Source organism: Nonomuraea sp. NPDC049141 (genome assembly GCF_040648415.1).
Taxonomy (GTDB): Bacteria; Actinomycetota; Actinomycetes; order Streptosporangiales; family Streptosporangiaceae; genus Nonomuraea.
On the sequence record NZ_JBEZDR010000016.1, the window covers coordinates 225465 to 279927 of the forward strand.

The following is a 54463-nucleotide window of genomic DNA, read 5'->3' on the forward strand; positions in this document are numbered from 1 at the left end:
CGCTTGAATCGTGCGGCCCTGATCGCCGGTGGCACCGCCCTGGCCACCGTCCTCCTGTCTGCCCACCCGGCAATGGCGGCTCCACCCGGTTCGCCGGGAGGTGGCTGCCTCGCCGAAGGGCAGATCGGCAGCTACCTCTCCAAAGAGGGCAGCGCGAAAGCCACCTTCTCCACCGGGTTCCTCAACGAGCTGAAGAGGGCCGGAATCAGGTTCGAAACGCTGGACCCGATCGAGCTGGTCGACGGCGGCACCGCCGCCTGGATGCCCATCGGCGAACGGTACGACAACATCGAGACGCCCAGCGGGCGGGTCTGCTACCCCGGCGGGTTCCGCTTCAGCAACGACGAGACGGGCGCGACGTACGAGATCGACACCTTCTGGGTGCTGTTCGCGGCCATGGGTGACAGCAAGTTCTTCGCCACACCCATCGTCAACGGGCACCCCCGGCCCGGTGGTGAGCTGACCATGGTGAACTTCAGCGTCCCGCAGGCGCTGGCCCCCGGCAATTTCGTCCCGCACAACGGAGGCGTCGGCCCGCTCAAGGTCATCCTGTCCATGGATCGGGGCTGGGCCTCGGACCTCAACAAGGAACTCGGCACCAAGTTCTCCGGCGGCATGCACTGGGCCGATCTGGACATCGCCTGGCAGGGCCCGCCCAGCCGGCCCGTCAAGTCCGGCTCCTCGCTCGGCATGCTCGGGCTCAAGGTCATCAGCGACGCCATCCGGGGCCAGGGCGGCTCCGGCCTGCCCCTGCCGAAGCCAGGAGGTTTGTTCTAAGCGCGTTCATGGATCGCCGCCGACAACAGTGACGAGCTTTTGAAGATTCCTTTACAGAGAGTAATATGACAACTACTTTAAGTGAGTCACTGCACGTCAGAGGCACTGCGATGCCTCTCCTCGACGAAAGGTCATGCTGTGCGTGCTCTTGTTCGTCTCGCTCAAACGATCGTGATCGGCGCCGTGGTTTTCGCCGCCGCGCCGGTCTCCGCCGCCCATGCCGGCGCACCGTCCATCCCACCGCCCAGCGCTTCTTGTTTCCGGTTTCCGTACTTCGGCCCCAAGGGACACGCGAACTTCGACTTCGGCTCCGACATCGTCAAACTCTTCAATGAGCGCGGCGTGCAGGTGGAGGGCATCGCGCCCATCGAGGCCAAGCCCGGTAACAAGGGCATCTATATGCCCATCGGCTGGAAACAGGACCACATCGACCCGTGCAACGGCGTCTACTACCCCGGCGGCTTCATCCTCAATGACGTCAAGAGCGGACACAAGATCGCCATCCACGACATCTACCTGCGTGCCGACGGGACACACACCCAGGTGGAGATCGACGGGAAGCCTCAGGGCGAGCAGCTCGTGGCCACGTACAAGCTGCACGAGTTCGCCTGGAACGTGCCCACGCCGCGCCCACTCGAGGGCGGTATCGGACCCAAGTACTGGCCTTTCTACGTCAGCGCGTACCTCAGCCGGACGGTCAAGGACCTGACCGGCATCTCGCTGAACGAGGGCGACTACCTGGCCAACCTCGACGCGGTCGTCCAGTACGTGCCGTAGGCGACGCCCCCTGACCTGAGCTCCACCGGGCCGTGCCCCGGGGCACGGCCCGGTACTCGCGAATCGAGAAACAGATGCAACTGACCAGCGCTCGGAGCCGGTGGACGTGGATCGCCGGCGCCTCCGTCGCCGTCCTGACGGCCACGGTGCTCCTCGGTCCCACGATGCGGCCGAGCACGGCGAGCAGCCACTGGGACGCCCCCGCCACCACCCTCAACAAGCAGATCGACGCCACCGATCTGTACGCCTTCACCAGCCCGGAACGGCAGGACACGGTCACGATCGTGGCCAACTACATCCCTTTCCAGGCTCCGTACAAGCCGTACCAGTTCGACACCGACGCCCGCTATGAGGTGCACGTCGACAACACCGGTACCGGCAAGGCCGCGATCACCTACCGATGGACCTTCACCAACAAGGGCCTGCCGGTGCCCTCCCTCATCCGCAAGCGCGAGCACAAGGCCGGCCCGCTGGACTCCCTGGTCGAGCAGAGCTACACACTGACCAGGCTGCGCGACGGCAAGTCGGAGACTCTGGTCCGCGACGGGTACGCCGCCCCCACCGACATGGGCGTCCTGGTCACTCCCAACTACCCGGCGCTGCGCCGCAAGGCAGTCGTCGACCTGCCCGGCGGGGGCAAGGTGTTCACCGGCACCACCGCCGACCCGTTCTACTCCGACAACCGCGCCGTCAACCTGCTCAGGTTCGGGCTCCCGTTCTTCCCCGTCAAGACCGGCGTGCCGCTGAACGTCAGCTCCCTGGCCCTGCAGCTCCCCAAGTCGGAGCTGGCCTTCGGCGGTGACCCGGCCCGCAACCCGGTCATCGGCGTCTGGACCACCGCCTCCCGTAAGTCGAGCGGCCTGCTCGGCTCGGGCTCGGCCGACTACAGGCAGGTCTCCCGGCTGGGTAACCCCAACTTCAACGAAGTGATCATCCCGCTCAAGCAGCGCGACCACTTCAACACCCTGCGGCCGGACGGTGACGAGAGCGGCAACCTCGTCGTGCCGGCCACGCTCGACCCCGACCAGGCCACGGTCGTCGCCAAGCAGGCGAATGTCACGGCACCTCCGGCACCGCGCAAGGACCTGGAGCAGATCTACCTCACCGGCCTCACCAAGCGGGCGGACGGGCCGATCAAGCAGGATCTCAACTCCCACCTGCTCAACCAGGACGCCTCGCGCGTCGTCAAGGCGGAGGAACTGCGGCTCAACATGAGTACGCCCGTCACCACCGCACCCGACAAGTACGGCATCCTCAAGGGCGACGCCGAGGGCTACCCCAACGGCCGCCGCCTCATAGACGACGTCGTGACCGTCAACCTGCGGATGCTCCTGGGCGAACCCGCGGGCCGGGGCGCGCCGGGCCTCATCGCCGAGGACAACCCGGCGTTCCTGCTCAAGCCCATCACCGGCAGCTTCCCCTACCTGGCGCTGCCCGTCACCGCCACCGGCTGAACCACGATGAGTAGCGTACGGCGATTGCTGCCCCTGCTGGGATGTGTGCTGCTGGGCTGCGTCCTGCTGACCCTGTACACCCCCGGCGGACTCCTGCGCCGGGACGAGCCCCCTCACGCACCAGCGGGCTGGTCACCGTACGACCTGGCCGGATCGATCGAGGCCGCCCAGACGCGCCTGCGCCGTCAGCCCGACGACGCGGCGGTCTGGGCGAGCCTCGGCGGCATGTACCTGGAGCAGGCCCGCCGCACCACGGACACCGCCTACTACGCCAAGGCCCAGGGCGCGTTCGAACGTTCACTGCGCCTGCCCACGGGCGACGGGCAGCCGTACATCGACGCCGTGATCGGCATGGGCGCGCTGGCCAACGCCCGGCACGACTTCGCCGGCGCGGTGCACTGGGCCGAGCGCGCCCGCGAGGAGGCGCCGTTCCGCTGGGCTCTGTACGGCGTGCTCACCGACGCCCACCTCGAACTCGGCCAGTACGAACAGGCCGAAACCGCGCTGCGCCGCATGCTCGACGGCCGCCCCGACCTCGCCTCCTTCACCAGGGCCGCCCGTCTGGAACACCTGCGCGGCAGGCCCGGCCCCGCCCGCGAGGTGCTGCGCCGCGCCTGCGCGATCCCCGGCGACGCCGCCGAGTATGCCTTCTGCCAATGGCAACTAGGCGAGCTCTCCTGGAACAACGGCGACCCTCGAACCGCACTCACCGCCTACGCCCAGGCGCTGGCCGCCGACCCCGAACACGTCGCGTCGCGGGCCGGCAAGGCGCGCGCGGAGGCCGCGCTCGGCCACACCGACCAGGCCCTGCGCGACTATGCCACCGCCGTCGCGCGCTCCCCGTCGTTCGTCGTCGAGTACGGGGAACTGCTCGAACACCTCGGCGACGGGGACGGGGCCAGGCGGCAGTACGCCGTCTTCACCGCCCAGCACAGGCTGCTGGCCGCGAACGGAACCGTCGACAACCTGGCCATGGGCATGTTCGAGGCGAACCACGGCGACGCGGAGGCCGCGGTCCGGCACCTGCGGGCGGAATGGAAACGACGCCGGAGCGTCGAGGTCGCAGACGCGCTCGGGTGGGCACTGCACCAGGCCGAGCGCCATGCCGAGGCCGCCACCTACGCCGCCCGGGCTGACGCGCTCGGCGGGCGCAACGCGCCTTTCGCCTATCACCGGGGCGAGATCGAGCACGCGCTCGGACACACCGCCGCCGCCCGCGCCCACCTGAGCAGAGCGCTGTCCATCAACCCGCACTTCTCCCCGGCCGGGGCGACGCGGGCGCGGGCACTGCTCGCGGAGATGCCATGATCACGGCACTCGTCGCCGCCGCGGTGCTGGCGGCGCATCCACTGGGGAACTTCAGCATCAACCACTACGACGGGCTGACGATCCACCGCGACAGGATCGAGCACCTCGCCATCGTGGACCTCGCCGAGATCCCCACCCTGCAACAGCCGCCGACCGGCCCCGCGGACACCCACGCCCGTCGCACCTGCGCCGAGTTGCGGGACGCCGTCCGCGCGCAGGCCGGAGGGCGGCTGCTGACCTGGCGCGTCACCGACGCCTCCTTCGCCTACCGGCCGGGCGTCGCGGGGCTGCGCACCAGCAGGCTCACGTGCCGCCTGACCGCGCCGCTCCGCGTTGACCGGCCGCTCGTCCTCACCTTCGCCAACGGCTACCGTGTCGACACCGTGGGCTGGCGGGAGATCACGGCCAAGGGGAACGGCGTGCGCCTGCGCGACTCCAACGTCCCTGCGCGAAGCGTGTCGGGCGAGCTACGCGACTACCCCGCCGACCTGCTCAGCTCACCGCTCGACGTACGCCAGGCGCGCCTGACGGCGGAACCGGGCGAGGGCGGTTCCGGCACGCCGGCGGAGGTGCCGGGTGTGGACGCCGTCACCCGCTACACCGGCCTGCTGGCCGGCCGGCTCAACACACTGATCGGCGCCGACCGGCTGACCGTGCCGCTCGGGCTGCTGGCCTTGCTGTTGTCGCTGACACTGGGCGCCGTGCACGCGGCGATGCCCGGCCATGGCAAAACCGTCATGGCCGCCTACCTCGCCGGACGGCGACGACGGTTGCGGGACGCCGTCACCGTCGCGGCCACGGTCACCGCCACCCACACAGCGGGCGTGCTGGCTCTGGGGATGCTGGTCACGGTCGCCAGCGCGATCGCCGGTGAGGTGGTGCTGAGCTGGCTCGGCGTGGCGAGCGGACTCCTCATCGCCATGATCGGCGCCGGTCTGCTCTGCTCCGCCTTCCGTAGCCGGACCCGCCACGGTCATGGGCACGGACACAATCATGGGCACGGGTACCGGAGGGGGGCGGGTGGGGTCGTGGCGCTGGCTGTGGCCGGTGGGCTGGTGCCCAGCCCGTCCGCCCTGGTGGTCCTGCTCGGTGCGATGGCACTGGGACGCACCGCGTTCGGCGTCCTGACCGTGGTGTGCTACGGACTCGGCATGGCGGTCACCCTACTGATTACCGCGCTCGCCCTGCGCGGGCTGGGCGACCTCACCCTCGGTGGGCGGATGCAGCGATTGCGCCCGTACAGCGCCGCCATGACGGCCACACTCGTCCTGCTCGTGGGCACGGGTGTCACTTTGCGCGCGGTGGCCGCTCTCGTATAAAACCTCCGGCGGTCAATAGTCGGTAGGAGGCGAGGTGAAGGAGGCCGGTGGCTTCCAGCGCTGGCTGCCGAATCGGGCCAGGGCCTCCACCAGCTCGGTCCGCTGCTTCTCGGTCATCGGGCCGAGGACGCAGACGGCGACCCTCTCACGAACGATGAATGAGCCGGGGTGCGGAGAGAACCATCCCGCCGGCCGCATCTGCTTCGAGTGGGGCGCGTCGTGCGTGAACCGTATGTGGACTCCGGCGTACCGGTACCACGATGACAAGCTCTTGATCTCCTCGATGTTGACGGTCTTCATCTGGTCCCAGCTGAACTCGCGCCTCCCCGTGTTGCCAGTGGTCGCGATGCACTCCGGCCCGATATGCAGTGACCACGCGGGTGCCCGCTGGCTCAGGGCCGCGTGCCTCAGCTCCCGGAACGTGTTCACGACTGCGCCAATAACGCATCCGAGGGCGCCCAAGGCGGCAAGGATCCCTGACACGAAGGGGATCATCCAGGGATTATCCGAGTTGGCCGGCCCCGGCGCGTGGACGTGTGGCAGCGAGAAGTAGATGCCCAGCGCTGCCCCCAGCAACAGGATCACCGCCCAGAAGAACCAGTAATAACCTGGCTTGCCGAGTCTGGCCGCATAGGCGGATGCCGGCTCCTCGCCTGTCCAGGACATCTCGAACGCACCATGTGGTTCGGGCAGCCGCCTCGTGGGGGCCGTGGTCTTCGTACCCGACGGTGGAGGCGGCACGACCGGGCCGGACGCGCCCACGTCCTGGGTCATCCGCAGGCGTCCGATGCGCTCGTGGACCTCAAGCGCTGACTTGGGACGGTGCTCGGGGTCGCGATCCAGCAGCTCGGCGACGAGAGCCGTCAGAGCCGGCGGCAGGTCCGGGCGGAGCGAGTCGACTCTTGGCGCCTCCTCGTCCAGCTTGCGTCGCATGATCGCCAGACTGTTGTGTCCGGTCAGCGGTGGTCGGCCGGTGAGCATGGCGAACAGCACAGCGCCGAGCGCGTACAGGTCCGAGCGCGCGTCCCCGCGTTCGGTGAGGAACTGTTCGGGCGCACCGTACTCCGGAGTGCCGGCCGGAGACAGCTGGGAGGATCCCGCCAAGGTGAACGCGGTCTGGACGAACCCTGCGATCCCGAAGTCGACGACCTTCACCTGTCCGTCAGGGGTGAGCATCACGTTGTGCGGCTTGATGTCGTAGTGGATGACGCCGGCGTGGTGCGCGGCAATCAGCGCTGTGCAGATCCCGTCGGCGATCTCCAGCGCCCGGGCGGCATCCATGGGGGCCTCGTCACGGATGTGCCGCGTGAGCGGAGCACCCTCGACCTTCTCCATCACGAGGAAGAGCACGTCCTCGTGGACGCCGCGGTCGTGGAGGGCGACCACGTTCGGGTGGTTGATCTGCGCGGCGGCCACCGCCTCGCGTTCGAAGCGTTCGGGCAGGTCCGGTAAGGCCGCGTCGGCGAGGACGAGCAGCTTGAGCGCGACGTCGCGGCGTAAGGTGCGGTCCCGCCCGGCCCATACCTCGCCCATGCCACCGCGGCCGAGGCGCTCGGCCAGCTCGTACCGGCCCGCGATCATCTCACCGCGTTGCATCCCACCTCCGATGACGCTGGCATGTCAGAAAGCAGGATACGGCCGGTAAGGGCCGCTGACACAAGGTGTGGATCTCCCGATGATGGGCCCGTCCGGCTCCCTCGCGACCCGCTCTCACTACCGTGCGTGACAGGCCTGTTGTCCGCCCGACCCCACTGAGGTGTACGGCGTCCGCGCGCACGGTTGAGGGTTTCCAGCAGCATGATGTGCTGGTTTGACTGGGTATCAGGCGTTCTGCCGAGAAATGGAGACGGCCATCGCGTCATCCTCGAGAACATGACCTGGACCGATGGAGGCGATGACCGCACACAGAGTGTGACGCCCTACGCGAAGGATCGGTCTCCTGACCGTCGATCGGCGATCCTGCGTACGCGCAGCCCGCGAAACAGGGAAAATAGAGCCCGCGAAACAGGGAAAACTTGGCCCGCGAAACAGGGAAAACCGGGCTCCGCACAGTCTATTTGCAGGTGGGGGCGATATGGATCTTCTTCCTCGGCTCGCGGCCGACTCTCTCAAGGAGCTTCTCGCGGAGCTCAGGGTCGTGATCATCAACGGGCCGCGCCAGTCCGGCAAGACAACGCTGCTCCAGTCCTGCCGACGGTTCGGCGAAGCCACGTTCACCACCCTCGACGATCCTTCAGGGCTCGCCATCGCCAAGGACGATCCGCGCACCTTCGTACGCAGACGGCCCAAACCGGTGATCATCGACGAGATTCAACGAGCCGGCGATCCGCTGATTCTGGCCATCAAGCAGGTAGTCGACGAGGACTGGTCTCCAGGCCAGTTCGTGCTATCGGGGTCGACCCGCTTTCTCAGCATCCCCACGTTGTCGGAGTCGCTCGCGGGCCGGGTGGCCTTCGTGGACCTGTGGCCCTTCGCGGTCAGCGAGCGAGTGGGTGACGCGGGCAGATTCTGCGATCAGGCGTTCATCGACCCGGGGGGCTTCACTGGTCGCCAGTCGGCATGGACGCGCGAAGACTACATCCACCTCATCAGCCAGGGCAGCTATCCGGAAGTCCTGCGCCTGAAGTCACCAGTGGCGATTCGGGCGTGGTTCCGCGGCTACCTGGACACCGTGATCTCGCGCGACATCCGCGAGTTCGCCCATGTCAACAAGGCCCAGGCGATGCCCGACCTGATCGCTCTGGTCGCGGCCCGAGCAGGCGGCCAGGTCGTCCTCGCCCATATCGCCGAAGGTCTGGGGCTGGACGTCGCAACCGTGCGTACGTATCTGGCCTACTTGGAAACCGTGTTCCTGGTCGCTCCGGCGCCCGCATGGTCCAACAACCTGAGCTCACGGGTGACTCACGCGCCCAAGAGCTATGTGACCGACAGCGGACTGGCCGCCCATCTCATGGATGTGGATGCGGAGTCGCTCCTTGCCCCTGGTCATCCCGCCCTCGGCGGACTACTGGAGACCTTCGTCTTCGCAGAGCTTCTCAAGCTGTCGACCTTCGCCCGCCGACATGTCACCGTGCGGCACTATCGGGACAGGGAGAAGCGCGAAATCGACTTCATCCTCGAACGCCGCGACGGCACTGTGATAGGCATCGAGGTCAAGGCGTCGGCCACGCCCAAGAGCGAGGACGCCAAGCACCTGCGCTGGCTGAGAGACAAGCTCGGCGACAGGTTCCGTGCCGGGTATGTCCTGCACCTCGGTGCGACCAACCTCCCCTCAGGGGATCGAATCTTCTTTTCGCCACTGTCGATCCTGTGGAATCACATCGGACCGGATACGGTCACGCCGAGTCTGCCGTCCCGCCGCTAGCCAAAAGCTAGGCAGGGGGTCAGTGCAACGCTGCCTCGACCGCACGCACCCTGGACATGACGCGCTGAACGATCTCCTGCTTCTCACCTACGGGTGCCGCATACTCGATCACGCCCCAGGCCGCGGCCTCGCCGACCGTGTGGAGCAGCGTCCACGCTGCCAGGTACACAGATGCCAGGCATCCGCCCGCGGTAGCGATCCCGCCCTCCGCATGGAACGGCGCGTCCAGTACCGTCACCCCGCACTCCTCGAGCCAAGGCCGCGTGATGGTGTCGGTGCAGGCAGGTCGCCCGGCTAGGAGACCGAGGTGCGCGAGTACCAGGGCTCCGGAGCACTGCGAGCCGATCAACTGTCGTGCGGGGTCAAGCGGCAGACGCGCCAGCAGCGTGTCATCAGCCACGACATCACGGGTCTTGATGCCACTGCCGAGGAGAACGACGTCAGCCTCGGCGACAAAGTCCAACGGCCGCTGACCGGTCACCTCGACGCCATTCATCGATGTCACAACGGGCGCGGGTGTCGTGATGTATGCAGTTACGCCGTGCGCGCGAGCACGATTGATCAGCGCGGACGCGATAAAGCTGTCGAGTTCGTTGAATCCGTCAAATGTGACGACCGCGACCTGCAAGACCACTCCTCCGTTGCAATCTCATACGGTTCAAGTCTCACACATGAGCCGACGCGTCCGTTTACCGCCGACGCCCCACCGGCAGAGCAGTTCGAGGCGCGCGCCCCTTCGCACCGCGGCTCTCAATCTCCGTTGAGCGGATCGCGCCGCAGTACGACCTTGGTGGTGCGGGCGCGGTAGGCCTCGGGTGCCTGATCCCACTCGGCGGTCAGCGTGGTGACGCGTTCGGCGGGGAAGCCGGTGCGGTGCACGAAGTCCAGCAGCTCGGGCAGGATCGCGCGGGTGTGGGAGACACCCAGGTGGAGGGTGGCGTCGGTGGCGTACATGCGCATCAGCGGCACCCGGGTGCCGGTCGCCAGGTAGTAGCCGACAGCGGTACAGATGCCGCCAGGTGCCAGCGCACGCATGGCCTGCCGTACCCCCGAAGCCGTGGAAGTGGCTTCGACGGCGACGTCGTAGTCGCCTTCGGGCCGGGTGGGGGTGCGGGCGCCGAAAGAGGCGGCGAGTTCCCGGCGGTGCGAGCTGCGGTCCACGTAGTCCACGACCGAAGCGCCGTGGGCGGCGGCGAGGCCGGCCGCGTACAGGCCGATGCTCTTGGCGCCGCCGCCGAGGATCAGGACCCGGCCGCCGGGCCGTGCCCGCAGCGGTTCGGCCACGGTTCGCCAGGCGTCGGCGAGGTTGTCGCCGGCGGCGGCCACGCGCAGGGCAGGCGCGCCGTCCGGCACGGGGACGGGCAGGTGGTTGGCGTACGGTACGCGCAACCGGTCGGCGATCATCCCGCCCCACGGGCCGCACGAAGGGCCGAAGCCGTAGGCGGCCAGGGTGCCGGTGGCGCGGGCGCACTTGGCGGTCAGGCCCCGGAGGCAGCGTGGGCAGGTGCCGCAGGAGATCGCCCACGGCACGATCACCCGCTGGCCGGTGGTCACGGCGGTTACGGCGGATCCGGTCTCGACGACCTCGGCGACGCATTCGTGGCCGATCGCGAAGGGGCCCTTGAAGGGGACGGGGCCGACGATGCTCGCCACGATCGGGTCGATCAGGCCGAGAGCCAGGCCGGCCTGCATGGGACGGGAGACGGGGCGGTGGATGGGGACGGTGTCGCCGTCGCAACGGCCGGCGACGAAGGGGCGGACGATGACGTCGTCCGGTTCGCGCAGGCGGGGCTCTTCGGTCTCGTGCCAGGCCAGTCTGCCGCTGCGCTCGAACCTCAGCTCATGCATGCCGCTCCCTGCTATTACGATCGTTATATGGCAAGTTCACGGGACCGGATCGTCATGGGGGCAGCCGATCTGATCCGGCGGCGGGGGTTGGCCGGCAGCACCGTTCGCGATCTGGCCGCGCATTCCGGGGCGCCTCTGGGCTCGACCTACCACTACTTCCCCCGTGGCAAGCAGCAGTTGGCGGCCGAGTCCGTACGGTATGCCGGTGATCTGGTCTCGGGCGTGTTGAACAGCGAGTTGAAGGCCGGGCCGGTGGCCGGGTTGCGGGCCTTTCTGGCGTTGTGGCGGCAGACGGTGATCGACAGCGACTTCCGTGCGGGCTGCCCGGTGCTGGCCGTCGCCGTGGAGGAGCCGCCCGCGCAGGGCGAGGCGGAGGCGATCGCCGCCGCCGCCGAGGTCTTCACCGCCTGGGAGCGGCTGCTGGCCGAGGCGCTGCGCGAGCACGGTGTCGCGGACGCGGGCCCGCTGGCCACCCTGGTCGTCGCCGCGGTGGAGGGTACGGTCGCCATGTGCCGGGCCAAGCGTGACATCCAGCCGCTGGATGACGTCGCAGCCCAGCTAGAGCAGCTTCTTACGGATCGCATCGGCGCGCTCGGCTGAGAAGACGCCGCTGTCGAGCAGGTTCAGGATCGACAGCACACCGCCCCGCGAGCCCCAGCTTCCCTCCTCGATCACCCGGAAGGTCACCCACCAGCCCGGCGGAGCCTCCTCCAGGCCGCAGGCTTCGGCCATGGCATCCAGCACGCGTGTGATCACCTCCGCGCGGAGGTCCTGGGTCCAGTCGGCCTCCATGACGGCCACGTCGATGGTCATGGCGTCGACTCCCGAGTCGCCGAGCAGCGCGCCGCCGATGGCCATCATGTCCGGCGCGGGCTCGATGAAGTGCACCTGGAAGCCCACCCGGGCGGCCTCGGCGAACTGGCCGATCTCGGGCACCAGGACGGCGTCGGTGAGCGTGCGGGCCAGCTTGCGACGCTGCTCGCCGGTGAGCCGTCCGGCGGGGGCGGTAACAGTGATGACAGTCATGATGGTGCGATTATAACGACCGTCATAGAAACTCCGCCGCTTCGCTTAATCACGTCGTGATTTGTGAGCATTTGGGCGGTATGCCACGCCTGCCGCCTAAGATCAGCGCGTGAGCCTTGAGAACGGCCGGCAAGAGCTGGCGGGGCTGCTCCGGCAGCTGCGTGACCTGACCGGACGGAGCCTGCGGGAGCTCGCCCGTGACGTCCACGTCAGCAGCTCCTCGCTGTCGCGCTACTTCTCCGGTCAGGCCGTTCCACCCTGGCCGACGGTGGTGGCGCTCTGCAAGGCAGCAGGTCGTGACCCCAGACCGATGCGTGAGGTGTGGGAGCGGGCCAAGGACGGGCCCCAGACGAGCACGGCCGCCACCGCGCCGGTGCGTAACGACCTGCCACACGACATCACCGCCTTCACCGGGCGCCGGGAGGAGCTGGCCGCTCTTCTCGGCGCCGCGCGGAAGACGTCGATGGTGGCGATCGACGGCATGGGCGGGGTGGGTAAGACCGCACTGGCCGTACACGCCGCGCATCTCCTGACCGCCGACTTCTCCGGTGGCCAGCTCTACCTGGACCTGCACGGGTTCACTCCGGGCCGGGAGCGGGTCGAGCCCGTGGAGGCGCTGCGCGTGCTGCTGGCCGCGCTCGGATTGCCGCTCGGCAGGATTCCCGACGGGGTCACCGAGCGGGCCGCGCTCTGGCGGTCGGAGCTGGCGACGCGGCGCGCGATCGTGCTGCTGGACAACGCCGCCGACGCCGATCACGTACGCGAGCTGCTCCCCGGCGCCGGCCAGAGCTTCGTCGTGATCACGAGCCGCCGGCGGCTGGTGGAGTTGGACGGCGTACTGCCGATCTCGCTGGACGTGCTGCCGACGGAGGAGGCGGCGGAGCTGTTCGTCGAATCCGCAGGCGGGACCCGGCCCGGTGACGTCGGCGAGGTGCTGCGCCGATGCGGGAACCTGCCGCTGGCCATCCGGGTGGCCGCCGCGCGGCTGCGGCACCGGCCCTCGTGGACGCTGGACACTCTGGTGGAAAGGCTGCGTGAGGGCGAGCTGGCGGTGTCGGAGGTGTTCGGGATGTCGCTGCGGCAGCTCGATCCCGCCCAGCGGCGGATGTTCCGGCTGCTCGGGCTCGTGCCGGGCGAGGACATCGACGCGTACGCCGCGGCCGCCCTGGCCGGGATCCCGCTGGGCAACGCCCGCTCCCTGCTGGAGGACCTGGTTGACGTCCATCTGCTCCAGGAGCCGGCGGCGGGTCGTTACCGGATGCACGACCTGCTGCGGCAGGCCGCCCGCGCCGACGATGCCGCGGCGGACCCCGGACCGGCGATCGCCCGGCTGGGCGACTACTACCTGAGCGGCATGCTGGCCGCGAAAAAACTGATCGAGCTGGTCCTCATCCCCCTGCCGGTCATCGTGTCGCAGCCGCCTCCCGCGGTTCCCGACCTTGCCGGCTACGACGGAGCCCTCGACTGGCTGGACACCGAGCGGGTCAACAGCACCGCGACGTTCTCGCTCGCCGTGGAGCTGCGCATCGACGCGGTGGCGGTCGGGCTCGGCCAGCTCGCCCTGGTCCCCGACGGGCGGCACGTCGGCACGGCGCAACTGATCCACGGACTCGAACTCAGCATGCCCGCCGCCGAAAGGCTCGGCGAGCGCCGCATGCTCGCCTCGCACCGGTACTTGCTGGGCGCCATGCTGATGCGGGTCGGCCGGCTGGCGGAGGCGGTGCGGGAGCTTGAGGCGGCCCGCGTACTGATGGTCGCGGAGGGCGACATCGTCGGCCAGGTCCTGACCATCGCACAGCTGGCGGAGGCCCGGCTGTACGCCGATGACGTCAAAGGCGCCGTCGAACTCCTGCGCCAGGCGACCGGCCTGCTGCCGGCCCGCGAGGTCGCCACCCGCGTGTACACGAACGCACGCCTTGGGCATGCTCTGGTGCTGCTCGGTGAGTACGGCGAGGCCCGCGAGGTCGTCTCGGACGTGATCGAGGCCGCGCGCGGACTGGACCGGCAGAAGGAGCGCATGTGCCTGGACGTGCTCGGCCGGGCGGCACTCGGCCTGGGTGACGCTCGGACCGCCCTCGACTGCGCTGAACAGGCCCTCACGCTCAATCGGGGGACCCGCCATCAGATCTTCGAGACGATCAGCCTCACGGACGCCGCCGTCGCCCTGCGCCACCTCGGTCGCGTCGAGGAGGCAACGGCCAGGCACGCCGAGGCCATGCGGATTCTCGAAGGGGGCGGTGAGAGGCACCGGATGGTGCAGAGCCTCCTCCCGTACGCGGAGGCCTGCCTGGCCATGGGCGATCGGGACGCCGCGGCGCGGCACTTCCAGGAGGCGCTGGAGATCGCCACCGCGGACGGCCTCAGCTATCTGGCGTCGGCGGCGCGTGCGGGTCTGACTCGGGTGTTCTGAGTCCGGCCCAGGTGTTCCGTCCCGTCCCGGGACACCCCGCAACAGCCGTCCGCCAGTGCGACAGCGCAGTTCAGCCGGGTATCGGTGGGTTTTCCCGTGTCCCCGGAGGCCCGGCATGGCTTGTCCCGGACGGGCCGCCGGATCGAGGCTCTCGGCCATGCACACGACGCCTTCCTTGCTCGCCGAGTTGGACGCGCTGCCCGTCCGGTGGGAAGTGGACGGAACACTCGCCGCGCCCGTCGCAGCGGTCGCCGCGCTCCTGCTCGCCGTCGCCGAGGGGCGGGTGGGCGATGACAACCTGCTGGTCCTGGCCAGGGCTTCGGCGGCTCGGCAGGGGGCGATGACCGTCGTGGCCGGGTCCGGCGCCTACCGCGCCGAGTTCGCCGGGGCGGTGGAGCCGGTGGAGATCCAGGTGGACCAGGCCCGGTCCATGGTGGCGGTGCGGAGCTGGTACGCCGGGGCGCATGCCGCCACCGCCTGCCCCGCGGGCACCCGGGTGATCCATCGCGTCCACCAGGTTTTTCCGGACCATCCGGGATTCGCCGCCGGGATCGCCGAGATCGGCCTGCGTACCCGCATGTCACGCGATCTGCGGCAGGTGCTGGGTGTGATCGCCGACCGGCTCGGCTGCTGACGATCCCGCGTATCAGCGGCGGCGTCAGGACGGCGACCCCCCGGTATCAGGGCGGTCGGCAATGGTGGACGGGTCTCGCAAGATCGAACACTGAAGGAGACAGATGATGGGAACTGGCAACAGCGGCTTCTCCGAAGCGGGGCTGCGCAGGCTGCGTGCGGTGCTGGGACGGCATGTCGATTCCGGCAAGATCCCCGGGCTCGTCGCCCTGGTCGGCCGGGGCGAGGAGACGCACGTCGAAGCGCTCGGGACGATGCGTCACGACGGTGGCGCGCCGATGCGCCGGGACACCATCTTCCGGATGGCCTCGACGTCCAAACCGCTCACGGTCGCACCGGTGATGATCCTGCTCGACGAGTGCCGGCTGCGGCTGGACGACCTGGTGGAGCAGTGGCTGCCCGAACTCGCCGACCGGCAGGTGCTCAAGCGGCCCGACAGTCCGCTGGACGACACCGTGCCCGCGCGGCGGCCGATCACCGTACGGGACCTGCTGACCTCCACGTTCGGGCTCGGCATGGATCTGACGGCGATGAGCTATCCGATCATGGGCAAGGTTTTCGAGCTGGAACTCACCGGCCATGGAGGCCCGGTGCCCGGACCGGACGAGTGGATGCGCCGCCTCGGCACACTCCCGCTGATGCACCAGCCTGGAGAGCACTGGCAGTACCACATCAGCATCGATGTGCTGGGCGTGCTCGTCGCCAGGGTCACCGGCCGGCCGTTCGAGGAGTTCCTGCGCGAACGCGTCCTCGATCCGCTGGGGATGAAGGACACCGGATTGCACGTGCCCGCCGACAAGATCGACCGGCTGCCGCCCAGCTACGCCCCCGATCCGGAGACAGGCGAGTTCACCGTCTGGGACGAGGCCGAAGGGGGACTCTACAGCCAGCCTCGGGAGTTCCAGTCGGCCGCCAATGACGTGGCCTCAACCGTCGACGACTACCACGCGTACTTCCGCATGCTGCTCAATGGCGGGATGCACGGTGGCGAACGGATCCTGTCCCGGCCGGCCGTCGAGCTGATGACCACCAACCGCCTCACGCCCGAGCAGAACGCCGCCCGCACCGCCATGGCCCGCGACAGCGTCCACGTGGGCTTCGGCCAAGGACAGCAGGGCGGCTGGGGCATCGGGATGGCGGTGCGCACCTACCGCGGCGACTACGCCCCCATCGGCCAGTTCGGCTGGGACGGCGGAACCGGCACCACGGCGTACGCCGACCCGCACAACCAGCTCACCGGAATCCTGCTCACCCAGGTCGGGCTGTCGGTCCCGGATCCGGCGCGGCTCATCCACGACTTCTGGACCACGCTCTACCAGGCAATTGACAACTGACTTCGTAACAGCTTCAAAGGAGCACATCACCATGTCCATCACCTTTAGCGACCAGGACAAGAGCACCCTGCGCACCGCCGCCTACGGCGCCGTCTCGCTGATGTCCGCCGCCGATGCCGCCGGCTCACCGCACAAGGCCGCCACCAACGGCTCCATCGCCCTGGCCTCGGCGACCGGCCCGATCGGGCACGTACTCGCCGCGAAGAGCAAGGACATCGATCTGTACGGCAAGTCCGTCGCCGAGCTGGCCGACCACGTGCTGCCTGCCCTGACGGCGGCCATGAGCCTGCTCAAGCAGCAGGATCCGGCCGAGGCCGACAACTTCCGCCGCACCGTCGTCGTCGCCATCGAAGCTGCCACCAGTGGCGAGCCCAGCCCGACCCTGGCCGAGATGGCCCGCAAGATCACCGAAGCCCTCGACGCCGCTTGATGCATGCCGCCCTGCTCGTCACGGGGTCCTCTCCGGACCCCGTGACATGGCGGCAGAGCACCGGTCAGACAGTCACCGCGCCGTCCGAGGCGGACCTGACGGTCGCCGCGTACTTGGCCAGCACCCCCCGCTCGACCGGCCGCTCCGGCCGCACCCAGGCGTCCCGCCGCCGCCCCAGCTCCTCCTCCGGCACGCTCAGATCGAGCGTCCCCGCCGCGCTGTCGATGACGACCACATCACCGTCGCGCACCAGCGCCAGCGGCCCGCCCACGTACGCCTCGGGCGCGACATGCCCGATGACCATCCCATGCGAGACCCCGCTGAACCGCCCGTCGGTGACCAGCGCCACAGAGTCCCCCAGGCCCTGTCCCACGAGCGCCCCAGTGATCGACAGCATCTCCCGCATCCCGGGCCCGCCGGCCGGGCCCTCATACCGAACGATGATCACATCGCCCGGCCGGATCCGCCCCTCCTGAATCGCCGCGAAACAGGCGTCCTCGCCGTCGAACACCCTGGCCGGCCCCTCACGCCGGAAATCCTCCTTGCCGCTGAGCTTCAGCACGCACCCGTCGGGAGCGAGCGAGCCACGCAGGATCGCCAGCGCCCCGCGCGCCTTGGCCGGGTGTTCCACGGTCGTCACCACCTGCTGTCCCGGCGTCTCCTCCGCCGCCGCGGCGACGTCGGCGTAGGTACGGCCGTCGACGAGCATGGCGTCCGGGCGCAGCAGGCCCGCCTCCAGCAGCCGCCGCGCCACCAGCGCCGTGCCGCCGGCCCGCCACAGGTCGGCGGCGGTGTGCCGGCCGCTGGGCATGAGCCGGGTGATGATCGGGACCTGCCGGCAGATGGCGCCGATCTCGTCGACCTGCAGCGGCAGCCCGGCCTCGCGGGCGATGGCGAGCAGGTGCAGTACGGCGTTCGTCGAGCCGCCCATGGCCGCCACCGAGACGATGGCGTTGTGCAGGGCGTCCTCGGTGAGGACGCGCGAGGGCCTGGCGTCACGGGCGAGCGCGTCCATGACGATCTCGCCGACGCGCTCGGCGGCGGCGTTCTTGGTGTCGGCGACCGCCGGGATGTCGCCGATGCCGAACGGGGCCAGGCCGAGGAAGTCGGTGACGCCGGCCATGGTGTTGGCGGTGTACTGGGCGGCGCAGGTACCGGGGCCCGGACACGCGTACTTGGCCAGGTCGTCGACGTCGGCCTGGTCGAGCCGGCCGACCGCGCGCTCGCCGAGCGCCTCCCACATGTCCTGGATGGTGACGTCCCGGTCGCGCCAGCGGCCGGGCATCATGCTGCCGCTGTAGAGGACGACGGCGGGTACGTCCAGACGCGCCAGCGCCATGATCGCCGCCGGTACGGTCTTGTCGCACCCGACCACGCACACCAGCGCGTCGAACCCGTGCGCCCGCCCCATCAGCTCGATCGAGTCGGCGATGATCTCGCGGCTCACCAGGGAGGCGCGCATCCCTGGGGTGTGCATGGTGAGGTTGTCGGAGACGGCGATCGTGTTGAACTCCATCGGCGTGCCACCCGCCCTGCGTACGCCGGTGGCGACGTGGGCGGCCAGTTCGCGGTGGGTGAGGTTGCAGGGCATCGTGCCGGTCCAGGTGGAGGCGATGCCGATCATCGGACGGCGCATCTCCTCCTCCGACATGCCCATGGCGTACAGGTGAGAGCGGGCGGGTGCGCGGTCTGGATCATCGGCGATGCTCATGAGGCCACCCTACGAACAGCGCCGCCTCGGACGTTAGGCGGCATCGGCCCAGGGCAGTTCAGGGGCGAGATGGCAGACTCCCCGATGGACGAGAAGAGCGTCACCGCGACGCTTCGTGAGCTGTCCGCCGTCATGCACGGCGCCGAGGACCTCGGCATGGTGCTCCATCACATCGCCGACATCGCCGCCGCCATGACGGGGCGGCCCATGACGGGCGTGACCCTGCGCCAGGACGGGCGCGTACAGACGGTCGCCTCCTCCGCGGCGCACGTCAGGGTGTTCGACGAGATCCAGTACAGCGGCGGCCAGGGCCCCTGCCTCGACGCCATGGCCACCGGCGAGCCCGTCGTGGCCACCGATCTCGCCACCGAGACGCGGTGGAGCGGATATCCGGCGCGGATGCTCGCGCACGGCGTCAGGAGCGTACATTCCCAGCCGTTGCGGGTCGAAGGCGTGTGGCTGGGCGCGCTGAACCTCTACTCCCGCCGGCCCGGCGCCCTCGTCCAGGAGGCCGGGCGGGCCGCCCGCCTGACCGCTGAGCACATCGGGCTCCTCCTCGACACGGCCCTGCGCTCGGCCCGCCAGATCGAGGTGGCCGCGCAGCTCCGCGAGGCCCTCGGCACCCGCGCGATCATCGACCAGGCGCTCGGCATCATCATGGGCGAACACCACTGGACCGCCCACGACGCCTTCGACCTGCTGCGCCAGATCTCCCAGGAGCAGAACCGGAAGGTACGCGAGGTGTCCTCCGACCTCATCCGGTCGGTGAGCGGCCATCCCCCGGAGAGCCTGCACTTCGACGATCCGCCGAACTAAAGGCACTCACATGCGTTCGACTTCGAGTACGAGCTTGCCGGTCGTGCGGCTGGACTCGATGCGGCGGTGCGCCTCCGCGGCCTGCTCCAGCCGCAGCGACTCGACCTGCACCCGCAGCTCCCCGCTCGCGGCCGCGGCCACCGCCCGGTGCAGCGCCCGGCCCGCCTCCGCGGGGAAGGCGGCGGCGAACGCGGCCAGGTTGAACCCGGAGACCGTCTTGTTGGTGAACCACACCTCGTTGGCCGAGATCCCGACGTCCTCGGCGCCGGAGGCGTTGCCCATCACCACCATCCGGCCCATGGGCGCGAGCAGGTCCAGGCTGGTACGGCGGGTCGTACCTCCGACCATGTCCACCACCACGTCGAACCGGCCGGCCTCGGCCACCTGCTCGCGCAGGACGACCTCGTCGTAGCCGAAAGCCTTGGCTTTCTCGATCTTGGCGGGGCTGCCCACGGTGCCCACCACGCGGCCCGCGCCCAGCAACCGGGCGGCCTGGCCGAGCTGGCTGCCCACGCCCCCGGCGGCGGCGTGCACGAGCACGGTCTCCCCCGGTTCGATGCGGGCCACCCGGTCGAGCACCAGCAACGCGGTGGTGCTGTTGGACGGCAGCGCCGCCGCGATGCCCAGCCCGAGGTCGTAGCCGTCCAGCGGGGACACCAGGTCGGCGGAGGTCGTCACCACCTCCGCGTAGCCGCCGCTGTCGACGATCGTCAGCGCGGCGACCGGCTGGCCCACGCGCAGTCCCTCGACGCCGGGGCCGAGCGCCCGGACACGCCCGGACACCTCGATGCCGGGCACGAACGGCAAGGGCACGTCCACCACGCCCTGCCGGTAGAGGATCTCGGCGAAGTTGGCGCCCGCGTAGGCCACGTCGATGGAGACCTGCCCCGGCCCGGGCTCGGGAATCTCGACCTCGTCGAGGCGGAGGACGTCAGCGCTGCCGAATTCGGGAATCGTGATTGCCTTCATGCCGTCCATGCTCCTTCGACCGCCATCGGCAAGGCAGTGTCAGCTCAACCTGGGTGTGCCACCACCAGGCTCTCCACTTTCTCCTTGGTGTCGGTGTCGGGATGCGGCGTGTGCAGCACGACATTGAGGTCCGCGCGATCCGGCAACCGGAACAGTGAGTACTCGAAGGTGAGGTCCCCGGCTTCGGGGTGGGTGATCGCCTTGATGCCCTGGGAGCGGGAACGGACATCCGGCCGCGCCCACAGCTCGGCGAACTCCGGGCTGGCCGTACACAGCTCTTCGGCGATCCGCTCGAAGACCGGATCGTCTGGATACCGGGCCGCGCCGGCGCGGAAGTCGGCCACCATGTCCGGGGCGAACTCGTGCCATTCGGTGAACCTGCCGCGATAGGTCGGGTGGGTGAAGAAGGCCACCATGCAGTTGCGGACATCGTCGTCATAGCCGAACACCCACCTGGCGGCGTCGTTCATCGCCACCAGGTTGTAGTGCCGGTCCAGCACGTGCGCCGGGTTGGGCATCCACGCGTCGAGCACTCCGCGGAGCTGGTCGCTCAACGGCTCGCCCGGCCGGCCCGCGGGGTCCGGCGGGTTCAGTCCGGCGAGGACGTACAGGTGCGTGCGCTCCGCCTCGTCGAGCTTCAGCGCGCGGGCGACCGCGTCCAGCACGGCATCGGAGACCTTGATGTCGCGTCCTTGCTCCAGCCAGGTGTACCAGGACACCCCGACACCGGCGAGCACGGCCACCTCTTCCCGGCGCAGTCCCGGAGTGCGGCGGCGGCCCGCGGTGGGCATGCCGACGTCGGTGGGTGTGAGGGCCTCCCGCTTGGCACGCAGGAACTCCTTGAGCTGGTCACGGCGGCGTTGGCTGGCAGTCACGAATTCAGCCTAAACGCTGCCGGGTAATCCCAGGTCGAGGCTTGACAAAAAGAATTGTCGGTGAGAGGTTGCACCCATGGACAAGGTCACTTCCCAAGACGGCACCCAGATCGCCTATGACCGCATCGGCCAGGGTCCGCCGGTCATCCTCGTCGACGGCGCGCTCTGCCACCGCGCGGCCGGGCCGAACCCGGCACTGGCCAAGGAGCTGGCTCGCGGCTTCACCGTCTACACCTACGACCGCCGTGGCCGCGGTGCCAGCGGCGACACCGCGCCGTTCGCCCCCGAGCGCGAGATCGAGGATCTCGCCGCGCTGGTGGAGGAGGCGGGCGGCAGCGCCTTCCTGTTCGGCATCTCGTCGGGTGCGGCGCTGGCCATGGCGGCCGTCGAGAGCGGGCTGCCGGTGCCGAAGGTGGCCGTCTACGAGGCGCCGTTCGTGGTCGACGACACCCGGCCGCCGATCCCGGACGACTACGTGCGGCAGATCGACGAGATGGTGGCCACCGGCCGCCGAGGCCAGGCGATCGGCTACTTCATGCGCGAGGGCGTCAACCTGCCCGGCGCGATCGTCTTCATGATGCGCTTCATGCCCGCCTGGTCCGGCATGAAGGCCATCGTCCACACACTCCCCTACGATGTCGCGTTCGTGGCCGAGTACGAGCGTGGCAAGCCTCTCCCCGCCGCCCCGTGGGCCTCGGTCAAGATCCCCACCCTGGTGATCGACGGCGGCAAGAGCCCGGCGTGGATGCGCAACGCCATGCGGGCCTGGGCCGGCGTGCTGCCCAACGCCGAGCACCGCACGCTCGACGGCCAGACGCACATCGTCAAGGCCACGGCCCTGGCGCCGGTTCTGGAAGGGTTCTTCCGATGAGATTCCGCGCCGTCGTCCAACTGAACGGCAAGACCGCCACGGGCATCGAGGTCCCCGCCGAAGTGGTCGAGGGCCTCGGCGGGAGCAAGCGGCCCGCCGTCAACGTCACGATCAACGGGTATGGCTACCGCAGCACGGTCGCCTCCATGGGCGGCCGGCACATGCTGCCGATCAGCGCCGAGCACCGGCAGGGCGCGGGTGTGGCCGCCGGCGACGAGGTGGAGGTGGCGCTGGAGCTCGACACCGCGCCGCGCGAGGTGACGGTGCCCGCCGACCTGGCCGCGGCGCTCGACGGCGCTCCCGAGGCCAAGCGCTTCTTCGACGGGCTGTCGTACTCGCGCAGACTCCGTTATGTGCTGCAGGTCGAGGGCGCCAAGAAGGCCGAGACCAGGCAGCGGCGGGTCGCCGACACCATCACCAGGCTCGCTAACGGTGAGGCCTGACCGCACTTTTGCGGGTGAAGTGGCGTCGTCGCCAAGCGAGTGGGCATATGGGCGCCATGGCTGAGTTCCTGACCGACATCAAGACCATCCGCGAGCGCGCCCGCGCCGAGATCGGCAAGGGTCCGATCACCGACGCCTACGGCGCCGACCTGGAGCGCGTGATCCAGGTCTGCAACGAAGCCCTCGCCACCGAGCTCGTGTGCGTGCTCCGCTACAAGCGGCACCACTACACCGCCTCCGGGCTGCAGTCGGAGTCCGTGGCGCAGGAGTTCCTGGAGCACGCGGCCGAGGAGCAGGAGCACGCCGACAAGCTCGCGTCCAGGATCGTGCAGCTCGGCGGCGAACCCGACTTCAACCCCGACACGCTGAGCTCCCGCGCCCACTCCCAGTACGACGCGAGCCGCGGGCTGATCGACATGATCAAGGAAGACCTGGTCGCCGAACGGGTCGCGGTGGCCAGCTATACCGAGATCATCCAGTGGTTGGGCGACAAGGACATCACCACCCGCCGCGTGTTCGAGGAGCTGCTCGCCAAGGAGGAGGAGCACGCCGACGACATGCAGAGCCTGCTCGAACGCATCCCGTCCAGCACCTGATCGTCACCACTTCACGGGCAGCGAGACGAGGCCCGAGGTCAGGGAGTCGGCGCGCAGCCGGAGCTCCTCGACGGGCACCGCCAGCCGCATCCCCGGAAAACGCGGGATGAGCTGGGCGAACACCGCCTGCAGCTCGATCCGGGCGAGCGGTGCCCCGATGCAGTAACGGGCGCCGTACCCGAAGGAGACGTGACCCGCCGCCTGCCGGGTGACGTCGAACCGCTCCGGGTCCGCGAACACCTTCTCGTCGTGGTTGGCCATGCCGATGTGCAGCAGGACCAGGTCGCCCGCCTTGACCCTGGCATCGCCGACCTCCAGGTCGACGCGGGCGTATCGGGGGATGCCGCCGGTGCCGTTCACCATGGGCGTCCGCATGATCTCCTCGATCGCTCCGGTGAGCAGGTCGGGCTCGGCCAGGAGGGCCTCCCACTGCCCGGAGTTGGCCAGCAGGAACAACGCGCCCATGCCGATCTGCACGACCGTGGTCTCGTGCCCGGCGAACAGCAGGTTCATGGCCCGCATCGCGATCTCGTCGTCGTTCGTGTCGGGCAGTTCGAGGAGCCGGGTGATCACGTCGTCGCCCGGTTCGTGGCGCTTGAGGTTGACCATCTGCTTGCCGTACTCGTACAGGTCGGCCAGCCCCCGCATCGAGCGGGCGTGGTCGGCGGTGTTGCCCGCCGCCTCCGACCAGGCGCGGAACTGGTCGCGATCCTCGTACGGCACGCCGAGCAGCTCGCAGATGACCAGGATCGGCAGCGGCAGCGCCAGCGCCTGGTGGAGATCGGCCGGTGAGCCCTGGCGCTCCAGTTCGTCGAGCAGTTGAGTGGTCAGTTCCTCTACGCGAGGGCGGAACGCCCGCATGCGTTTCGGCGTGAAGTGCGGCTGGAGCAGCGACCGCATCCTGGTGTGGTCCTCGCGCTCGGTGTCGAAGTCACCCATCGGGCCACCGAACAGCGCGGACTCGCCGATGCGCGCGGCCTGCTCCGGCTGGGGGTGCGAGCGACCGAGCCGGTCGTCGTCGAGCAGGCGGCGCACCTCCTCATAGCCGGTCACCAGCCAGGCGTCGTCGCCCGTCTGCGTGTGAACGCGATGCACCGGCCCCTCGGCCTGGAGCGCGCGCAGCAGCGGGGCCGACCGGAGCAGCTCGGGCTGGTCGAAGGGAAGCTTGTTTACTGGCATGTGTACAACGGTATTTGTAGACTTGATAGTAAACAAGAGGAGCGCGCATGGAAACCGTCCGGCGGATGCCCCGAGCCGAGCGCCGGGAGCAGATACTCGACGCCGCGACGCGCGCCTTCGCGGGCAGCGGCTACACGGCCACCGGCCTCGACGACGTGGCCGCCGAGGCCGGCGTGAGCCGGGTGATCCTCTACCGGCACTTCGAGTCGAAGACCGATCTCTATCGGGCGGTGCTCGACCGGGCGTGCGCGCACCTCGCCCAGCGGGTGGGGGACGCGGGCTTCACCGACCAGACGATCCCGGCGCTCATGCGGGCGGCCGAGGCGGACCCCGACGGGTTCCGGCTGCTGTTCCGGTACGCGGCCCGCGAGCCGGAGTTCCGCGACCTCGTCGACGACTTCTCCAGGGAGTCCGTCCAGATCGCCCGCGAACATCTGGCCGCCAGGATCGCCGACCGGCAGTGGGCGGACTGGGCGGCGCGGCTGGTGTTCGCGGTGGCCATCGAAGGGGTCATCGCGTGGCTGGACGCCGGACGGCCCGATCCCGGCACGGCCGCCGAGCGCGTCTCCCGGGCCATCCACGGCGTCATCGAAGCGGCCTCGTAGAAACGCTGAGGAAACCGCCGCTGCACTACACCTGTTCCGCATGACGTACCGAAGATCACTCACGGCACTGGCGCTGGTGCTGGCGGGGCTGGTGGCGCATCCTTCCGCAGCAGGCGCCACCGCTGCTGCCGGCCCGCAGTCCGTTCAGTGGAAATCCTGCCCGGCCTACTCCGATGAGGTGATCCGGAGCCTGGGCGTGGCGGCGGAGCGGGTTCCGGACTTCCGCACCCTGATGAAGCGCCTGGAGTGCGGGACGGTCAGCGTCCCGCTGAACCACCGCGACCCCGGCGGACGGAAGATCGACATCGCGGTGACCCGGCTGACCGCCACGGACAAGGCTCACCGGCTCGGCGCCACCGCCGTCTTACCGGGAGGGCCGGGCAACAGCGGCTACCTGGACCCGATCCTGCGGGCCGCGCTCAGGAACGAGGAGATGGCCAAGCTCAACGAGCGCTACGACATCATCGGCTTCGATCCGCGCGGCGTGGGCTACAGCGCCAAGGTCGCCTGCCCCATGGAGCCAGGAGGCCCGCAGGAGCCGGGCACGCTGACCGAGGAGGCGGCCAGGAAGATCTATGACGCCCAGGTCGCCGCCGGCAAGAAATGCGGGGACTCCGACCCCGCCTTCCTCGGGCAGCTCACCACCGAGAACGTGGCCAAGGACCTGGACCTGGTGCGGACCGCACTGGGTGAGCGCTCGCTCAACCTGCTCGGCTTCTCCTGGGGCACCTATCTGGGGATGGCGTACCGCAGCCTGTTCCCCGAACACACGGGACGGGCTTTCCTGGACAGCGTGGCGCCTCCGTGGACCCGTCTTGACGAGCACCTCAAGGGCGCGGCGGAGGCGGCCGAGCGTGACTTCGTACGCATGGCCGCCTGGCTGGCCCGCCGCGATGAGACCTACGGTCTCGGTGCGACCACCCGGCAGGTCCGCGTGGAGGTGGCGGAGCTGGTCCGCGCGTACGACAAGGACCCCAAGACCTACACCGACCTGCAACGGCCCGTCGACGGCTCGGTCGTCGCCGACCTGGCCAGGCGCAACTCGACCGAGTGGACACGGGCTGGCAAGGCGCTGGCCGAACTGCGGACGGCGACGGGCACCACCGCCCCGCCCACCGTCAAGGAGATGCTCGGCGCTCAGATGGGGACGCCCGTGCCGGGCGCGCCCGAAATGCTGAACATGACGATGAACATGGCGGTCGCGTGCAACGAGGACAGCAGCCGGGCCAAGTTCGACCCCGCCTGGCGTGACTACCAGCAGCTCGTGAAGCGCTACCCGGCGACCGGCCGGGGCTGGGGACTGGCTGTCATGTGTTCCGGCTGGCCGCTGCCGGTGCAGCAGACCACGTTGAAGCGGGGCGGCGGGTCACTGGTGCTGGCGGGGCATCTGTACGAGTTCATGTCCGTCTACGACTGGACGCTGCAGACGCGGCGCGCCATCGGCGGCACCGTCTACACGGTCGCCGACGACGTGCACGTGTCGACCACCCGGATACCTGAGTGCGCCGCCGACGTGGTGCGCTACTTCGAGACGGGCCGGATCGACAGGGGCTGCGCGGGCAGCCCGATCCCGAGCTGACCACAGGCCCCCGGGCCCGGTTTTCCGGGCCCGATGCCCTGGCAGCGGGTCGATGTCAGGCGTCAGAGTGGGCGAACGCCTCCTGAAGGGGCGGCAACATCTGGCGGGCGTCGTACCCGGCGAACCACAGGCCGACCACGAACACACTCACGGCCTCCAGGTATCGCGCCCGCGTCAGCCCACCCGCCCGTACCGGCTCGAACCCCAGATCGCCCACCAGACCGGCCACCACCTCCACGGCCCGCTCATCGTCGCCGCACAGCGGCACCCCCAGCCCGCGCCCCGCGTGGGAGGCCCATACCTCCGCGGCGCACACGTTGAACGCCTTGACAACCCCCGCCCCAGGGGCCAGCCCGGCCACCCGCTCAGCCACCGCGGCCTCGGCCAGGAGGAACGAGTTCGGCGCGTCGGTGAACGCGTCAGGCTCGTAGGCGTTGGTGCAGTCGATCAGCGTCCGACCGGCCAACGCGCCGTCCGCCGCGCCGACCTCGGCGAGAATCCCGTCCACCGACAGGGCAGGTACGGCCAGCAGCAACGCCTCGCCGTGCGCCGCGGCGGCCCGCAGGTCACCGCCACGGGCGCCCGCCCCGATCGCCTCGGCCAGCTTGCGCGCCTTCTCCCGCGACCGTGCGCCGACCATCACCTCGTGCCCCGCCCGCGCCCAGCCCGATCCCAGCGCCTCGGCCATCTGCCCGGCCCCGAGTATGCCAATCCGCATGTCTTTCCCTCTTCCTCGCCTGAGCTTCTGCTTCCTGCGAAGACGGTAAGCGTGCCGATAGGCACCTCCAGGTGCCGAACGAATGCGGGAGACTGGCGCATGTGGACCACCACGAGGACGCCCCGTTCGAGCCCTTCGGCGACTTCATCGCCGACTGCCCAGCCCGTCTGGCCGTTGACCTGTTCGCCCATGCCTGGCTGCCGGTGGTGGTGTTCGCCCTGAAGGACGGGCCCATGCGCCCCGGCCGGCTCCGCCAGGAGATCGGCGGCATCAGCCAGAAGGTACTCACTCAGACCCTGCGTCGCATGGAACGCTGTGGCCTGGTCGAACGCCGACGCTATGCCGAGGCCCCGCCGCGGGTGGAGTACGAGCTGACCCAGGCGGGCGAGGACCTGCTGACACCGATCCGCGCCCTGGGCGACTGGGCCTACCGCTATGCCGACACGGTCCTGACCGCCTACGACGACTCCGCCCGCACGGCCGGCTGACCCCCACGGCCGGGCGGGGCCACGCACCTCCGCGTGGCTGCTAGGAGCTCTGAGCGAAGGTCTTCGCCAGCCAGCCCTGCCAGGACTGCTCCAGGGTTTGCCCGTCGATGTCGGTGTAGGCGTGGTGCTCGACCACGACCGTGCCCTGACCGTGGATGAACATGTAGAGCCCGTCACCGGTCCGCACCCCGATGAACGCGCCCGGATCCGTGACCCACTCCACGACGCCCTCCTCCGGTGCGACACCGTCGAGCGTGATCGTGACCCGGTCGCCCGCGGTGATGCCGCCGGTCAGGCCGAGCACGTCCTGGAAGGCGGCCCACGCCTGAGCGTGCGGCGCCTGCGGGCCCCAGAGCATGAGGTTGTGCGTCGAGATCCGGCCGCGGAAGTGCTTGAGGTAGGCGGCCAGCTTGTTGAGGTATTGGAGGTCGCCGATCTTCAGGGCGTCGTACTCGGACTCCCAGTCGTCGCCGAGGAAGCCGTTGTGCACGAAGCGGAGCACCGTGCTGCCGCCCTCGCGGCCCTCGATGAGGTATTCGAATGCCATGAACGTGCCGTCTTCGGGGTTCTCGTCGCCGCGGTAGGCGAGCCGTTTGCCCGGCTCCCACGCGGTGACGGTCGAGCCCATGGTGAAGTCGCCGCCGAAGGTCTGCGTGCCTCTGCCGCCTTCGCGGGGCTCCAGCTCGGTATGGCCCATGAACCAGGAGTCGATGCCCGGCCCTTCGGCGATCGCCTGCCAGACCTCCTCGGGTGAGGCGTCCAGCTCGATCTCGTGACTTACCTCGAACTCGTGCGGCATGACCGGCTCCTCGATGAATGTCCCTTCCGTGCCATCGACCCTTCCACCGACAATAAGACTTGTCAAGCATTCCATGGTTGTCGGCACGGTCCGCCGTGGGGGCGAGCCGACTCGCTCTTGAGAGGGAGGTCGAGGATCGCCCGTCACGGCGATCCCTTTTAAGCGGAGAAATCCGAGTATTGGCGGTATATCCCGCAGCTCCGAGGAGAACCGACCATGAAGAATCGCACCGCGCTCATCGCCGCCCCGCTGCTCGTCCTGGCCTACGGCGTGCTCAGAATCGTCGACGGCCTCGACGGCGTCCGCGGCCCCGGCGTGGCCTGGACCGTCGGACACCTGGCCTTTCTCGGCGCGTTGACGCTATTCGTCCCGATATTTTGGGAAATGCGGAGCATGCTGGGGCGGTCGGCGGTCGCCACCACAACCCTGGTCGCGGGCGTCGTCGGGATCGGCTGCGCGGCCGCCCAGTTCACGATCGACATCATCGTCGGCTTCCTGGCGGCCGACCATGACGCGATGAGCTCGATGTTCGAGCAGGTACAGGCGGTGCCGGGCGTGTCCCTGGCCGTCTACAGCGTGGGCCCGATCCTGTTCTACGTCGCCCAGCTCGCCTTCGCCGCCCTGCTCGCCGGGCACCGGATGGTCAAGGTCTGGGTGCCGGTCGCGGTGCTGGCCGAGATCGTGCTGTCCGTGATCGACAAGAACCTCATCCCGGTGGGCGCGGTCCTGCTGCTCGTCTCGTTCCTGCCGCTGATGGGCCGCCGCACGCCGATGGCGCGGCACACCCCCGCTCACGCATGAGAGACCTCCGGTAAAAGTGCGGAAAGATGAGGCACTGTGTCCGACTTGTCGCTTATTGACATCGTGCGGCGAAGGATCCGGGCGCTCCCTCACCTGTGGGTGGACGGCGCGCTCACCGCGGCGATCCTGATAGCCCAGCTCTGGCCCCTGCTGTCCAGCGACGAGCGGTCCAGCGAGCCCTGGGACTGGTGGGGGTACGCGGTGGTGATCGCCGCGTCACTGCCGCTGATCTGGCGGCGGCGGGCGCCGATCACCATACTGATCATCTGCCTGTGCACGGGCGCCCTCTACGATCTCGCCGACCACGTCGCGCGCCAGCCCATCTGGTACGGCGGGCTCGTCGCGGTGTACACGGTCGCCGCCTACTCCGACACCTTGCAGCGGATCATCACGTTCGCCATCACCATCGCCGGTGGCCTGCTCCTGGTCGGCTCGTCGGAGACCGCGCTGCGCGGGACCGTGCTGTTCGTCGCCGCGTACGCCATCGGCAGGGCCACGGCCACCTCCCGCGCCCACGCCGCCGCGCTGGAGGAACGGGCCGAACGGCTGGAAAGGGAGCGACAGGTGGAAGCGGAACGCGCCGCCGAACACGAGCGCGCCAGGATCGCCCGCGACATGCACGACATCCTCGCCCACGCGGTCAGCCTCATGGTCGTCCAGGCCGAGGCGGGGCCCGTGGTGGTCAGGAGCAACCCGGCCCGGGCGGAGGCCGCCTTCGACGCGATCGCCGCGGCGGGGCGGGACGCGATGATGCAGCTCCGCCGGATGCTGGGCGTGCTGAAGGACGAGGAGGCGCCGCGCGCGCCCCAGCCCACCATCAACGACCTGCCCGCCCTGGCGGACCAGGTCTCGCACACGGGGCTCCGGGTGGAGTTCGCCTCGACCGGGCGGCCGCGTCCCGTCTCGCCCGACTGCGCCGTCGCCGCGTACCGGGTCACGCAGGAAGCGCTCACCAACATCGTCAAGCACGCCGGCGCGAACCGCGCGGACATCCGGCTCACCTGGGAGGACGATACCTTGCTGCTCGACATCACCGACGACGGCCGAGGCCGCGCGATCGACGGACACGCACCGCCTTCCGGCGGGCACGGGCTGCCTTCCGGCGGGCACGGGCTGATCGGCATCCGGGAGCGCGCCGCCGCCTGTGGAGGCACCGCCGTGGCCGGTCACCGCACGGACGGGCCGGGCTTCCAGGTGTCGGTACGACTCCCGCTGGCCCAGGCATGACCGGCCCGACCCCCACGGGTCCGACCCCCACCGGCCGAACCGCCGTTGGCCCAACCGGCGGCGGCCCGGACGCGCCCCCGAGCATCCGGGTCGTCGTCGCCGACGATCAGGAGCTGGTCCGGGGCGGATTCGCGATGATCCTCGACGCCCAGCCGGACATCGACGTGGTCGCCGAGGCGGGCGACGGGGTCCAGGCGATCGCCGCGGTCCGCGAGCACGAGGCGGACGTGCTGCTGCTCGACATCCGCATGCCCAGGATGGACGGCATCGAGGCCGCCAAGATCGTGTGCGCGGAGACGGGCTGCCGGGTGCTCATGCTCACCACGTTCGACCACGACGACTACGTCTATGACGCGCTGCGGGCGGGCGCCAGCGGGTTCCTGCTCAAGGATGTGCGCCGTGATGACCTGGTCAACGCCGTACGGGTGGTCGCGGAGGGGGAATCGCTGCTGGCGCCCACGGTGACCAGGAGGTTGATCTCCGAGTTCACCTCCCGGCCGGCCGCCCGGCCCGCCGGGGCCCTGGACGTACTGACCGCCAGAGAACGCGAGACGCTGCAGCTCATCGCGCGCGGACTGTCGAACGCGGAGATCGCGCAGGCCATGGTGGTCAGCGAGCACACCGTGAAGACGCACGTCAGCAATCTGCTCGCCAAGCTCGGGCTGCGCGACAGGGTGCAGGCGGTGATCACCGCCTACGAATCGGGCCTTGCGGTGCCGGGTGCGTAATGCGTGGCCGGACGGGGTAGACGGGGACGTATTCGAACGACGAACCGGGAACGGCCCTAACAGTGGATGAAACACCCTTCCAGGTGATGCAATGGGCCGACCCGCTATCACCGAGGAGGCCCGTTGAGAGACAACCTCGACCTCGCCGCGAGCGCCCAGCAGCTGGCCGACGCCGCGCCGGCGGGCTCGCTGGACCGCGCGGCGGCCGCGTCCGTGGCCATCACGCTGGCCACCACACGCGACGTCTTCCAGGCCAGGCAGACGCTCGACGGACTCGCACCGCAGGACGTACGCCAGGCGGCGCTGACACTCTTCGAGGAGCTCTCGGAGAGCTGACCGGACCGACCCCCATGCCGACGCCGCACCCGGTGAGGGCGCGCGGCGTCTTGAGCGTGCCGTCTTACGCACTGCCGACCGGCGAAACGGCGGCCGGCGAAATGCCGAGGCGAGCCCGTACGGCCCGGCGCGCCCATGTGACGGCCTGGCGGTCGCCGTGCAGTTGCAGGGCGTGGTTCAGCGACATGACCAGGCCGGTCAGCTCGAACACCAGCTGATCGGCATCGATGCCGCCCAGCAGATCCCCGGCGGCCACGGCCCGCCGCGTCTCCTTGAGCAGCCGCGCCCGCCAGGTGTCGAACCGGGCCTCCACCGCGTCCCGCACCGCCCCCGCGCGCCCGTCGAACTCATGGGCCGCGGCGACGAAGAAGCAGCCGCCGGGAAAGACCCCGCGCTCCAGGTAGGAGATCCACGCCTCGCAGAGCGCCCGCAGCCGCGGCATTCCGGGCTCGATCCGTACGACGGGCTCCCAGACCTCCGCGCGGAAGACCTCGCCCGCCCGGTCCAGCACCGCCAGTTGCAACGCCTCTTTTGAACCGAAGTGCCCGAGGACGCCGGACTTGCTCATGCCGAGCTCGGTCGCGAGGCGGCCGATGGTCAACCCTTCCAGCCCCTCGACGGAGGCGATGCCGACCGAGCGGTCGAGGATGGCGAAGCGGGTGCCGAGGGCCTCCGCCACAGATCTACGCGGGCTCATCAGGCCATTTTAGCGTCCGAACGGTCGGTTGCTATAGTCCGGCCCATGAATGGATCACGCATCGTCGCCACCGGCCACTACCAACCGGCCAAAGTGCTGACCAACGACGACCTCGCCGCCATGGTCGACACCTCCGACGAGTGGATCACCAAGCGGGTCGGGATCCGCACCCGGCACATGGCCGGGCCGGAGGAGGGCGTGACCGAGCTGGCCGGGCACGCGGCGGCCAAGGCGCTGGCGGGCAGCGGACTCAACGCGTCCGACATAGACCTCGTGCTCGTGGCCACCTGCACCCAGACCGAGCGGGCGCCGAACGTCGCCTCCCGCGTCGCGGCCAAGCTCGGCGTACCGGAAGCGGCCGTCATGGACCTGGGCGCGTCGTGCTCCGGCTTCACCCACGCGCTGGCCATGGCCGACCACACGATCAGGGCCGGAGCCGCCACGCACGCGCTGGTCGTCGGCGTGGACAAGATGACGGCCGTGACCGACTGGACCGACCGTACGACGTGCGTACTGACCGGCGACGGCGCCGGGGCGGCGGTGCTGAGCGCGGCGGCGGAGCCGGAGATCGGGCCCGTCGTCTGGGGCTCGGCCCCCGAACTGGGCGATGCCGTGCGGATCGGCGGCACGCCCACCCGGTTCGCCCAGGACGGCCAGACCGTCTACCGCTGGGCCACCACGCGGCTGCCGGACATCGCCCGGCGCGCGTGCGAGCGGGGCGGCGTCAAGCCGGAGGAACTGGCGGCCGTGGTGCTGCACCAGGCGAACCTGCGGATCATCGAGCCGATCGCGCAGAAGCTCGGCGCGGTCAACGCGATCGTGGCCCGTGACGTGGTCGAATCGGGCAACACCTCGGCCGCGAGCGTCCCGCTGGCGCTGTCGAAGCTGCTGGAGCAGGGTGAGGTGCGGCGGGGGGCGCCGATGCTGCTCTTCGGGTTCGGGGGGAACCTGTCGTACGCGGGCATGATCGTCCGTTGCCCCTAGCTTCGTTCGATATAATGAACTTATGGTTCATCATATCGGGGCACAGGACGCCCTCTACCTGGAGGACACCTACCTCACCAGCGTCGACACCAGCGTGACCGCGACCGGCTACGACGAGGTCGGCGGCACGTGGGTCGCGGTGCGGCACAACATCTTCCATCCGCAAGGTGGCGGGCAGCCCGCCGACCGCGGCTGGCTGGGCGAGTGCGAGGTCGTCCCGGTACGCCATGCCGCGACCGGCCTGGTGATGCTCCAGGGTGCCGGGCTGGACGGCCTGTCCGAGGGCGATGTCGTTCGCGCGCGCGTCGACGCCGACCTGCGCCTGCTGCACGCCGCGCTGCACACCGCCGGCCACCTCGTCGAAGCGGCGGGCCGGCCCGAAGGCTGGACACTGGCCGGCCGTAACCACTTCCCCGGCCAGGCCCGCGTCGAGCTCACCCCACCCGAGGCCGGCACACGGCCCGCCGATGCCGAGGAGAGGGAGAAGGCCGCCGACCGGCTGCGCGCGTTCGTGGCCGCGGCCATCGCCGACGACCTGCCGGTCACCGCCGAACACGACGACGAGGGACGCCGCGTCGTACGGCTCGGGGACATGCACGCCGCCCCCTGCGGCGGCACTCACGTGCGTAGCCTCGCCGACCTGCGAGAGGTGACGATCTCCGCCGTGAAGCTGAAGAAGGGCCGCATCCGCGTCTCCTACACCGCCTCGCACAGGCCGTCGCGATGAGCGCCCCTGGCCGGGACCGCCGTCCCACCAGCAGCGCCGCAGCCGCTGCCGGTGCCCAGATCCAGCGCCGCCGGCAGCAGCGCGGCATGAGCCAGGCCGAGCTGGCCCGGCGGACCGGGCTGAGCAAGGCGACGCTGTCACAACTGGAGGCGGGCATGGGCAACCCCACCATCGACACCCTGGACTCCATCGCCGTCGCCCTGGCCATCCCGCTCACCGACCTGCTCATCCGCCACGGCGACCCCGGCACCGTGCACATCGCCTCGACGGTCGCCGGCCAGGACGAACCCACCCGCGAACTGCTCCGCCGCATCAGCGGCGGCCACAGCCTGGAGATCTGGCGACTGCGCCTCCCACCGAACACCACCGTCGACGGCATCCCCCACGCCCCCGGCACGACCGAGCACCTCCTGATCGCCTCCGGCAGCCTGCTCGCGGGTCCGGCCGACGATCCCCGCCGCCTGGAGGCCGGCGACATGCTGGCCTTCGCCGGAGACGCCCCGCACCGCTATCGCACCGACGACATCCCCGCCGATGTCACCGTCGTCATCGCCTCACCAGTCGCCGGCTGAGAAGCCGGACGGTTCGGGCGGCCGGCCCGGCTCCCTCCGCGCGGTGCGCGACCAGCTTCGCGCACCCAGATCGCGAGGCGTCGCGCGCTGACGCTAGCGTTGGAGGGGAGGAGAGGGGTTCCGTTGTCAGTCGTGAAGATCAACGTCCTGACCGTGCCGGCGGAGATGCGGGAGGAGTTGGAGCGACGCTTCTCCAACCGGGCGGGCATGGTGGAGTCGGCCGACGGGTTCGAGTGGTTCGAGCTGCTCAGGCCGGTCGAGGGCACCGACCAGTACCTGGTTTACACCCGCTGGCGCAGCGAGGACGACTTCCAGACGTGGCAGCAGGGTCAGGCCTTCCAGCGCGGGCACGCGCAGGCCGGGGCCGCCCAGGGGCATGGCCACGGCCAGGGGCCCGCCGCGTCCGGATCGCAGCTCTGGTCGTTCGAGGTCGTCCAGAGCGCCAGCCCGAAGAGCTGAGCCGCGCCTGCGCCTGTCGCGTTGATCACGACCTTCTTCCAGGATCCGGTGACTTCCTGAGGCCCGGCGGCTGCCGCGGCACGGCAGAGCGGCGGCCTCGTTCAGGCACGGAAGCACGATCAATTGACAGGCAAGTATCGGCTTGCCTATGGTGCGGCGTGTGGGTGACGTCTTCAAAGCCCTGGCCGATTCCACGCGCCGGACGATCCTCGACGAGCTGACCGACCGCAACGGACAGACGCTCTTCGAGATCTGCGCCCGGCTGGCCACCAAGCATGAGCTCGCTTCGTCGCGGCAGGCGATCTCGCAGCATCTCGACGTCCTCGAAGCTGCCGGCCTGGTCGAGACCAGGCGTGAGGGCCGGTACAAGTTCCACTACATCAACACCAGCCCGCTCGAACCGATCATCGAGCGGTGGCTCAGAAGGGGACCGACATGAGAATCAACCTGACGAGCGTGCTCGTTGACGACCAGGAGAAGGCGCTGCGCTTCTACACCGACGTGCTGGGTTTCGTGAAGAAGCACGACATCCCGCTCGGCGAGCACCGGTGGCTGACCGTGGTGTCCCCGCAGGACCCGGACGGCACCGAGCTGGTGCTCGAACCCGGCGCCCACCCGGCGGTGCAGCCGTTCAAGGAGGCGCTGGTCTCCGACGGCATCCCTTACACCTCTTTCGCCGTCGACGACGTCAAGGCCGAGTACGAGCGGCTCCGCGGCCTCGGCGTGCGCTTCACCCAGGAACCCGCCGACATGGGGCCGGTGACCACCGCCGTGCTCGACGACACCTGCGGCAACCTGATCCAGATCGCCCACCAGGCCGGCTGACCCCTTTACCGCCGTCCGGCCAGGCCGCTCCGGTACGCGATGACGGCCAGTTGGGTGCGGTCGCGGGCGGGCAGCTTGGTGAGCAGCCTGCTGACGTAGGTACGTGCGGTCTCGGGGCTGATGAACAGCTCGGCGGCGATCTCCTGGTTGTTCAGGCCGCGCCCGATCGCGGCCAAGACCTCGCGTTCGCGGCCGGACAGTCCTTCGACCAGCTCCGGCCTGGTTCGCGGGTGCGCCGAGGCGGCGGCGCGCATGACCTTCTCGGTGATCGACGGCGCGAGGAGCGATTGGCCGCCGGCCACGAGACGGATGGCATCGCGCAGGTCCTGCGGCTGGATGTCCTTCAGGAGGTATCCGGACGCGCCCGAGCGGATCGCGTCCAGGACGTTCTCGTCCTCGTCGAACGTGGTGAGCACGATGATCCGGACGCCGTCGAGGTCGGGGTCGTCGAGAATGCGCCTGGTGGCGGTGATGCCGTCGAGCACGGGCATGCGGATGTCCATGAGCACGATGTCGGGCCGGTGCTCGCGTACCGAGTCGACCGCGCTCCGGCCGTCGCCGGCCTGGGCCACGACGGCGATGTCACCGTCGTGTTCGGCCAGCGCGCGCAGGCCCGAGCGCAGCAGCGGCTCGTCCTCGGCGATGACGATCCTGATCATGTACGGGGCTCCCGGGCCAGCGGCAGCCGGGCGGTCACGGCGGTGCCGGACGTTGACGACCTGCTGGTGCTCAGCGCGCCTCCCAGGAGGGCCGCCCGCTCGCGCATCCCGGCGATGCCGCGCCCGTCCACGCTCGGCTCGGTCGTCGCCTTGCCGTCGTCGCCGATGGTCAGGTAGAGCGTGTCGTCCTCGATCCTGGTGCTGATGGTGAGCGTGGTCGCACCGGCGTGCTTGATCACGTTGGTCACAGCCTCCTGGGCGATGCGGTGGGCGGCGGTGGCGATCGTGGGTGGCACGCGCGCCGGGTCGGCGGCCAGCTCGGCGCGCGTGGTGAGACCGGCCTGCCGGGCGGTCTCGATGATGGTCCGGATGCCTTCCAGCGTGTGGGGCGCGCGGTCGTCGTGGCCCGTCCGCGCCGGGGAGTGCAGCATGGACACGGTGGCACGGAGTTCGCGCAGGGATCGCGTGGTGGCGTCGGCCACGTTGGACAGCGATCGGGTCACCGTGTCGTCGTCGCGTCCGACGGCCTCGCCGGCGACGTTGGCGTGCACGGTGACGATGGCCAGGGCATGCCCGATCGTGTCGTGCAGGTCACGAGCGATGCGGATGCGTTCTTCCTGCATGGCGCGTTCGACGCGGTCGCGTTCTCGCTCGCGTTCCAGGGTGATGATGAGTTCCTGTTGCTCGCGCAGTTGGTGACGGCTGCGCACGGTTGAGGCGAGTGCGATCGCGCAGCCGATCAGTGCGGCGTTGGTCAGCAGGTCGTAGGACAGGACGTCGCCCGGCTGGTGCTCGTTGACCGCTCGGAAGAAGGCGGACACGGCCAGCAGTACCAGTCCCGCGCTCAGTGGCCACCGGATGTTCCTGCGTTCGGCGGCGAAGTAGAGCGCCGCGACGGCGGGGGCGGCCATGCCGATCGGTGGATAGTCCATGGCGTAGTAGGTGAAGATGCCGAGAATGGTCGTCGTGAGCACCACGAGTGGGGCGGCTCGGTGCGCGAGCAGCAGGACACCGAACCCGCTCGCGAAGGCGTAAGCGCCCCACCCGCTGTAGCCGCTGCTCGGGGCGCCGACCGCGATGATGAGTGAGATCGCGAGCGCTTGCCCGACGGCGACGAGGGCCAGGAACACCCAGTCCGGGACACCATCGGCGTCCTGGGGTCGTCCGTGCTGGAGCATGCGATCCGTCCTTCTCGCCCGTCCCGTCCTAGTCTGTGGCCTGGCGCGCTGTGAGGCGGGCCGGACCGCGCAGATGTCGCTTCTCGACGTACAAACGGGCCGCGGAATGACGCTTGAGGGGCGATGCGCGGCGGGACCACGCGTTCGTACGTTCGACCGCATGACGTCGAACCAGCAACCTCTTCATTCGCTCAACTGGCTGCTCATCGTAGGCCTGGCGGCCATCGCGCTGGTCCGGCCGCTGTTCTCCATGGTGGGCCTGTCGGACGCGCTCGGAAAGCCGGCCACGCCGATCGTCCTGACGGCCGCGATCTCGCTGGCCTGGATCCTCATCGTCGGACTGACCCAGGTGCGCAGGCCCGTACTGACGCTCGTGCTCGCCGGCCTCCTCTACGGAGTCGTCGCCATCGCGACCAGCGGTCTGGCGCTGCGCGGCGGCCCGGTCGTGATCTTCGGCAGCGTGTCCATCCTCATCACCAACCTGGTCTGGGGGGCGGCCTGCGGCCTGCTCGCGTTGCTGATACAGCGGCTGCGCGGGGTGCGTTGACGCTGTCGGCCAGGCCGCGCTGGGCCGCGGTCCGGACAGGCGCTGCTCACGCTCAGCGACCTCCTGCGGATCTCACGGAGCGCGTAGGTGGTCGGCCAGCCGCTCCAACTGCTCGGCGTAGTAGTCGCCGAACTCGGGTGAGCCCGGGTCGAGGCCGCAGGCAGCCCGGACGAGCTGTGGGAAGGCGATCCCGGCCGCCGCCATCCCGAACAGCGCCACCATCAACGCGGCCGGGTCCAGGTCGGCGGGGAACTCCCCGGCCTCCTGGCGGGCGCGCAGGTGCTCCAGGTCGCGACGCACGTCCTCGGCGAAGGCGGGATCGGGCGGGCCGTCGTCGGTGAGCCCCTGCCAGACCATCAGCTTGCCGAAGTCGCGGCGGCTGGAGTTGGCGCGAGCGTAGCCCGCGACGAGCCGGCCGAGCGATGACCCCCGGTCGGCGAACACGCTCTCCTCGCTCTGCCAGCGGGTGTTCAGCGCACGGAAGAGCCCCTCCTTGCCGCCGAAGTAGTAGGAGATCAGCTGCTTGTTGACCCCGGCCCTGGCCGCGATCTCGCCGACCCGCGCCCCCGCGAACCCCTTGGCCGCGAACTCCTCCAGCGCCGCCTGCAGGATGCGGGCCTTGGTGCGCTCCGGGTCGCGCTGCTTCTCCTCCGGCTCTCGTCTCATGGCCCAACTTTATCATCCATCCGGATGGTTGACAGAATTATCCGTATGGTTGATAGTCATGGACATGACAGCACACATCGCGATCATCGGTGGCGGGGTCGGCGGCCTCTGCCTCGCCCAGGGACTGCTCAAGGCCGGCAAGCACGTCACCGTCTACGAGCGGGACCGCACCCCGGCCGACCGGCTGCAGGGCTACCGGGTGCACATCGACCCCAACGGCGCCCGCGCCCTCCACGACTGCCTGCCTGCGGATCTCTGGCGGGCGTTCCTCGCCACGACCGGGCAGGGCGGTCAGGACTTCGGCTTCCTCACCGAGCGGCTCAGGACGCTGGCGTTGATCGAGACCCCGCCCGCGGCCGACCCGGTCGACGACCACCACTCCGTGAGCCGCATCACGCTCAGGCAGGTGCTGCTGAGCGGGCTGGAGGAGGTGGTGCGGTTCGGCAGGACGTACGAGCGCTATGAGCGGCGGCCCGACGGGCGCGTCGAGCTGTTCTTTGCCGACGGCTCCAGCGAGACGGCCGACATCGTGGTCGCCGCCGACGGCGGCAACTCGCGGGTGCGCAAGCAGTATCTGCCGCACGCCGAACGGGTCGACACCGGCATCACCACGGTGGCGGGCAAGTTCCCGCTCACCGACGAGACCAAGGCGCTCATCTCCCGTCGGCTCGTCGAGGGGCCGAACACCGTCATCCCGCCCAAGGGCCTCGGCATGTTCTGCGCCCCGCACGACCTGGGCGACGTGGCGCCGGTCGGCGGCATCGGGGCGACCGAGCAGCAGGGCGCGCTGATGGACAACGCCGGCAGCTACATCCTGTGGGCCGTAGGCGCCACCAAGGACCGCTTCCCCACCGACGTCGCCGAGCTGCCGGGCGTCCGGCTCAAGCAGGCGGTGGCGCGGATGGTCGAGTCCTGGCATCCCGACCTGCGCAAGCTGATCGACCTGTCGGATCCCGACACGGTCTCGCTGCTGCCGATCCGTACCTCGATCCCGATCGAGCCATGGCCGGCCACCACCATCACGCTGCTCGGCGACGCCATCCACAGCATGACGCCGATGCGCGGCATCGGCGCCAACACCGCGCTGCGCGACGCCCGCCTGCTCTGCCTCGCGCTGACCGGCGGGCGGGACACGGTCGAGGCCATCGCGGGCTACGAGGAGCAGCTGCGCGAGTACGGCTTCGCGGCCGTGCGGGACTCGCTCCGGGCGGCCGAGCAGTTCATCGGCGAGAGCCGGGCCGCCAGGATCGGCTTCAAGACGTTCCTGCGTACGGTCCAGCGGTTCCCGTCGCTCAAAGCGAAGGTCTTCTCGTGAGCGTCGTACCGTAGGGGGCGAGGCTTGGAGGGTGGATGCGGATCGGGATCCTGGGGCCGCTCCAGGTTGCGGGGGCCGCGGTCGGCGGCGCGCGGGTGCGGGCGCTGCTGGTACGGCTGGCGCTCGACCCTGGGCGGGTGGTGACGACCGACCGGTTGATCGACGACCTGTGGCCGGGCGAGCCGCCCGAGCATCCGATGGCCGCGCTGCAGTCGCTGGTGTCCAGGGCGCGCAGGGAAGGGCCGGGCCTGATCTCCTCCCATCCGAACGGCTACCTGCTCGACGTACCCGCCGGTGAGGTGGACGCGTGGGAGTTCGAGCGGCTGGCCCGCGTGGGAGACGCGCACGCGGCGCTGGCGCTCTGGCGCGGACCGGCGCTGGCCGGTGTCGATCTGCCCTTCGCGGAGGCCCCGGCCGCGCGGCTGGAGGAGCTGCGGCTGGCGGCGCTGGCGACCCGGATCGCGGCGGACCTCGCCGCGGGCGGCGCCATCACGGGCCGCGACGTCATGAGCGGTGACGTCGTGGGCGGCGACGTCGTGGCCGAGTTGGAGGAGTTGGTCGCCGAGCACCGGCTGCGTGAGCCGTTCCACGCGTTGCTGATGCGGGCCATGGTGGCGAGCGGGCGGCGGGGAGAGGCGCTGGAGGTCTTCGAGCGGATCAGGGCGGAGCTGGCGGACGAGCTGGGCGTCGATCCGGGAGCCGAGCTGCGCGAAGCGCACCTCGCGGCGCTGCGGGACGAGGAGCCGGCGCCGCGGACCAACCTGCCCGCCCGGCTGACCAGCTTCGTCGGGCGGAACGACGACGTCTCCCGGATCCGGACGCTGGCGGGCGCCCGGCTGATCACCCTCGTGGGGCCCGGCGGGGCGGGAAAGACCCGGCTGGCCGTCGAGGCCGCCGCGACGCTGCGGGTGCCCGACGGGGTGTGGCTGGTCGAGCTGGCCTCTGCAGCCGGTGTACGGGCCGCGCTGGAAGCCGTGCTCAAGACATCTGACCTGGTCAGAGCGCTGCGCGGCACGTCACCCGTGATCGTGCTGGACAACTGCGAGCACCTGATCGACGAGGCCGCGCGGGTGGCGCAGTGGCTGCTGGGCGAGGTGGCCGGGCTGCGGATCATCGCCACCAGCAGGGAGCCGCTGAACATCTCCGGCGAGTCCCTGCATCCCGTGCTCCCGTTACCGCAGGAGCCCGCCGTGGAGTTGCTCCGCGACCGGGCCGCCGCCGCCCGCCCCGACCTGGTGCTGGCGCCGGCCGAGGCAGCGCGGATCTGCCGCGAGCTCGACGGCATCCCGCTGGCCATCGAGCTGGCCGCCGCCCGGCTGCGGACGATGTCGGTGTCCATGCTGGTCGAGCAGCTCGGCGACCGGCTGGCCTTCCGCGGCAGCCGTACCTCCGAGCCCAGGCACCGCACGCTCCGCGCGGTCATCGACTGGAGCTGGAACCTGCTGTCGGAGGAGGAGCGGGAGCTGCTGCGCGGGCTGTCGGTGTTCTCCGGCGGCGCGACGGCCGAGGCGATCGCCCGGATCTGCGGCGGTGATCTCGACCTGCTCTCCTCACTGGTCGACAAGTCGCTGATCGCGGTCTCCGGCGACCGCTACACGATGCTGGAGACGATCAGGCAGTACGTCACGGGCGACCTCCCGGAGATCAGGCAGGCCCATGCCGGCTACTACGCCGAGCTGGCCGAGTCCGCCGAGCCGCACCTGCGGACGGATGAGCAGGTCAAGTGGCTGGCGATACTCGACGCCGAGCAGGGCAACCTGGACGCGGCGCTCCGGCATTCCGACGACCCGCTCCGGATCATCCTGCCCAGGCTGTGGCCGTGGATGATGCGCGGGCGGCGGCACGAGATCGCCGCGCACGCGACCGCCGTGCTGCGCAGGGTCGGCGACGTGGCGCCCGAGGGGCGGGAGCTGGCCCATGGGCTCTGCATGATGGCCGCCATGGGCACCGAGCCGACCCGGGCGGTCCTGGAGTCGGACCATCCGGCGGCGCTGCACTCGTGGGCGATGATCATCGCGCTGGGCCCGCCCCGCGACGTGGTGGCCATCACGGAGGCGGGCGCCGAGCGGCTGCGCGATCATCCCGACACCTGGACCAGGTCGACGGCGCTGCTAGTGGCGGGCATCGTACGGTTCGAGTACGGGGCGGTCGCCGGCGCCGAGTCCCTGCTGGAGCCGGCGCTCGACGGCTTGCGCCGGACCGGCGACCGCTGGGGACAGTGGGCCGCCTATTACTGGCTGTCGCTGGCCGCCGAGAACCGCGGCGACTTCGCCCGCGCGCTGGTCCTGGCCAAGGAGCCGGAGCCGATCGCGGCGGAGCTCGCCGCGCTGGGGGCGCCGCTCGGGCCGATGAGTTTCCTGCTGCGGCTCGGCCAGCTCATGACGCGCTCGGGCGACCATGCCGGCGCGGCCACCGCCCTGGAGCGGGCCTGGCAGGCGGCGCTGCGGTCCGAAGACCCGCTGGCCATCGCCCGGGTCATGCACGCCAGAGCCGAGCTGGCCAGGCGTTCCGGCGATCGGGGCGAGGCCGCCCGGCTGCTGCGCAGCGCCCTGGCGATGGACATGGACGCTCCTCCCCAGTTCAGGGCGTTCATGAACGTCGAGCTGGCCCGTGTCGCCGAGCCGGACGAGCCGTTGCGCAGAGCGCTGGAGCTCATGGCCACCTGCGAGGACAGGACCGCCCGCGCGACCGTGCTCGAAGGCGTGGCCGAGCACCGCGAGCCCCTGACGGCCGCCGAGCTGCTGGGGGCGGCCAGGGTGCTCCGCGGGATCACCGAGTCGGCCGACCCGTTCGTGGTCGCGCTGGCCACGCGCTGCCGGACGGCGCTGGGCACGCGGCGCTATGAGGAGGCCTTGGTCAAGGGGGCGTCGATCCCGAACCCGGAGAGGTACGCGCTGAGCCCGCTCTCGTCCCCGTGATAGCCGATGTAGCCGTCGGGGCGGACCAGGATGACGCCTTCCTGCCCGTCGAGCGGCGGCAGGACCCTGATCGTGTCGCCGTACTCCCGGCCGGTGGCGCCGAGCAGCAGGAAGTGCGTGCCGCGCTGCTCGTCGAAGAGCGTCCCCAGGCGTTCGCCGCCCCGCTCGCCCACGGACAGGGCGCTGCCGAGGTAGGCCAGGTCGAGCTGGTTGGTGTCGTCACCGCGCTCGATGTCGCGCTCCCGGTGCAGCCGGGTGCTGAGACCCAGCACGTGCGCGGCCACCGCCATCCGCTCGTCCTCGTAGGTGTCGATCAGCGCCGCCGAGCCGGCCGCGAGCTTCCAGGCCAGGTTGTAGGCGTCCTGGACCCCGGTGTTGAGCCCCTGGCCGCCGGCCGGCGAGTGCACGTGCGCGGCGTCCCCGGCCAGGAACACCCGGCCCACGCGGAACCGCTCGGCCATCCGGACGTTGGCCCGGTAGTCCGAGCGCCACAGGATCTCGTCGAGGTGGACGTGCGGGGCGTGCCTCGTGACGAGCGCGCGCAGGTCGTCCTCGCCCGTGTACGGCGCGACGAGCTGGAAGACGTCCGTGTTCGGCAGCGGGCAGAGGCCGAAGTACATGACCTGCTCCTCCATGGAGCCCCAGAGGTGCCAGTGGTCGCGGTCCAGGTCGCCGGTCTTGACATCGGCCAGCAGCATGCGCTCGCTCTCGTACGTCTCCCCCGCGAAGCCGACGCCGAGCTGCTTGCGGATGGTGCTGCGGCCACCGTCGGCGCCGACGAGGTAGGCGCAGCGGACGGTCTCGCCGCCGCCGAGCGTGGCCGTCACCCCTTGCTCGTCCTGCTCGAAGCCGGTCACCTCGGTGCCGAACTCGACCCGATGGCCCAGCTCGGCGAGCCGGTCGCGGAGGATCCGCTCGGTGCGCCACTGCGGCTGCATGATCAGGTTCGGGTACGGGATGCCCGGCGACGGCTCCTTGGGCTCGTCCATCCGGCCTTCCCAGACGATCTGCTCGCCCTTGTAGCTCCTGATGCCCGGGTAGCCGCTCCCGGTGGCGAGGATCTCGTCGATGACGCCGAGGTCGTCGAAGACCTCCAGTGTGCGGGGCTGCAGCCCCTTGCCGCGCACTCCCGTGGGGGGCTCGGCCGACCTCTCGACGATGCGCAGGTCCACGCCGCGGCGGGCGAGCTCGATGGCCAGGGTCAGTCCTGTCGGCCCGGAGCCGACGATGAGTACGTGTGTCATGCCGGCCACGATGCGCGCGGCCGCTGCCAGATCTCTGTCAGCCGCTGTCGCGGGGTTTCGACTGCGGCATGGGCGAAACCATGTCTTGGCTTAGACGAGACTATTTGCAGGCGCGACGGCGGATACTAGCCGTGATCTCCCGTCATCACGGAGAATGCGCAGGGTGGGGGCAACTTCCACCTCTAAGTGAGGAGACCTGTGGCCGATACAGGCACGCTCGAAACCCGTGGTAGTGACTTCGCGAAACTAGCCCGACAAATCCAGGACGCCGGCCTGCTCGACCGGCGTCCGGTCTACTACGCCGTGCGGCTGACCCTGGTGTTGGCCGCTTACGTCGGTATGTGGGCGTTGTTCTGGTGGGTCGGCGACTCATGGTGGCAACTGCTGGTGGCCGTGGCGCTCGGCGTGGCCTCCGCGCAGATCGGGTTCGTCGCCCACGACCTGGGGCACCGGCAGGTCTTCAGGACCCGCCGGGCGAGTGACATCGTCGGGCTGCTCATCGGCGACTTCGGCATCGGGCTGGGCTGGGGCTGGTGGAACACCAAGCACAACCGCCACCACGCCAACCCCAACCACGAGGACGAGGACCCCGACGTCTCCCCCGCCGTGATCGTCTGGTCGACCGATCAGGTACGCCGGAGCCAGGGTCTGCCGAGGTTCATCGCCAAGTGGCAGGCGTTCTGGTTCTTCCCCCTGCTCACGCTGGAGGCGTGGCACCTGCACATCGCCAGTGTCAAGGCGGTGTTCCAGCCGACGACGAAGCACCGGAAGTGGGAGGGGGCGCTGCTGCTGGCGCACTTCGCCTGCTACTTCGGCATCGTCTTCGCCGTGCTGCCGCTCGGTATGGCCCTGGTCTTCGTGGTGGTGCACCAGGGGCTGTTCGGCGTCTATCTGGGCAGCACGTTCGCGCCCAATCACAAGGGCATGCCGATCCTCACCAAGGCCGACAAACTCGACTACCTCCGCAAGCAGGTGCTGACCTCGCGCAACGTCAAGGGCGGCGTGTTCGTGGACGTGGCGCTCGGCCAGCTCAACTACCAGATCGAGCACCACCTGTTCCCCAACATGCCGTCGCCGAACCTGCGCAAGGCCCAGCCGATCGTCCGGCAGTACTGCGCCGACCTGGGCGTCAGCTACCTGGAGACCGGGCTGATCGCCTCCTACGGCCAGGCGCTGCGCCACCTGCACGAAGTGGGCGCCCCCCTGCGCTGAGCAGCCCAGCGGATCAGCCGCCGTCGCGACGCCGGAGGAGGTCGTCGCGGCGACGTTCCAGGTCCGCGATCAGCTCTTCCTGCTCGTCGGCCATGCTGATCATCGCGCCGATCTCCACCTGATCGGTGGCGCCCATGTCACCGATCTGGTCGCGCAGATCCTTGGTCTGGGCTCGCAACCTGGTCAGGTCCTCTTCGACCTGACGCAACTCGTCTTCTACGCTCATGCTCCGGCTCTACCCATTGCGGGGCGGTTGGGCACCCGGACGGCAGGCCGTACAGAATGGGCGGCATGCGCACGTTGTCGGCCGGCACCATCGTGTCGCTCGCGGTGGTCATCGCCGTGCTGGCGGGCACGGTGGCCACGTCCTTCCTCCAGCCGGGCATCGCTCCGAACGCGCTGGACGTCCTGCTGCCGCTCGCGGCCGGTGCCGCGGTGCTGGCGCGGCAGCGCTACCCGGTGGCGGCGCTGATCGTCGTGCTGGTGGCCGTCGCGCTCTACTATCCGTTCGCCCGGCTCGACGGGCCGATGATCGTCCTGTCGTTCGTGGTGCTTTACACCGCCGCCGAGCTGGGCCACCTGATCGCCGCCATAGCCGCGGGCGCGGCCTCGCTGCTGGCCATGGGGCTGGGCGAGACCGGCGGGATCAGGCACGTGGACGACAGCATGTTCCTGATGATCGCCGGTTGGGTGGTGGCCGCCGTCGCCGGTGGCGGCGTCACCCGCAACCGGCGCGCCTACCTGCGGGAGGCCGAACGGCGCGTGCTCGACGCCCTGCACAGCAAGGAGGAGGAGGCCAGGCTGCGGGCGAGTGAGGAACGGCTGCGCATCGCCAGAGAGCTGCACGACGTACTCGGGCACAACATCTCGATGATCAACGTACAGGCCGCGGCGGCGCTGCACGGGCTGAAGAAACGGCCGGAGGCCGCGGAGGCCGCGCTGCGGACGATCAAGGAGACCAGCAAGGAGACGCTGCGCGAGCTGCGTACCACGCTCGGGGTGCTGCGGCAGGTGGACGAGGGCGCGCCGACCGCGCCCGCCGACAGCCTGGCCCGGATGGAGGCGCTGGTCGCGGGCTCGGGGCTGGACGTGCGGACCGAGCTGTCCGGGCGGCTGGACGAGGTGCCGACCGAGGTGGACCTGGCCGCGACCCGCATCATCAGGGAGGCCCTGACGAACGTCTCCCGGCACTCGGGAGCCGACGCGGCTCGGCTGACTGTCACCAACGAGTCCGGACATATCGTGATCCGCGTGGAGGATGATGGGCCGGGGGCGACGTTCACCGACGGGACCGGGTACGGGCTCCAGGGCATGCGTGAGCGCGCCACCGCGCTGGGCGGCACCCTGGAGGCGGGCCCCCGGCCTGACGGCGGCTTCCTGGTCGTCGCCGACCTTCCACTGAACGGAGTGCGATGATCCGCACGGTGCTCGCCGACGACCAGAACCTCGTACGGGCCGGATTCCGGTCCATCCTGAACGACGAGGACGGCATCGAGGTGGTCGGCGAGGCGGCCAACGGCGCCGAGGCCGTGGCCAGGACCCGCGAGCTACGACCTGACGTGGTGCTGATGGACATCCGGATGCCCGAGCTGGACGGCCTGGAGGCGACCCGGATGATCGTCACGGACCCGCGGCTCGACGGCGTCAAGGTGATCATCCTGACCACGTTCGACCTGGACGACTACGTCTACGGCGCGCTGCGTGCGGGCGCGAGCGGCTTCCTGGTCAAGGACACCGAGCCGGCCGAGCTGATCCACGCGGTCAGGGTGGTGGCCAGAGGGGACGCGCTGATCGCGCCCTCGGTGACCCGGCGGTTGATCGCCGAGTTCGCCGGCCGGGTCAAGCGCCCGGAGCCGGGCCCCCGGCTCAACGCGCTCACCGAGCGCGAGCGGGAGGTCATGGCGCTGGTCGCGGCCGGGCTGTCCAACGACGAGATCGCGGCCCGGCTGGTGCTCAGCCCGGCCACGGCCAAGACGCACGTCAGCCGCATCATGACCAAGCTCGGCTCGCGCGACAGGGCGCAGATCGTGGTGCTCGCCTACGAGGCCGGCATGATCACCCCGGGCTGGCTTACCCCCTGAGTTGTACGGCGGGCGGTCCGTTGACACCACAGGTGTACGACAGGTGCACGCCCCGGCATGACGCGGCGGAGGTGACCTTGACCGGAACCTCTGAGCATGGAGACCGTAGACCTCGCCCGCCTGCAGTTCGCCCTCACCGCAGGGGCGCACTTCCTGTTCGTCGCGCTGACCCTCGGGCTGGCGACGCTGGTGGCCGTCATCCAGACCTGGGCCACCTTGACCGACAGCCCGGTGCACCTGCGGATGACCCGGTTCTGGGGGCAGCTCTACATCATCAACTACGCGATGGGCATCGTCACCGGGCTGGTCATGGAGTTCCAGCTCGGGCTGTCGTGGAGCGGGCTCACCGAGTTCGCCGGGAACGTGTTCGGCTCCTCGCTGGCGATCGAGACGATCGTGGCGTTCTTCGTCGAGTCCACCTTCCTGGGCCTGTGGATCTTCGGCTGGAACAAGCTGAACCGGTGGGCGCACCTGGCGCTGATCTGGGTCGTCACGCTGACGGCCTACGCCTCGGCGTTCTGGATCCTGATCTCCAACGGCTTCCTGCAGAACCCGGTGGGCTACCAGCTCAAGGACGGCGTCCTGCGGCTCACCGACTTCGGCGCGCTGGTGGCCAACCCGGCGGCGCTGGTCGCCTTCTTCCACATCGGCGGCGGCGCGCTGATCGTCGGCGGCTTCCTGATGGCCGGGGTGAGCGCCTACCACCTGGCCAAGCGCACCGCCGAGCAGGACTTCTTCCGTAAGTCGCTGCGCCTCGGGATCGGCGTGGCGCTGCCCGCGACGCTGTTCACCGCGACGTTCGGCGGCATCGGCTTCCAGACGCTGCAGCCGACGAAGCTGGCCGCCTGGTCGGGCAGCGCGCACCGGCTGGCCGAGGCGCAGGCGGAGATGGTGGCCAAGTACGGACCGGGTGACTACCTGCCACCTTTGGGCTGGGTGCACGCCGGCGGGATCACCATGCTGACGCTCTTCGCGGTGCTCTTCTTCGTCTCCGGGGCGAGCTTCCTGTTGATGCTGTTCCGGCCGGTCGTGCGGGGCTTCCGGCCGTGGCATTGGCTGCTGACCGCGTTGATCCCCGTCCCGTTCGTGACCATGATCGCCGGGTGGATCTTCCGCGAGATGGGCCGCCAGCCCTGGGCCGTGTACGGCCTGCTGAAGACGGCCGACGCCATGTCACCGGTGTCGTACGGCCAGATCAGGTTCTCGCTGATCGCCTTCGTCACCGTGTTCACCGTGCTCATCCTGGTCAACTACTGGCTGCTGGCCAGGACCGCCCGCAAGGGACCGGGTGAGGTCGCGCTGGGCGACCGCCCGATCGAGACCGCCGCCCCCGTCCTGACCTTCTGAGGAGCCGTCATGGAGATCCTGATCCTGGCCTTCTTCGCGCTCGGCTACCTCGTGCTGGCCGGGGCCGACATCGGCGTCGGCATGGTGCTGCCGTACCTGGGGCGCGGCGCGGACGAGCGGCGCGAGGCGATCGCCGCGATCGCGCCGTTCTTCCTCGGCAACGAGGTGTGGCTGGTGGCCGCCGCGGGAGTGCTCGCCGGGCTCTTCCCCGCGCTGGAGGGCTCGTTGCTGAGCGGCAACTACTCGCTCGTCGTGATGCTGCTGCTCTCCTGGGTCATCCGGGACAGCGGCCTGTGGCTGCGCGGGCGGCTGCCCGGCGCTCGCTGGCAGGGGTTCTGGGACGGCGCCGTCGTCGTCGGTAGCTGGGGGCTGGCGCTGAGCTGGGGTTGCCTGCTCAGTGACGTGCTGCTCGGCATCCACGGGCCCATCGCGCTGGTGCCCGCCCTGCTGGTGGCCGCGCTGTTCGCCACGCACGGGCTGTCGTTCGCGGCACTGCGACTGCGGGGCGTGCTCCGGGAGCGGGCGGCGGTGCTGTCCGGCGGCGCCGGCGAGGGCCGCACCTACGCCCTGACGGCGACGGCCCTGGTGGCGATTGGCGTCCTGACGGGCTTCCGGCTGCCACTGGCACCGGGCACCTCGGGCGCGCTCCTGGTGCCGGTCGTCCTCACGATGATCCCGTTCCTGGTGGCCTCACAGGCATGGGTCTGGTGGACCTTCCGGCACCGGGTGACGGGCCCGTCGTACCTGTAACTCCCAAGTCCCAGCTGGCCCTCAGGGTCTTCGGCAGAGCATCGCTCCGTCCGGGACGACAGGATTTGCACCTGCGACCCCTTGACCCCCCAGATCAGCGGTCCGCTGTCCCTGTGGGCACGACCCACTGGGTGGGCTGTCCGGTGATCGATGCGACCATATCGAAGTCGCCGTCGTAGTGGAGCACGGTCGCCCGGTGACGTTCGGCAGTGGCGGCAATAAGGAGATCCGCCATGGACAGGGCACGGTGAAAACCACGCTCCAACGCGACGCCTTGAACCTCGAGCACGCGCTCGAACACCTCGTCTCCGCAGTAGAGAAAGTTGAAGCCGCGCAGCAGGAAGTGGATGCGGGCCATGTCCGGCTTGTTGCGAGCGCTGTAGACCATCTCCCATTCCACCGCCGCGCAGGTGGCCAGGACGCCCCGGTCACTGAAATCATCCAGAACCCGGCCGACGGAGGGATGGCCCCAGCGCGCGAGCGCGGATTTGTCAGCGAGGTAATCGGTCACGCAGCACCTTGCTGCGTGGAGCGCTGAAGGGTGCCGTCGGCATTGCGGGGACCGGTGTTCTCCACGATCTCGCTGAGGTCGAGCTCCCCGCTCTTGATCGCGTTCGCGAGCTCCTGACGGAGATGGCGCTTGACGGCATCCTCCATGGCCATGCGCACAGCCTTCGCTTTGGTCTTTGAGCCATAGATGCGCATGGCCTCGGCCACCATCTCGTCATCGAGGTCGATGACAGTTCGGGACATGACAGGACCCCTCCGTTGGCCATCCTCCCCCAAACGATACCGCACACGCAGGAAGATAGATATCATTTCCCGCTGGGCGTGGGACTCCCCTCGCGACGCTGCACCGCAAGGTGCGTCCAGTCGCAAGGCCGGGTACCGATCAACAGGGGTGCCTCCCCACTGACCCCCTGCCCTCAGGGTGCGAGATGCTCCCTCAGACCCGGCGGCCATGCCTCGAGTTCCCGGTCCACCAACAGCTCAGCGTGCTCAGGCGGCCCTTCGACCCGGAACAGCACGACCCGCCCCTCCGGCTCGGGCGCGGCCACAACACGGTGCGCGATCTTCGCCGGGTCGAACGGGAAGTCCCAGTGCGCCAGCCGGCCGTACACCCGGCCGTCGGCGACCAGCTCTGACCGCCGCACCCACGGGCTCCGCGAGCTGCCCACCGCCGCGCGAAGCAGGGAGCTCCCCGGGTGCGGCCACTCCGCATCGGACTCGTCCACGATCACGGCCGATCCGGACCGCAGCCGCAGCGGCTGTGTGGTGGCCTCGGTCAGCGCCGCCAGCAAGGATTCGTCCGCGACCGTGAACCGATCGAGCAGCAGGGCCGCGCCCACGGCGTCGACGTCGCCGTACACGTCATAGAACGTGGCGGTGGTCCGAGCGGCGGGATCTTCCATCCTGCGGATATCGCCAGGTTTTGGACGCGCGAGGTGGGTACGCTTCCCCATCGGCCCGATTGGCTGGCCACTCACCAACACACAGATGGCCAAATCGCTTCTCCTCGCCACCCCAAGTCGGATGGGAAGCTCAGAGAATTACGCCGGAGCGGCGTGCGACAGCCCGTAGACCGGAGAGCTTGCTGCGGCGGTCTCGATGGAGCAGGTCGGTGATCACCTGTCGGAGGCCGGTTCGGCTGACCTCCGAGGGAGCTTGGCTGCAGCGTTCGGCACCCGCACCTACGTCAGGCACTGTTGCATGGTCTTCCGTCGCGAGCCCGTGATCGGGCAGACCCGGAGCTCGCGGCCTGTCTCGTCGACGACCTTCCTGCGTCCCAAGGGCCGCTCGAGTAGGACGGGCACTTCGACGCCACGGAGGATGTCGAGCACGGCAGGAGGCCACAACTCGTCCCGCCACATCTCCAGCAGCGTGCGTTCGGGGGGCGGGCAGGCATCACGAAGCACTATCCGAAGCCGAACACTCGCCTCGGACTCGACGGCTTCGACTTTGTCGGTCTGGAGACATGCCGAGTCGCTCGCCCCGCCGAAGACCTGCAGGATCAGGACCCGTCCTTCCACCATGACCGTGTCGATCCGCCCGGGAAAGGGCGGTTCGACCGGCCGGGACTCCCGCATGCCAGCCACCATGGAGACGGCGACGGCCAGCACCAGGAGGCAGAACATGCGCCACAGGAAGGACGGGCCCAGGGGGTTCATTTCTTGTAGACGTCCTTGCCGACTGCCTTCATTACGTCATGGATGTCGGTGAAGAAGTTCTCGCAGGTGGACACGCTAGGCTTGCCTTCGACGTTGTTGCTGCCGTGGTGGATGCCCTTGGCCACCACGAATCCATCGCCCTTGCGGAAGGTGTAGACAGGAGCGCCCGAGTCACCCCCGATCGTGCACCGGCCGGATTTCTTACCGACCTGAACCCAGCGTGTAGTGCTATCCGAGGCCTCGAGCTTCACGCCGATGTCGGTGACTTTGAAGCCGCAGATCTGTCCGTTGGACAGGACCTTTGTATTCGGGCTGGCACCGCCGACGCAGTATTGGTCTTTTTCTTTCGCGGGGATCGAGAATCGCCCACCCACCCATTCCTTTACTGTTGAGTCCCTGGGACCGATGAAGATGGTGGGGCTGGTGACCCGGCCGAGTACCGTCTGTATCAGGGACACGTCGCCATAATAGGTCGGCTGGTTCGGCAGTTTGATCGTTCCTTGACCGGCCACCCAGTTCGTCCATTCGAGGACACCAGCGCTCGGGGTTCCGCCAGGCGCAACGCAGTGCCCGGCGCTCACCATGAGGTGGTCGGCCGCAGTCCCCATGGCGAATCCAGTCGTGCACCCCCCTCTGGTGCCGTCGGGATTCAAGGAAGAGAACGTTGAGCCGCCGTTAAGCTTTCCCGTGTCATTCTGTCGGCTGTCCGCGGCGGAGGTGGAGGCGGAGGATGTCGTGCCGACGTCCAGGCGCGGACGGTCACTCTCCGACCGCAGCCAGATGGCGACGTTGTACGTGCCGTACCGGTCCGCCAATGCCTTACGCAGCCCGGCGGAGGCGTCGGTGGACTGCACCACGACCAGGTTGCGCTCGGGCCAGATGTGCGTGGCGAACAGCGCGGTTCCCGCCGGGATCGTCTCGTCCAGATCGAGCACCTGGTCGGTGATGGTGTTCAGCGCCTGGTAGCTGTTGGCGACCTCGGCATATCGGGGAGTGATCGAGTACGGGGTTTCCGCGGCGGCCACCGCGGCAGTCCTGGCCGCCGGCGAATCCTCGTTCTCGAAACCGGTCGCGAGGGTTTCATCGGCGTCGCCGTTGTCCAGCGCGATCCCGCTCAGCACCTGGCTAGCGGTGCCCTTGCCCGCAAGCGTCGCGGGAGCGACCACCTGCCCGCTGGCCGGGTCGAAGTAGGGCGGGGCCAAGGTGGTGGCGTTGGTCTGTGCACGGTCGTCAGCGCCGTTCAACGCGTGCACGTTCTCGGAGGAGACCGGTAGCCCGTCCAGCTTCCAGTCCGCGGGCGCGGTGAACACTTCCACCCCGTCGGGTCCCGCCGGGTACAGGACCTGAGGTGCCGGGACCGGTTGGGTGACGACCGTCAGCTTCGGCACCTCGGTGCCGGGGTCGCCGTACTCGGTGGAGGCGAGCTCGCGGAAGTTGTCGGAGGTGTTGGCCTCGTTCGGCTCCTGCAGTGTGAGCCCGTAGTTGGGGCTGCCGCTAGCCCAGGCTGCGGCGATCTCCTTGACAGGCCAGTCGAGTGTCCCTCTGCCGCAGTCGCTGGCGTGGGACTGGGTGACGATCGTGGCGCCCTCGGTGGTCGTGGCCGGCTTGTTGGCCCAGGTGAGGTTGTTCGGATCCCAGCGGCTGGTGGTCCGCCGGACCTGGATACCGTCTCCAACCTCTCCACAGCCCGGGCCATCGGTGTTCACCACCGACAACTTCGCGTCGATGATGCGCTGACCCGTGAGAGCCATGGTGTCGAAGCGCAGCAGGACGCGGTTACGTATGCCGAAGATGCCGCCGGCCATCAGCAACGGCGAAGACGGGTCGCCCGCGCCGCCCTCGTCGGAGACGTCCACGTCCGCACTCGCCGGCATCGCGACCGAGCCGCTGATCGTCACGGGGAAGGCCGCGGTGTCCAGCTTCGCGCCGTCCAGCGCCACCCGCAGGTTGTCGCCGGACTGCTCGCTCTTGAACGCGCTGGGGGCTGATTTCGTGGCCGTCCGCTGTCCTGGCTTGATGTGCAGGCGGGGCGTTGACGCGTGCAGAATGGTTCGCCCCTGAGCGTCCACGAGCTCCTCCCGCTGCTCGCTGGGTGAGGCGCCCTTCATCTGCACGGGAAGTGTGAGGTCCAGGGGTTTCGCCGGGCGACGCTGCAGGACGATCTCGTAGCGAAATCCCGCTGCCATGGCGCTGACCACGAGCTGGGCACCATCGCCCAAGTCGTACGTCGCTCGGTTCGCCGAGACCTGAGGGCGCGGGAGCGGGGTCGGCCATGACAGGGCGAGCGATTGGCCTCCGGCGGTCGACAGCTGGGCGAACGGTTCGGACTTCCCGCCCGCCGTGAAAGCGAGCGGAGCCTTCACGAGTTTCGGCCGAAGCGCGCCGTCCTTCTCGACGAGCCCCGTGTCGATCCAGGCCCACGCTCCGTTGTTCTGCTTGAGTCGCACGGGTCGGGACCAGGTTTCGATGATCACCTGCCCGTCCTGCCGACGGACCACTCGCCGAGATTCTGTGGCGGCGCCCAGGATCTCGCCTGGCAGCTGCTTGGTCGCGGCCGCCATGGAAACAGGCGACGGGCCGGCTTGTTGTGCTTGGACGGGCGGAGGGTTGAGGACCGAGGCGGCGAGGGCCGCACTCGCTGTGACGGCGAGAGCTGAGCTTCGTAACGACCGTGTAAACCGCAAAGGCGCCAT

At 69.7% G+C, this 54463-nt stretch carries 57 protein-coding genes (1 of these 57 running past the window's edge); 36 read left to right on the forward strand and 21 right to left on the reverse strand.

Annotated features, from left to right (window positions below):
* From AB0B91_RS41065 to AB0B91_RS41085, 5 genes are all read left to right on the forward strand, one after another.
* Window positions 1–777: the 3' portion of a hypothetical protein gene (locus AB0B91_RS41065; protein ID WP_358332092.1), read on the forward strand. The gene continues 3 nt to the left of window position 1, outside the view; only the last 777 of its 780 coding nucleotides appear in the window; its start codon lies beyond the left edge, outside the window; the stop codon is at window positions 775–777.
* Between the two features lie 138 nt (window positions 778–915).
* The gene (locus tag AB0B91_RS41070) at window positions 916–1554 is read left to right on the forward strand and encodes a hypothetical protein (RefSeq protein WP_358332095.1); all 639 of its coding nucleotides are present in this window, start codon (window positions 916–918) and stop codon (window positions 1552–1554) included.
* A gap of 74 nt (window positions 1555–1628) precedes the next feature.
* Window positions 1629–3008, forward strand: a complete 1380-nt coding sequence (locus AB0B91_RS41075) for a DUF4331 domain-containing protein (RefSeq protein WP_358332098.1) — start codon at window positions 1629–1631, stop codon at window positions 3006–3008.
* A 24-nt stretch (window positions 3009–3032) separates the two neighbouring features.
* Entirely contained in the window at window positions 3033–4316 is a 1284-nt protein-coding gene (locus AB0B91_RS41080; protein WP_358332100.1) for a tetratricopeptide repeat protein, read from the forward strand.
* The gene (locus AB0B91_RS41085; protein ID WP_358332103.1) at window positions 4313–5635 is read left to right on the forward strand and encodes a High-affinity nickel-transporter; all 1323 of its coding nucleotides are present in this window, start codon (window positions 4313–4315) and stop codon (window positions 5633–5635) included. Before AB0B91_RS41080 ends, AB0B91_RS41085 begins: the two co-directional genes overlap by 4 nt.
* Window positions 5636–5647: 12 nt before the next feature.
* Here the strand turns inward: AB0B91_RS41085 and AB0B91_RS41090 are convergent, their stop codons facing one another.
* On the reverse strand, window positions 5648–7231 hold the full coding sequence (locus AB0B91_RS41090; RefSeq protein ID WP_358332106.1) for a serine/threonine-protein kinase: 1584 nt from the start codon (window positions 7229–7231) through the stop codon (window positions 5648–5650).
* A gap of 541 nt (window positions 7232–7772) precedes the next feature.
* Here AB0B91_RS41090 and AB0B91_RS41095 point away from each other — a divergent pair.
* Complete coding sequence (locus AB0B91_RS41095; RefSeq protein WP_358332109.1) at window positions 7773–8999, forward strand: ATP-binding protein; 1227 nt, start codon at window positions 7773–7775, stop codon at window positions 8997–8999.
* Between the two features lie 19 nt (window positions 9000–9018).
* On the opposite strand, the gene AB0B91_RS41100 is transcribed toward AB0B91_RS41095, so the two are convergent.
* Both AB0B91_RS41100 and AB0B91_RS41105 read right to left on the reverse strand, forming a co-directional pair.
* A complete protein-coding gene (locus AB0B91_RS41100; protein ID WP_358332112.1) occupies window positions 9019–9627 on the reverse strand; it encodes a DJ-1/PfpI family protein in 609 nt (202 codons plus the stop codon).
* A 122-nt stretch (window positions 9628–9749) separates the two neighbouring features.
* Window positions 9750–10847 (reverse strand): alcohol dehydrogenase catalytic domain-containing protein, encoded by a 1098-nt coding sequence (locus AB0B91_RS41105; RefSeq protein ID WP_358332115.1) that lies wholly within the window; start codon window positions 10845–10847, stop codon window positions 9750–9752.
* 27 nt (window positions 10848–10874) lie between these two features.
* Here AB0B91_RS41105 and AB0B91_RS41110 point away from each other — a divergent pair, with 27 nt between their 5' ends.
* Entirely contained in the window at window positions 10875–11447 is a 573-nt protein-coding gene (locus tag AB0B91_RS41110) for a TetR family transcriptional regulator (RefSeq protein WP_358332118.1), read from the forward strand.
* On the opposite strand, the gene AB0B91_RS41115 is transcribed toward AB0B91_RS41110, so the two are convergent.
* Window positions 11406–11873 (reverse strand): hypothetical protein, encoded by a 468-nt coding sequence (locus AB0B91_RS41115; RefSeq protein ID WP_358332121.1) that lies wholly within the window; start codon window positions 11871–11873, stop codon window positions 11406–11408. The genes AB0B91_RS41110 and AB0B91_RS41115 overlap by 42 nt on opposite strands.
* Window positions 11874–11982: 109 nt before the next feature.
* Here AB0B91_RS41115 and AB0B91_RS41120 point away from each other — a divergent pair, with 109 nt between their 5' ends.
* From AB0B91_RS41120 to AB0B91_RS41135, 4 genes are all read left to right on the forward strand, one after another.
* Window positions 11983–14283, forward strand: a complete 2301-nt coding sequence (locus tag AB0B91_RS41120; protein ID WP_358332124.1) for a tetratricopeptide repeat protein — start codon at window positions 11983–11985, stop codon at window positions 14281–14283.
* Window positions 14284–14440: 157 nt separating this feature from the next.
* Window positions 14441–14917, forward strand: coding sequence for a hypothetical protein (locus tag AB0B91_RS41125; RefSeq protein WP_358332127.1), 477 nt, complete (start codon window positions 14441–14443; stop codon window positions 14915–14917).
* Between the two features lie 103 nt (window positions 14918–15020).
* Window positions 15021–16250, forward strand: coding sequence for a serine hydrolase domain-containing protein (locus AB0B91_RS41130; RefSeq protein WP_358332130.1), 1230 nt, complete (start codon window positions 15021–15023; stop codon window positions 16248–16250).
* 31 nt (window positions 16251–16281) lie between these two features.
* On the forward strand, window positions 16282–16680 hold the full coding sequence (locus AB0B91_RS41135) for a hypothetical protein (protein WP_358332133.1): 399 nt from the start codon (window positions 16282–16284) through the stop codon (window positions 16678–16680).
* Window positions 16681–16744: 64 nt separating this feature from the next.
* On the opposite strand, the gene ilvD is transcribed toward AB0B91_RS41135, so the two are convergent.
* Complete coding sequence (gene ilvD, locus AB0B91_RS41140) at window positions 16745–18391, reverse strand: dihydroxy-acid dehydratase (RefSeq protein WP_358332136.1); 1647 nt, start codon at window positions 18389–18391, stop codon at window positions 16745–16747.
* Between the two features lie 69 nt (window positions 18392–18460).
* Here ilvD and AB0B91_RS41145 point away from each other — a divergent pair, with 69 nt between their 5' ends.
* Window positions 18461–19207, forward strand: a complete 747-nt coding sequence (locus tag AB0B91_RS41145) for a GAF and ANTAR domain-containing protein (RefSeq protein WP_358332139.1) — start codon at window positions 18461–18463, stop codon at window positions 19205–19207.
* Window positions 19208–19213: 6 nt separating this feature from the next.
* Here AB0B91_RS41145 and AB0B91_RS41150 read toward each other — a convergent pair whose 3' ends face one another.
* Together AB0B91_RS41150 and AB0B91_RS41155 are read right to left on the reverse strand one after the other, a co-directional pair.
* The gene (locus AB0B91_RS41150) at window positions 19214–20176 is read right to left on the reverse strand and encodes a zinc-binding dehydrogenase (protein ID WP_358332142.1); all 963 of its coding nucleotides are present in this window, start codon (window positions 20174–20176) and stop codon (window positions 19214–19216) included.
* A gap of 44 nt (window positions 20177–20220) precedes the next feature.
* Window positions 20221–21051 carry a helix-turn-helix transcriptional regulator gene (locus AB0B91_RS41155; RefSeq protein WP_358332145.1) on the reverse strand — a complete coding sequence of 277 codons (831 nt, stop codon included), beginning with the start codon at window positions 21049–21051 and terminating at the stop codon, window positions 20221–20223.
* Window positions 21052–21127: 76 nt separating this feature from the next.
* Between AB0B91_RS41155 and AB0B91_RS41160 the strand changes: the two genes are divergently transcribed.
* Genes AB0B91_RS41160 through AB0B91_RS41170 form a run of 3 tightly spaced genes read left to right on the forward strand, consistent with a single transcriptional unit; the run spans window position 21128 to window position 22961 of the window.
* Window positions 21128–21922 carry an alpha/beta hydrolase gene (locus AB0B91_RS41160; RefSeq protein ID WP_358332148.1) on the forward strand — a complete coding sequence of 265 codons (795 nt, stop codon included), beginning with the start codon at window positions 21128–21130 and terminating at the stop codon, window positions 21920–21922.
* Entirely contained in the window at window positions 21919–22365 is a 447-nt protein-coding gene (locus AB0B91_RS41165) for a YdeI/OmpD-associated family protein (RefSeq protein WP_358332151.1), read from the forward strand. The genes AB0B91_RS41160 and AB0B91_RS41165 overlap by 4 nt, the downstream gene beginning before the upstream one ends.
* 56 nt (window positions 22366–22421) lie before the next feature.
* Window positions 22422–22961 (forward strand): ferritin-like domain-containing protein, encoded by a 540-nt coding sequence (locus tag AB0B91_RS41170; RefSeq protein WP_358332154.1) that lies wholly within the window; start codon window positions 22422–22424, stop codon window positions 22959–22961.
* A gap of 3 nt (window positions 22962–22964) precedes the next feature.
* Here AB0B91_RS41170 and AB0B91_RS41175 read toward each other — a convergent pair whose 3' ends face one another.
* Window positions 22965–24140 (reverse strand): cytochrome P450, encoded by a 1176-nt coding sequence (locus tag AB0B91_RS41175; RefSeq protein WP_358332157.1) that lies wholly within the window; start codon window positions 24138–24140, stop codon window positions 22965–22967.
* A gap of 47 nt (window positions 24141–24187) precedes the next feature.
* On the opposite strand from AB0B91_RS41175, the gene AB0B91_RS41180 reads away from it, so the two are divergent.
* Both AB0B91_RS41180 and AB0B91_RS41185 read left to right on the forward strand, forming a co-directional pair.
* Window positions 24188–24745, forward strand: coding sequence for a TetR family transcriptional regulator (locus tag AB0B91_RS41180; protein WP_358037710.1), 558 nt, complete (start codon window positions 24188–24190; stop codon window positions 24743–24745).
* 40 nt (window positions 24746–24785) lie between these two features.
* Window positions 24786–26324, forward strand: coding sequence for an alpha/beta fold hydrolase (locus tag AB0B91_RS41185; protein ID WP_358332165.1), 1539 nt, complete (start codon window positions 24786–24788; stop codon window positions 26322–26324).
* Between the two features lie 55 nt (window positions 26325–26379).
* Here the strand turns inward: AB0B91_RS41185 and AB0B91_RS41190 are convergent, their stop codons facing one another.
* Window positions 26380–27042: an NAD(P)-binding domain-containing protein gene (locus tag AB0B91_RS41190; RefSeq protein ID WP_358332170.1), complete on the reverse strand. Its 663-nt coding sequence runs from the start codon at window positions 27040–27042 to the stop codon at window positions 26380–26382.
* Window positions 27043–27143: 101 nt separating this feature from the next.
* Between AB0B91_RS41190 and AB0B91_RS41195 the strand changes: the two genes are divergently transcribed.
* On the forward strand, window positions 27144–27530 hold the full coding sequence (locus tag AB0B91_RS41195) for a helix-turn-helix domain-containing protein (protein ID WP_358332173.1): 387 nt from the start codon (window positions 27144–27146) through the stop codon (window positions 27528–27530).
* Window positions 27531–27570: 40 nt separating this feature from the next.
* Here the strand turns inward: AB0B91_RS41195 and AB0B91_RS41200 are convergent, their stop codons facing one another.
* Window positions 27571–28329: an SRPBCC domain-containing protein gene (locus AB0B91_RS41200; protein ID WP_358332176.1), complete on the reverse strand. Its 759-nt coding sequence runs from the start codon at window positions 28327–28329 to the stop codon at window positions 27571–27573.
* 216 nt (window positions 28330–28545) lie between these two features.
* On the opposite strand from AB0B91_RS41200, the gene AB0B91_RS41205 reads away from it, so the two are divergent.
* From AB0B91_RS41205 to AB0B91_RS41220, 4 genes are all read left to right on the forward strand, one after another.
* Complete coding sequence (locus tag AB0B91_RS41205; protein WP_358332179.1) at window positions 28546–29130, forward strand: hypothetical protein; 585 nt, start codon at window positions 28546–28548, stop codon at window positions 29128–29130.
* Between the two features lie 63 nt (window positions 29131–29193).
* Window positions 29194–30357: a histidine kinase gene (locus tag AB0B91_RS41210; protein ID WP_358332182.1), complete on the forward strand. Its 1164-nt coding sequence runs from the start codon at window positions 29194–29196 to the stop codon at window positions 30355–30357.
* Window positions 30354–31085 (forward strand): response regulator transcription factor, encoded by a 732-nt coding sequence (locus AB0B91_RS41215; protein ID WP_358332185.1) that lies wholly within the window; start codon window positions 30354–30356, stop codon window positions 31083–31085. The genes AB0B91_RS41210 and AB0B91_RS41215 overlap by 4 nt, the downstream gene beginning before the upstream one ends.
* A gap of 123 nt (window positions 31086–31208) precedes the next feature.
* On the forward strand, window positions 31209–31421 hold the full coding sequence (locus AB0B91_RS41220) for a hypothetical protein (RefSeq protein ID WP_358332188.1): 213 nt from the start codon (window positions 31209–31211) through the stop codon (window positions 31419–31421).
* Window positions 31422–31485: 64 nt separating this feature from the next.
* Here the strand turns inward: AB0B91_RS41220 and AB0B91_RS41225 are convergent, their stop codons facing one another.
* Complete coding sequence (locus AB0B91_RS41225) at window positions 31486–32118, reverse strand: TetR/AcrR family transcriptional regulator (protein WP_358332191.1); 633 nt, start codon at window positions 32116–32118, stop codon at window positions 31486–31488.
* A 45-nt stretch (window positions 32119–32163) separates the two neighbouring features.
* On the opposite strand from AB0B91_RS41225, the gene AB0B91_RS41230 reads away from it, so the two are divergent.
* The 6 genes from AB0B91_RS41230 to AB0B91_RS41255 all read left to right on the forward strand — a co-directional run bounded on the left by AB0B91_RS41230 (window position 32164) and on the right by AB0B91_RS41255 (window position 35685).
* Window positions 32164–33102, forward strand: coding sequence for a beta-ketoacyl-ACP synthase III (locus AB0B91_RS41230; RefSeq protein WP_358332194.1), 939 nt, complete (start codon window positions 32164–32166; stop codon window positions 33100–33102).
* 22 nt (window positions 33103–33124) lie between these two features.
* Window positions 33125–33829, forward strand: coding sequence for a hypothetical protein (locus AB0B91_RS41235; RefSeq protein WP_358332197.1), 705 nt, complete (start codon window positions 33125–33127; stop codon window positions 33827–33829).
* The gene (locus AB0B91_RS41240) at window positions 33826–34401 is read left to right on the forward strand and encodes an XRE family transcriptional regulator (protein WP_358332200.1); all 576 of its coding nucleotides are present in this window, start codon (window positions 33826–33828) and stop codon (window positions 34399–34401) included. The genes AB0B91_RS41235 and AB0B91_RS41240 overlap by 4 nt, the downstream gene beginning before the upstream one ends.
* Before the next feature lie 123 nt (window positions 34402–34524).
* Entirely contained in the window at window positions 34525–34860 is a 336-nt protein-coding gene (locus AB0B91_RS41245) for an antibiotic biosynthesis monooxygenase (RefSeq protein ID WP_357651355.1), read from the forward strand.
* 160 nt (window positions 34861–35020) lie between these two features.
* Window positions 35021–35299 (forward strand): metalloregulator ArsR/SmtB family transcription factor, encoded by a 279-nt coding sequence (locus tag AB0B91_RS41250; protein WP_358332203.1) that lies wholly within the window; start codon window positions 35021–35023, stop codon window positions 35297–35299.
* Window positions 35296–35685 carry a VOC family protein gene (locus AB0B91_RS41255; protein WP_358332206.1) on the forward strand — a complete coding sequence of 130 codons (390 nt, stop codon included), beginning with the start codon at window positions 35296–35298 and terminating at the stop codon, window positions 35683–35685. The genes AB0B91_RS41250 and AB0B91_RS41255 overlap by 4 nt, the downstream gene beginning before the upstream one ends.
* Before the next feature lie 5 nt (window positions 35686–35690).
* On the opposite strand, the gene AB0B91_RS41260 is transcribed toward AB0B91_RS41255, so the two are convergent.
* Together AB0B91_RS41260 and AB0B91_RS41265 are read right to left on the reverse strand one after the other, a co-directional pair.
* Complete coding sequence (locus AB0B91_RS41260; protein ID WP_358332209.1) at window positions 35691–36344, reverse strand: response regulator transcription factor; 654 nt, start codon at window positions 36342–36344, stop codon at window positions 35691–35693.
* Window positions 36341–37522: a sensor histidine kinase gene (locus tag AB0B91_RS41265; RefSeq protein WP_358332212.1), complete on the reverse strand. Its 1182-nt coding sequence runs from the start codon at window positions 37520–37522 to the stop codon at window positions 36341–36343. Before AB0B91_RS41265 ends, AB0B91_RS41260 begins: the two co-directional genes overlap by 4 nt.
* Window positions 37523–37682: 160 nt before the next feature.
* Here AB0B91_RS41265 and AB0B91_RS41270 point away from each other — a divergent pair, with 160 nt between their 5' ends.
* Window positions 37683–38069 (forward strand): hypothetical protein, encoded by a 387-nt coding sequence (locus AB0B91_RS41270; protein WP_358332215.1) that lies wholly within the window; start codon window positions 37683–37685, stop codon window positions 38067–38069.
* Between the two features lie 72 nt (window positions 38070–38141).
* Here the strand turns inward: AB0B91_RS41270 and AB0B91_RS41275 are convergent, their stop codons facing one another.
* On the reverse strand, window positions 38142–38735 hold the full coding sequence (locus AB0B91_RS41275) for a TetR family transcriptional regulator (protein WP_358332218.1): 594 nt from the start codon (window positions 38733–38735) through the stop codon (window positions 38142–38144).
* Window positions 38736–38799: 64 nt separating this feature from the next.
* Here AB0B91_RS41275 and AB0B91_RS41280 point away from each other — a divergent pair, with 64 nt between their 5' ends.
* Both AB0B91_RS41280 and AB0B91_RS41285 read left to right on the forward strand, forming a co-directional pair.
* The gene (locus AB0B91_RS41280; RefSeq protein ID WP_358332221.1) at window positions 38800–40050 is read left to right on the forward strand and encodes an NAD(P)/FAD-dependent oxidoreductase; all 1251 of its coding nucleotides are present in this window, start codon (window positions 38800–38802) and stop codon (window positions 40048–40050) included.
* Between the two features lie 35 nt (window positions 40051–40085).
* Window positions 40086–42968 carry a BTAD domain-containing putative transcriptional regulator gene (locus AB0B91_RS41285; RefSeq protein ID WP_358332224.1) on the forward strand — a complete coding sequence of 961 codons (2883 nt, stop codon included), beginning with the start codon at window positions 40086–40088 and terminating at the stop codon, window positions 42966–42968.
* Here the strand turns inward: AB0B91_RS41285 and AB0B91_RS41290 are convergent.
* The gene (locus AB0B91_RS41290; protein ID WP_358332227.1) at window positions 42890–44212 is read right to left on the reverse strand and encodes an FAD-dependent monooxygenase; all 1323 of its coding nucleotides are present in this window, start codon (window positions 44210–44212) and stop codon (window positions 42890–42892) included. The two genes, AB0B91_RS41285 and AB0B91_RS41290, sit on opposite strands and share 79 nt — an antisense overlap.
* Window positions 44213–44410: 198 nt before the next feature.
* Here AB0B91_RS41290 and AB0B91_RS41295 point away from each other — a divergent pair, with 198 nt between their 5' ends.
* Window positions 44411–45424: an acyl-CoA desaturase gene (locus AB0B91_RS41295; protein WP_358332230.1), complete on the forward strand. Its 1014-nt coding sequence runs from the start codon at window positions 44411–44413 to the stop codon at window positions 45422–45424.
* Between the two features lie 13 nt (window positions 45425–45437).
* Here the strand turns inward: AB0B91_RS41295 and AB0B91_RS41300 are convergent, their stop codons facing one another.
* Window positions 45438–45650: a hypothetical protein gene (locus tag AB0B91_RS41300; RefSeq protein WP_219527817.1), complete on the reverse strand. Its 213-nt coding sequence runs from the start codon at window positions 45648–45650 to the stop codon at window positions 45438–45440.
* Between the two features lie 65 nt (window positions 45651–45715).
* Between AB0B91_RS41300 and AB0B91_RS41305 the strand changes: the two genes are divergently transcribed.
* The 4 genes from AB0B91_RS41305 (at window position 45716) to AB0B91_RS41320 (ending at window position 49602) form a co-directional block, all read left to right on the forward strand.
* Window positions 45716–46840: a histidine kinase gene (locus tag AB0B91_RS41305; RefSeq protein ID WP_358332233.1), complete on the forward strand. Its 1125-nt coding sequence runs from the start codon at window positions 45716–45718 to the stop codon at window positions 46838–46840.
* The gene (locus tag AB0B91_RS41310; RefSeq protein ID WP_358332236.1) at window positions 46837–47505 is read left to right on the forward strand and encodes a response regulator transcription factor; all 669 of its coding nucleotides are present in this window, start codon (window positions 46837–46839) and stop codon (window positions 47503–47505) included. The genes AB0B91_RS41305 and AB0B91_RS41310 overlap by 4 nt, the downstream gene beginning before the upstream one ends.
* Before the next feature lie 96 nt (window positions 47506–47601).
* On the forward strand, window positions 47602–48852 hold the full coding sequence (locus AB0B91_RS41315; RefSeq protein ID WP_358332239.1) for a cytochrome ubiquinol oxidase subunit I: 1251 nt from the start codon (window positions 47602–47604) through the stop codon (window positions 48850–48852).
* 9 nt (window positions 48853–48861) lie between these two features.
* Window positions 48862–49602: a cytochrome d ubiquinol oxidase subunit II gene (locus AB0B91_RS41320; protein ID WP_358332242.1), complete on the forward strand. Its 741-nt coding sequence runs from the start codon at window positions 48862–48864 to the stop codon at window positions 49600–49602.
* A gap of 94 nt (window positions 49603–49696) precedes the next feature.
* Here AB0B91_RS41320 and AB0B91_RS41325 read toward each other — a convergent pair whose 3' ends face one another.
* The 5 genes from AB0B91_RS41325 to AB0B91_RS41345 all read right to left on the reverse strand — a co-directional run bounded on the left by AB0B91_RS41325 (window position 49697) and on the right by AB0B91_RS41345 (window position 54331).
* Window positions 49697–50113 carry a PIN domain nuclease gene (locus AB0B91_RS41325; protein ID WP_358332245.1) on the reverse strand — a complete coding sequence of 139 codons (417 nt, stop codon included), beginning with the start codon at window positions 50111–50113 and terminating at the stop codon, window positions 49697–49699.
* Entirely contained in the window at window positions 50110–50355 is a 246-nt protein-coding gene (locus tag AB0B91_RS41330) for a type II toxin-antitoxin system VapB family antitoxin (RefSeq protein ID WP_357651335.1), read from the reverse strand. Before AB0B91_RS41330 ends, AB0B91_RS41325 begins: the two co-directional genes overlap by 4 nt.
* A gap of 173 nt (window positions 50356–50528) precedes the next feature.
* Window positions 50529–51014 (reverse strand): hypothetical protein, encoded by a 486-nt coding sequence (locus AB0B91_RS41335; RefSeq protein ID WP_358332248.1) that lies wholly within the window; start codon window positions 51012–51014, stop codon window positions 50529–50531.
* Between the two features lie 279 nt (window positions 51015–51293).
* A complete protein-coding gene (locus AB0B91_RS41340; RefSeq protein ID WP_358332251.1) occupies window positions 51294–51770 on the reverse strand; it encodes a hypothetical protein in 477 nt (158 codons plus the stop codon).
* On the reverse strand, window positions 51767–54331 hold the full coding sequence (locus AB0B91_RS41345) for a DNRLRE domain-containing protein (protein ID WP_358332254.1): 2565 nt from the start codon (window positions 54329–54331) through the stop codon (window positions 51767–51769). The genes AB0B91_RS41340 and AB0B91_RS41345 overlap by 4 nt, the downstream gene beginning before the upstream one ends.
* Window positions 54332–54463: the final 132 nt, after the last annotated feature.

Excerpts from the sequence above, each read along its gene's own strand:
- AB0B91_RS41255 (WP_358332206.1), top strand. The coding sequence starts at position 35,296 with ATGAGAATCAACCTGACGAGCGTGCTCGTTGACGACCAGGAGAAGGCG.
- AB0B91_RS41105 (WP_358332115.1), bottom strand. The coding sequence starts at position 10,847 with ATGCATGAGCTGAGGTTCGAGCGCAGCGGCAGACTGGCCTGGCACGAG.
- AB0B91_RS41175 (WP_358332157.1), bottom strand. The coding sequence starts at position 24,140 with ATGCCAGTAAACAAGCTTCCCTTCGACCAGCCCGAGCTGCTCCGGTCG.
- AB0B91_RS41110 (WP_358332118.1), top strand. The coding sequence starts at position 10,875 with ATGGCAAGTTCACGGGACCGGATCGTCATGGGGGCAGCCGATCTGATC.
- AB0B91_RS41240 (WP_358332200.1), top strand. The coding sequence starts at position 33,826 with ATGAGCGCCCCTGGCCGGGACCGCCGTCCCACCAGCAGCGCCGCAGCC.
- AB0B91_RS41215 (WP_358332185.1), top strand. The coding sequence starts at position 30,354 with ATGACCGGCCCGACCCCCACGGGTCCGACCCCCACCGGCCGAACCGCC.
- AB0B91_RS41165 (WP_358332151.1), top strand. The coding sequence starts at position 21,919 with ATGAGATTCCGCGCCGTCGTCCAACTGAACGGCAAGACCGCCACGGGC.
- AB0B91_RS41160 (WP_358332148.1), top strand. The coding sequence starts at position 21,128 with ATGGACAAGGTCACTTCCCAAGACGGCACCCAGATCGCCTATGACCGC.
- ilvD (WP_358332136.1), bottom strand. The coding sequence starts at position 18,391 with ATGAGCATCGCCGATGATCCAGACCGCGCACCCGCCCGCTCTCACCTG.
- AB0B91_RS41270 (WP_358332215.1), top strand. The coding sequence starts at position 37,683 with ATGACGTCGAACCAGCAACCTCTTCATTCGCTCAACTGGCTGCTCATC.
- AB0B91_RS41190 (WP_358332170.1), bottom strand. The coding sequence starts at position 27,042 with ATGCGGATTGGCATACTCGGGGCCGGGCAGATGGCCGAGGCGCTGGGA.
- AB0B91_RS41345 (WP_358332254.1), bottom strand. The coding sequence starts at position 54,331 with ATGGCGGCCGCGACCAAGCAGCTGCCAGGCGAGATCCTGGGCGCCGCC.
- AB0B91_RS41185 (WP_358332165.1), top strand. The coding sequence starts at position 24,786 with ATGACGTACCGAAGATCACTCACGGCACTGGCGCTGGTGCTGGCGGGG.
- AB0B91_RS41135 (WP_358332133.1), top strand. The coding sequence starts at position 16,282 with ATGTCCATCACCTTTAGCGACCAGGACAAGAGCACCCTGCGCACCGCC.
- AB0B91_RS41280 (WP_358332221.1), top strand. The coding sequence starts at position 38,800 with ATGACAGCACACATCGCGATCATCGGTGGCGGGGTCGGCGGCCTCTGC.
- AB0B91_RS41235 (WP_358332197.1), top strand. The coding sequence starts at position 33,125 with ATGGTTCATCATATCGGGGCACAGGACGCCCTCTACCTGGAGGACACC.
- AB0B91_RS41125 (WP_358332127.1), top strand. The coding sequence starts at position 14,441 with ATGCACACGACGCCTTCCTTGCTCGCCGAGTTGGACGCGCTGCCCGTC.
- AB0B91_RS41275 (WP_358332218.1), bottom strand. The coding sequence starts at position 38,735 with ATGAGACGAGAGCCGGAGGAGAAGCAGCGCGACCCGGAGCGCACCAAG.
- AB0B91_RS41130 (WP_358332130.1), top strand. The coding sequence starts at position 15,021 with ATGATGGGAACTGGCAACAGCGGCTTCTCCGAAGCGGGGCTGCGCAGG.
- AB0B91_RS41260 (WP_358332209.1), bottom strand. The coding sequence starts at position 36,344 with ATGATCAGGATCGTCATCGCCGAGGACGAGCCGCTGCTGCGCTCGGGC.
- AB0B91_RS41330 (WP_357651335.1), bottom strand. The coding sequence starts at position 50,355 with ATGTCCCGAACTGTCATCGACCTCGATGACGAGATGGTGGCCGAGGCC.
- AB0B91_RS41225 (WP_358332191.1), bottom strand. The coding sequence starts at position 32,118 with ATGAGCCCGCGTAGATCTGTGGCGGAGGCCCTCGGCACCCGCTTCGCC.
- AB0B91_RS41085 (WP_358332103.1), top strand. The coding sequence starts at position 4,313 with ATGATCACGGCACTCGTCGCCGCCGCGGTGCTGGCGGCGCATCCACTG.
- AB0B91_RS41300 (WP_219527817.1), bottom strand. The coding sequence starts at position 45,650 with ATGAGCGTAGAAGACGAGTTGCGTCAGGTCGAAGAGGACCTGACCAGG.
- AB0B91_RS41285 (WP_358332224.1), top strand. The coding sequence starts at position 40,086 with ATGCGGATCGGGATCCTGGGGCCGCTCCAGGTTGCGGGGGCCGCGGTC.
- AB0B91_RS41090 (WP_358332106.1), bottom strand. The coding sequence starts at position 7,231 with ATGCAACGCGGTGAGATGATCGCGGGCCGGTACGAGCTGGCCGAGCGC.
- AB0B91_RS41320 (WP_358332242.1), top strand. The coding sequence starts at position 48,862 with ATGGAGATCCTGATCCTGGCCTTCTTCGCGCTCGGCTACCTCGTGCTG.
- AB0B91_RS41200 (WP_358332176.1), bottom strand. The coding sequence starts at position 28,329 with ATGCCGCACGAGTTCGAGGTAAGTCACGAGATCGAGCTGGACGCCTCA.
- AB0B91_RS41170 (WP_358332154.1), top strand. The coding sequence starts at position 22,422 with ATGGCTGAGTTCCTGACCGACATCAAGACCATCCGCGAGCGCGCCCGC.
- AB0B91_RS41290 (WP_358332227.1), bottom strand. The coding sequence starts at position 44,212 with ATGACACACGTACTCATCGTCGGCTCCGGGCCGACAGGACTGACCCTG.
- AB0B91_RS41310 (WP_358332236.1), top strand. The coding sequence starts at position 46,837 with ATGATCCGCACGGTGCTCGCCGACGACCAGAACCTCGTACGGGCCGGA.
- AB0B91_RS41075 (WP_358332098.1), top strand. The coding sequence starts at position 1,629 with ATGCAACTGACCAGCGCTCGGAGCCGGTGGACGTGGATCGCCGGCGCC.
- AB0B91_RS41205 (WP_358332179.1), top strand. The coding sequence starts at position 28,546 with ATGAAGAATCGCACCGCGCTCATCGCCGCCCCGCTGCTCGTCCTGGCC.
- AB0B91_RS41180 (WP_358037710.1), top strand. The coding sequence starts at position 24,188 with ATGGAAACCGTCCGGCGGATGCCCCGAGCCGAGCGCCGGGAGCAGATA.
- AB0B91_RS41145 (WP_358332139.1), top strand. The coding sequence starts at position 18,461 with ATGGCAGACTCCCCGATGGACGAGAAGAGCGTCACCGCGACGCTTCGT.
- AB0B91_RS41340 (WP_358332251.1), bottom strand. The coding sequence starts at position 51,770 with ATGAACCCCCTGGGCCCGTCCTTCCTGTGGCGCATGTTCTGCCTCCTG.
- AB0B91_RS41230 (WP_358332194.1), top strand. The coding sequence starts at position 32,164 with ATGAATGGATCACGCATCGTCGCCACCGGCCACTACCAACCGGCCAAA.
- AB0B91_RS41150 (WP_358332142.1), bottom strand. The coding sequence starts at position 20,176 with ATGAAGGCAATCACGATTCCCGAATTCGGCAGCGCTGACGTCCTCCGC.
- AB0B91_RS41315 (WP_358332239.1), top strand. The coding sequence starts at position 47,602 with ATGGAGACCGTAGACCTCGCCCGCCTGCAGTTCGCCCTCACCGCAGGG.
- AB0B91_RS41265 (WP_358332212.1), bottom strand. The coding sequence starts at position 37,522 with ATGCTCCAGCACGGACGACCCCAGGACGCCGATGGTGTCCCGGACTGG.
- AB0B91_RS41335 (WP_358332248.1), bottom strand. The coding sequence starts at position 51,014 with ATGGAAGATCCCGCCGCTCGGACCACCGCCACGTTCTATGACGTGTAC.
- AB0B91_RS41305 (WP_358332233.1), top strand. The coding sequence starts at position 45,716 with ATGCGCACGTTGTCGGCCGGCACCATCGTGTCGCTCGCGGTGGTCATC.
- AB0B91_RS41115 (WP_358332121.1), bottom strand. The coding sequence starts at position 11,873 with ATGACTGTCATCACTGTTACCGCCCCCGCCGGACGGCTCACCGGCGAG.